The sequence below is a fragment of the Allomuricauda sp. CP2A genome, from assembly GCF_001683915.1.
Lineage (GTDB): Bacteria > Bacteroidota > Bacteroidia > Flavobacteriales > Flavobacteriaceae > Flagellimonas.
Genome location: NZ_LXTT01000075.1, coordinates 1 through 57,671, shown reverse-complemented (window position 1 = coordinate 57,671; position 57,671 = coordinate 1). Strand labels below are relative to the sequence as shown.

Annotated in this window: 55 protein-coding genes (1 of these 55 running past the window's edge); 24 read left to right on the top strand and 31 right to left on the bottom strand. The window is 43.9% G+C overall.

What is annotated here, in order from left to right; all coding sequences use genetic code 11:
* On the top strand, window positions 1-180 hold the 3' end of the coding sequence (locus tag A7D14_RS09215; protein ID WP_067033127.1) for a D-alanine--D-alanine ligase. The gene continues 864 nt to the left of window position 1, outside the view; only the last 180 of its 1,044 coding nucleotides appear in the window; the start codon falls outside the window, past its left edge; it ends in the stop codon at window positions 178-180.
* A gap of 105 nt (window positions 181-285) precedes the next feature.
* Here A7D14_RS09215 and A7D14_RS09210 read toward each other — a convergent pair whose 3' ends face one another.
* From A7D14_RS09210 to A7D14_RS09195, 4 genes are all read right to left on the bottom strand, one after another.
* A complete protein-coding gene (locus A7D14_RS09210) occupies window positions 286-1,035 on the bottom strand; it encodes a hypothetical protein (RefSeq protein ID WP_067033124.1) in 750 nt (249 codons plus the stop codon).
* 44 nt (window positions 1,036-1,079) lie between these two features.
* Window positions 1,080-2,066: a YpdA family putative bacillithiol disulfide reductase gene (locus A7D14_RS09205; RefSeq protein ID WP_067033120.1), complete on the bottom strand. Its 987-nt coding sequence runs from the start codon at window positions 2,064-2,066 to the stop codon at window positions 1,080-1,082.
* Window positions 2,066-2,725, bottom strand: coding sequence for a ribulose-phosphate 3-epimerase (gene rpe, locus A7D14_RS09200; RefSeq protein WP_067033118.1), 660 nt, complete (start codon window positions 2,723-2,725; stop codon window positions 2,066-2,068). The genes A7D14_RS09205 and rpe overlap by 1 nt, the downstream gene beginning before the upstream one ends.
* A 62-nt stretch (window positions 2,726-2,787) precedes the next feature.
* Window positions 2,788-4,062, bottom strand: coding sequence for a serine hydrolase domain-containing protein (locus A7D14_RS09195; protein WP_067033116.1), 1,275 nt, complete (start codon window positions 4,060-4,062; stop codon window positions 2,788-2,790).
* A gap of 217 nt (window positions 4,063-4,279) precedes the next feature.
* Between A7D14_RS09195 and A7D14_RS09190 the strand changes: the two genes are divergently transcribed.
* From A7D14_RS09190 to A7D14_RS09175, 4 genes are read left to right on the top strand one after another with little or no spacing between them, the layout of a single operon-like run.
* Entirely contained in the window at window positions 4,280-6,001 is a 1,722-nt protein-coding gene (locus A7D14_RS09190) for an IlvD/Edd family dehydratase (protein ID WP_067033113.1), read from the top strand.
* A gap of 27 nt (window positions 6,002-6,028) precedes the next feature.
* Window positions 6,029-7,360: a GntP family permease gene (locus A7D14_RS09185; RefSeq protein ID WP_067033109.1), complete on the top strand. Its 1,332-nt coding sequence runs from the start codon at window positions 6,029-6,031 to the stop codon at window positions 7,358-7,360.
* 4 nt (window positions 7,361-7,364) lie between these two features.
* Entirely contained in the window at window positions 7,365-8,198 is an 834-nt protein-coding gene (locus A7D14_RS09180; RefSeq protein WP_067033106.1) for a fumarylacetoacetate hydrolase family protein, read from the top strand.
* 14 nt (window positions 8,199-8,212) lie between these two features.
* On the top strand, window positions 8,213-9,787 hold the full coding sequence (locus A7D14_RS09175) for an aldehyde dehydrogenase (NADP(+)) (RefSeq protein WP_067033103.1): 1,575 nt from the start codon (window positions 8,213-8,215) through the stop codon (window positions 9,785-9,787).
* Window positions 9,788-9,966: 179 nt separating this feature from the next.
* Here the strand turns inward: A7D14_RS09175 and A7D14_RS09170 are convergent, their stop codons facing one another.
* The 6 genes from A7D14_RS09170 to A7D14_RS09145 form a co-directional block, all read right to left on the bottom strand.
* On the bottom strand, window positions 9,967-10,830 hold the full coding sequence (locus tag A7D14_RS09170) for an RNA polymerase sigma factor RpoD/SigA (RefSeq protein WP_036382919.1): 864 nt from the start codon (window positions 10,828-10,830) through the stop codon (window positions 9,967-9,969).
* A 163-nt stretch (window positions 10,831-10,993) separates the two neighbouring features.
* Window positions 10,994-13,231: a polyribonucleotide nucleotidyltransferase gene (locus A7D14_RS09165; protein WP_067033101.1), complete on the bottom strand. Its 2,238-nt coding sequence runs from the start codon at window positions 13,229-13,231 to the stop codon at window positions 10,994-10,996.
* A gap of 217 nt (window positions 13,232-13,448) precedes the next feature.
* Entirely contained in the window at window positions 13,449-13,718 is a 270-nt protein-coding gene (rpsO, locus tag A7D14_RS09160; protein ID WP_067033099.1) for a 30S ribosomal protein S15, read from the bottom strand.
* 256 nt (window positions 13,719-13,974) lie between these two features.
* Window positions 13,975-14,835, bottom strand: coding sequence for an acetyl-CoA carboxylase, carboxyltransferase subunit beta (gene accD / locus A7D14_RS09155; protein WP_067033097.1), 861 nt, complete (start codon window positions 14,833-14,835; stop codon window positions 13,975-13,977).
* A 27-nt stretch (window positions 14,836-14,862) separates the two neighbouring features.
* Window positions 14,863-15,930 carry a class II fructose-bisphosphate aldolase gene (gene fbaA / locus A7D14_RS09150; protein ID WP_067033095.1) on the bottom strand — a complete coding sequence of 356 codons (1,068 nt, stop codon included), beginning with the start codon at window positions 15,928-15,930 and terminating at the stop codon, window positions 14,863-14,865.
* 55 nt (window positions 15,931-15,985) lie between these two features.
* The gene (locus A7D14_RS09145) at window positions 15,986-18,574 is read right to left on the bottom strand and encodes a BamA/TamA family outer membrane protein (RefSeq protein WP_067033092.1); all 2,589 of its coding nucleotides are present in this window, start codon (window positions 18,572-18,574) and stop codon (window positions 15,986-15,988) included.
* A 24-nt stretch (window positions 18,575-18,598) separates the two neighbouring features.
* Between A7D14_RS09145 and A7D14_RS09140 the strand changes: the two genes are divergently transcribed.
* Window positions 18,599-19,318, top strand: coding sequence for a TrmH family RNA methyltransferase (locus A7D14_RS09140; protein WP_067033090.1), 720 nt, complete (start codon window positions 18,599-18,601; stop codon window positions 19,316-19,318).
* Here A7D14_RS09140 and A7D14_RS09135 read toward each other — a convergent pair whose 3' ends face one another.
* Entirely contained in the window at window positions 19,319-20,017 is a 699-nt protein-coding gene (locus A7D14_RS09135; protein ID WP_067033154.1) for a porin family protein, read from the bottom strand. It lies immediately after the preceding gene.
* Between the two features lie 4 nt (window positions 20,018-20,021).
* Entirely contained in the window at window positions 20,022-20,750 is a 729-nt protein-coding gene (gene ubiE, locus A7D14_RS09130; RefSeq protein WP_067033087.1) for a bifunctional demethylmenaquinone methyltransferase/2-methoxy-6-polyprenyl-1,4-benzoquinol methylase UbiE, read from the bottom strand.
* A 195-nt stretch (window positions 20,751-20,945) separates the two neighbouring features.
* Here ubiE and trkA point away from each other — a divergent pair, with 195 nt between their 5' ends.
* Window positions 20,946-22,295 carry a Trk system potassium transporter TrkA gene (gene trkA / locus A7D14_RS09125; protein WP_067033085.1) on the top strand — a complete coding sequence of 450 codons (1,350 nt, stop codon included), beginning with the start codon at window positions 20,946-20,948 and terminating at the stop codon, window positions 22,293-22,295.
* Complete coding sequence (locus A7D14_RS09120; protein ID WP_067033082.1) at window positions 22,295-23,785, top strand: TrkH family potassium uptake protein; 1,491 nt, start codon at window positions 22,295-22,297, stop codon at window positions 23,783-23,785. Before trkA ends, A7D14_RS09120 begins: the two co-directional genes overlap by 1 nt.
* A 144-nt stretch (window positions 23,786-23,929) precedes the next feature.
* Here A7D14_RS09120 and A7D14_RS09115 read toward each other — a convergent pair whose 3' ends face one another.
* Together A7D14_RS09115 and A7D14_RS09110 are read right to left on the bottom strand one after the other, a co-directional pair.
* Window positions 23,930-25,117, bottom strand: coding sequence for a pyridoxal phosphate-dependent aminotransferase (locus A7D14_RS09115; protein ID WP_067033079.1), 1,188 nt, complete (start codon window positions 25,115-25,117; stop codon window positions 23,930-23,932).
* Window positions 25,118-25,133: 16 nt separating this feature from the next.
* On the bottom strand, window positions 25,134-26,234 hold the full coding sequence (locus A7D14_RS09110) for a fatty acid desaturase family protein (RefSeq protein WP_067033075.1): 1,101 nt from the start codon (window positions 26,232-26,234) through the stop codon (window positions 25,134-25,136).
* Between the two features lie 117 nt (window positions 26,235-26,351).
* Here A7D14_RS09110 and rsmG point away from each other — a divergent pair, with 117 nt between their 5' ends.
* Window positions 26,352-26,987 (top strand): 16S rRNA (guanine(527)-N(7))-methyltransferase RsmG, encoded by a 636-nt coding sequence (gene rsmG / locus A7D14_RS09105; RefSeq protein WP_067033152.1) that lies wholly within the window; start codon window positions 26,352-26,354, stop codon window positions 26,985-26,987.
* Between the two features lie 296 nt (window positions 26,988-27,283).
* On the opposite strand, the gene A7D14_RS09100 is transcribed toward rsmG, so the two are convergent.
* The 5 genes from A7D14_RS09100 to A7D14_RS09080 all read right to left on the bottom strand — a co-directional run bounded on the left by A7D14_RS09100 (window position 27,284) and on the right by A7D14_RS09080 (window position 32,699).
* Window positions 27,284-28,048: a creatininase family protein gene (locus A7D14_RS09100; protein ID WP_067033072.1), complete on the bottom strand. Its 765-nt coding sequence runs from the start codon at window positions 28,046-28,048 to the stop codon at window positions 27,284-27,286.
* Between the two features lie 87 nt (window positions 28,049-28,135).
* Window positions 28,136-29,764: an L-glutamate gamma-semialdehyde dehydrogenase gene (gene pruA, locus A7D14_RS09095; RefSeq protein ID WP_067033064.1), complete on the bottom strand. Its 1,629-nt coding sequence runs from the start codon at window positions 29,762-29,764 to the stop codon at window positions 28,136-28,138.
* A gap of 75 nt (window positions 29,765-29,839) precedes the next feature.
* Window positions 29,840-30,226, bottom strand: coding sequence for a Co2+/Mg2+ efflux protein ApaG (gene apaG / locus A7D14_RS09090; RefSeq protein ID WP_067033061.1), 387 nt, complete (start codon window positions 30,224-30,226; stop codon window positions 29,840-29,842).
* Between the two features lie 3 nt (window positions 30,227-30,229).
* On the bottom strand, window positions 30,230-31,426 hold the full coding sequence (locus tag A7D14_RS09085) for a DUF3667 domain-containing protein (protein ID WP_067033058.1): 1,197 nt from the start codon (window positions 31,424-31,426) through the stop codon (window positions 30,230-30,232).
* 28 nt (window positions 31,427-31,454) lie between these two features.
* Window positions 31,455-32,699 (bottom strand): type IX secretion system plug protein domain-containing protein, encoded by a 1,245-nt coding sequence (locus A7D14_RS09080; protein WP_067033055.1) that lies wholly within the window; start codon window positions 32,697-32,699, stop codon window positions 31,455-31,457.
* 152 nt (window positions 32,700-32,851) lie between these two features.
* On the opposite strand from A7D14_RS09080, the gene A7D14_RS09075 reads away from it, so the two are divergent.
* The 8 genes from A7D14_RS09075 to A7D14_RS09040 all read left to right on the top strand — a co-directional run bounded on the left by A7D14_RS09075 (window position 32,852) and on the right by A7D14_RS09040 (window position 40,435).
* Complete coding sequence (locus tag A7D14_RS09075) at window positions 32,852-34,204, top strand: Na(+)-translocating NADH-quinone reductase subunit A (protein ID WP_067033148.1); 1,353 nt, start codon at window positions 32,852-32,854, stop codon at window positions 34,202-34,204.
* 1 nt (window position 34,205) lies between these two features.
* A complete protein-coding gene (locus A7D14_RS09070) occupies window positions 34,206-35,471 on the top strand; it encodes an NADH:ubiquinone reductase (Na(+)-transporting) subunit B (RefSeq protein ID WP_067033053.1) in 1,266 nt (421 codons plus the stop codon).
* Window positions 35,472-35,473: 2 nt separating this feature from the next.
* The gene (locus A7D14_RS09065; protein ID WP_067033049.1) at window positions 35,474-36,223 is read left to right on the top strand and encodes a Na(+)-translocating NADH-quinone reductase subunit C; all 750 of its coding nucleotides are present in this window, start codon (window positions 35,474-35,476) and stop codon (window positions 36,221-36,223) included.
* A 1-nt stretch (window position 36,224) separates the two neighbouring features.
* Window positions 36,225-36,872: an NADH:ubiquinone reductase (Na(+)-transporting) subunit D gene (locus A7D14_RS09060; protein WP_067033047.1), complete on the top strand. Its 648-nt coding sequence runs from the start codon at window positions 36,225-36,227 to the stop codon at window positions 36,870-36,872.
* Between the two features lie 11 nt (window positions 36,873-36,883).
* Window positions 36,884-37,627: an NADH:ubiquinone reductase (Na(+)-transporting) subunit E gene (gene nqrE, locus A7D14_RS09055; protein WP_067033045.1), complete on the top strand. Its 744-nt coding sequence runs from the start codon at window positions 36,884-36,886 to the stop codon at window positions 37,625-37,627.
* A 2-nt stretch (window positions 37,628-37,629) separates the two neighbouring features.
* Complete coding sequence (gene nqrF, locus A7D14_RS09050; RefSeq protein WP_067033043.1) at window positions 37,630-38,940, top strand: NADH:ubiquinone reductase (Na(+)-transporting) subunit F; 1,311 nt, start codon at window positions 37,630-37,632, stop codon at window positions 38,938-38,940.
* 130 nt (window positions 38,941-39,070) lie between these two features.
* Complete coding sequence (locus A7D14_RS09045; protein ID WP_067033036.1) at window positions 39,071-39,430, top strand: Na(+)-translocating NADH-quinone reductase subunit F; 360 nt, start codon at window positions 39,071-39,073, stop codon at window positions 39,428-39,430.
* Window positions 39,431-40,435: an FAD:protein FMN transferase gene (locus A7D14_RS09040; RefSeq protein ID WP_067033030.1), complete on the top strand. Its 1,005-nt coding sequence runs from the start codon at window positions 39,431-39,433 to the stop codon at window positions 40,433-40,435.
* A gap of 158 nt (window positions 40,436-40,593) precedes the next feature.
* On the opposite strand, the gene A7D14_RS09035 is transcribed toward A7D14_RS09040, so the two are convergent.
* From A7D14_RS09035 to gpmI, 4 genes are all read right to left on the bottom strand, one after another.
* Entirely contained in the window at window positions 40,594-41,358 is a 765-nt protein-coding gene (locus A7D14_RS09035) for a class I SAM-dependent methyltransferase (RefSeq protein ID WP_067033026.1), read from the bottom strand.
* Between the two features lie 26 nt (window positions 41,359-41,384).
* Window positions 41,385-41,486 (bottom strand): GxxExxY protein, encoded by a 102-nt coding sequence (locus A7D14_RS19650; RefSeq protein WP_083158044.1) that lies wholly within the window; start codon window positions 41,484-41,486, stop codon window positions 41,385-41,387.
* 190 nt (window positions 41,487-41,676) lie between these two features.
* Window positions 41,677-42,495: a type I methionyl aminopeptidase gene (gene map / locus A7D14_RS09030; protein ID WP_067033022.1), complete on the bottom strand. Its 819-nt coding sequence runs from the start codon at window positions 42,493-42,495 to the stop codon at window positions 41,677-41,679.
* A gap of 45 nt (window positions 42,496-42,540) precedes the next feature.
* Complete coding sequence (gpmI, locus tag A7D14_RS09025) at window positions 42,541-44,058, bottom strand: 2,3-bisphosphoglycerate-independent phosphoglycerate mutase (RefSeq protein WP_067033020.1); 1,518 nt, start codon at window positions 44,056-44,058, stop codon at window positions 42,541-42,543.
* Window positions 44,059-44,266: 208 nt separating this feature from the next.
* Between gpmI and A7D14_RS09020 the strand changes: the two genes are divergently transcribed.
* Window positions 44,267-44,653 (top strand): ankyrin repeat domain-containing protein, encoded by a 387-nt coding sequence (locus A7D14_RS09020; RefSeq protein ID WP_067033018.1) that lies wholly within the window; start codon window positions 44,267-44,269, stop codon window positions 44,651-44,653.
* A 96-nt stretch (window positions 44,654-44,749) separates the two neighbouring features.
* Here A7D14_RS09020 and A7D14_RS20035 read toward each other — a convergent pair whose 3' ends face one another.
* From A7D14_RS20035 to A7D14_RS09000, 5 genes are all read right to left on the bottom strand, one after another.
* On the bottom strand, window positions 44,750-44,917 hold the full coding sequence (locus tag A7D14_RS20035; protein ID WP_176712395.1) for a DUF6747 family protein: 168 nt from the start codon (window positions 44,915-44,917) through the stop codon (window positions 44,750-44,752).
* Between the two features lie 117 nt (window positions 44,918-45,034).
* Complete coding sequence (locus tag A7D14_RS09015; protein ID WP_067033016.1) at window positions 45,035-45,799, bottom strand: M48 family metalloprotease; 765 nt, start codon at window positions 45,797-45,799, stop codon at window positions 45,035-45,037.
* 41 nt (window positions 45,800-45,840) lie between these two features.
* Window positions 45,841-46,575: a M15 family metallopeptidase gene (locus A7D14_RS09010; RefSeq protein WP_067033014.1), complete on the bottom strand. Its 735-nt coding sequence runs from the start codon at window positions 46,573-46,575 to the stop codon at window positions 45,841-45,843.
* A 78-nt stretch (window positions 46,576-46,653) separates the two neighbouring features.
* Entirely contained in the window at window positions 46,654-47,814 is a 1,161-nt protein-coding gene (locus A7D14_RS09005) for a gliding motility-associated C-terminal domain-containing protein (protein WP_067033012.1), read from the bottom strand.
* Between the two features lie 3 nt (window positions 47,815-47,817).
* Window positions 47,818-50,178 (bottom strand): hypothetical protein, encoded by a 2,361-nt coding sequence (locus A7D14_RS09000; protein ID WP_141673329.1) that lies wholly within the window; start codon window positions 50,176-50,178, stop codon window positions 47,818-47,820.
* Between the two features lie 213 nt (window positions 50,179-50,391).
* Between A7D14_RS09000 and A7D14_RS08995 the strand changes: the two genes are divergently transcribed.
* The 6 genes from A7D14_RS08995 to A7D14_RS08965 all read left to right on the top strand — a co-directional run bounded on the left by A7D14_RS08995 (window position 50,392) and on the right by A7D14_RS08965 (window position 56,174).
* The gene (locus A7D14_RS08995; RefSeq protein ID WP_067033007.1) at window positions 50,392-51,132 is read left to right on the top strand and encodes a carboxypeptidase-like regulatory domain-containing protein; all 741 of its coding nucleotides are present in this window, start codon (window positions 50,392-50,394) and stop codon (window positions 51,130-51,132) included.
* Complete coding sequence (locus tag A7D14_RS08990) at window positions 51,129-51,938, top strand: carboxypeptidase-like regulatory domain-containing protein (protein ID WP_067033004.1); 810 nt, start codon at window positions 51,129-51,131, stop codon at window positions 51,936-51,938. The genes A7D14_RS08995 and A7D14_RS08990 overlap by 4 nt, the downstream gene beginning before the upstream one ends.
* 330 nt (window positions 51,939-52,268) lie before the next feature.
* Window positions 52,269-52,859, top strand: a complete 591-nt coding sequence (locus A7D14_RS08980; protein ID WP_313790838.1) for a DUF6702 family protein — start codon at window positions 52,269-52,271, stop codon at window positions 52,857-52,859.
* 61 nt (window positions 52,860-52,920) lie between these two features.
* A complete protein-coding gene (locus A7D14_RS08975; RefSeq protein WP_067032999.1) occupies window positions 52,921-55,236 on the top strand; it encodes a M1 family metallopeptidase in 2,316 nt (771 codons plus the stop codon).
* 83 nt (window positions 55,237-55,319) lie between these two features.
* Entirely contained in the window at window positions 55,320-55,598 is a 279-nt protein-coding gene (locus A7D14_RS08970) for a twin-arginine translocase TatA/TatE family subunit (RefSeq protein WP_067032997.1), read from the top strand.
* A gap of 3 nt (window positions 55,599-55,601) precedes the next feature.
* Window positions 55,602-56,174, top strand: a complete 573-nt coding sequence (locus A7D14_RS08965) for a phosphatase PAP2 family protein (RefSeq protein WP_067032994.1) — start codon at window positions 55,602-55,604, stop codon at window positions 56,172-56,174.
* Here A7D14_RS08965 and A7D14_RS08960 read toward each other — a convergent pair.
* From A7D14_RS08960 to A7D14_RS08950, 3 genes are read right to left on the bottom strand one after another with little or no spacing between them, the layout of a single operon-like run.
* Window positions 56,140-56,781: an O-methyltransferase gene (locus A7D14_RS08960; protein ID WP_067032992.1), complete on the bottom strand. Its 642-nt coding sequence runs from the start codon at window positions 56,779-56,781 to the stop codon at window positions 56,140-56,142. The two genes, A7D14_RS08965 and A7D14_RS08960, sit on opposite strands and share 35 nt — an antisense overlap.
* A 14-nt stretch (window positions 56,782-56,795) precedes the next feature.
* Window positions 56,796-57,098, bottom strand: a complete 303-nt coding sequence (locus A7D14_RS08955) for a type II toxin-antitoxin system RelE/ParE family toxin (RefSeq protein WP_067032990.1) — start codon at window positions 57,096-57,098, stop codon at window positions 56,796-56,798.
* Window positions 57,085-57,336 (bottom strand): type II toxin-antitoxin system ParD family antitoxin, encoded by a 252-nt coding sequence (locus A7D14_RS08950; protein ID WP_067032988.1) that lies wholly within the window; start codon window positions 57,334-57,336, stop codon window positions 57,085-57,087. The genes A7D14_RS08955 and A7D14_RS08950 overlap by 14 nt, the downstream gene beginning before the upstream one ends.
* Window positions 57,337-57,671: the final 335 nt, after the last annotated feature.

The window sequence follows — 57,671 nt, the reverse complement described above, 5'->3', positions numbered from 1 at the left end:
ATCTACGACCCCAAACATTCCCTCTTTTTTGCATGGCGTGAAATCACCAAACATTGGGGCTTTATGAATGAAGTGAGTATCCTCAACCACAAAAAAGGGCACTCCTATTTGAGTTTTAGGGGAGGTAGGGCCATGCTTCGGGAACATCATGCCTTGGAAGCCCAGATTCGGATGGTCTGATGGGTCATTTTTGTCATTTCAACAGACGAAGGAATGAGCCACGAGAAATCTGAAAGAGGGGATTCCTACACATGCTTCGTTACGAATGGGATGGCTTAAAAAAAATTATTTTTTATAGGCCCCCAACGCCTCCCTAAAAAACTGCAACCCTATTTCTTCGGTGATTTTGGAAACAGGCAAAACCGCCCCCTTAAAGCCGTTGTTGTGCCATTTCCCATGGGACAGAGGCTCAAAAGCCCAAGTGCGTAAGCTGGTATTGCCGCGGTAACCGCTAATGTAAAAGTAAAAATCGTCTACCATACCATCTGGAATGGCCAACCCCAAACCTACGGATTTTCCAGAACCATCGTGCAGATGGGCAAAGGCTCCCGTGTCAAAATGGTGGGGCCACACCCGTATGTCAGACTTCAAATTTTCGGCTGCCAAAAAAGTGGTCAATACGTTTTGGGCCAAAGTGCGAATGCGAATCAGCTCCTGTGCTTCATTTTTGCTGACCAATTCAAAGGTATCTTCTTTGGCCATCTTGTAGGGGAGTCCATAATGAAGGTTGTATTTGTAGGGCCTTGTAAAATGGGAGGATTTGGCCATTGTTTTCAGCCATTGCACAATTTCATCGTGGGTTTTTCCCTTTAGGGAAAGGAATTGGGGCGTGGTGGTTTTCCATTCCAAGGCAAAGGTGTCATAGTTTAGTCCCAATTGCGTTCCCGAATCATCCAAAGGCAAGGTCAAGAGACTTTTTTCTGCAATGGAAAACCCCAAATTGGTATGGCTGTCATCTTCCAAATGATCCAGAAAACTTTTTCCGGCCATGGCCAAATATTGAGATGCTAAATGGAATTGTTGAATCATTTTCATGGTGACCGTTGTGTGTCCCCTGAAAATACGAAATTTAAGTGGTTTTAGGAATCCTTCCCCACCAATTGCATCTTCTGTTTTATGGTTTTGATAATGATGGGCGCATGGATTCGGGAATTTTCAATAAACCATTTATGGGTTTCCATCCCGCCACAGATCACACCAGCCAAGAAAAGCCCCGGAATGTTGGTTTCCATGGTCTCTGGGTTGTAGGAGGGCAGTCGTTTTTCATCCTCCGAAAGTTGAATGCCGAGTTTTTCCAGAAATTCAAAATTGGGCATATACCCCGTTAGCGCAAGTACAAAATCATTGGCAAGGGTCACTTCACCTTCTGGGGTGTCCACAACAATTTCATGTGGCTTGATTTCTTTTAAAGTGGAATTGTAATAGGCCTTGATGCTGCCTTCCTCAATTCGGTTGATGATATCGGGACGTACCCAATATTTGACCCGTTGGCCCACTTCGGGACCGCGGATGATCAGCGTGACCTCCGCACCTTTCCGCCAGCACTCCAAGGCGGCATCAATGGCAGAATTGCTGGCACCGACCACGGCCAATTTTTGACTGGCATAAAAATGGGGGTCTTTATAGTAGTGCGAAACCTTGGGCAAATCCTCTCCGGGCACATTGATTTTGTTGGGCAGATCGTAAAATCCAGTGGCCACAATCACATTTTTGGCTTGGTATTGGTCTTTGTCCGTTTCCACGGTAAAGGATTCGGCTTCTTTTTCTACATCCAATACCTTTTCAAAAAGGTGAATGTTCAAATCGTTGGAAGTTACTATTCGGCGATAATACTCCAAAGCCTCATTGCGTTTGGGTTTGGCCTCCTTACTGATAAAGGGAATGTCGTCAATCTCCAGCTTTTCCGAGGAGGAGAAAAACTGCATGTTAATGGGGTAGTTGAACAAGGAATTTACAATGGGCCCTTTTTCGATGATTACATAGGATACCCCTTGTTTTTTTGCCTCTAGTCCACAAGCAATGCCAATAGGCCCCCCTCCAATGATGACAACGTCAAATTCTTGCATTACGCAATCTCTTCTTTTAAATCTTTAATGGTTTGGGTTGGATTCCCACTTGAAAAAACAAAATTGCCCGCTACCAAAACATCCACACCCGCATCCACCAACTTTTTGGCATTGGTCGCATTTACCCCACCATCAATTTCAATCAGGGCATTAGATTTTTTTTGCTCAATGAGGTTTTTCAGGTCTTTCACCTTTTTGTAAGTGTTCTCAATGAAGGATTGCCCTCCAAAACCGGGATTTACGCTCATCAAATTCACAATATCAACATCTTGGATAATATCTTCCAAGAGGTCAATAGAGGTATGCGGATTCATTGCCACCCCAGCTTTCATGCCTTCGGCCTTTATGGCCTGAAGCGTCCTGTGCAAATGGGGACAGGCTTCATAATGCACTGTTAAGTTATTCACCCCAAGATCTGCAAATGTTTTAATGTACCGATCGGGATCAACGATCATGAGGTGCATGTCCAAGGTTTTTTTGGCATGCTTGGCAATGGCCTTCACCACGGGCATTCCGAAGGAAATATTGGGTACAAAGACCCCATCCATGATGTCCAAGTGAAACCAATCGGCTTCACTTTGGTTCACCATTTCAATATCGCGCTGTAAATTGGCAAAGTCCGATGCCAGTAGGGAAGGTGCAATTATCTTTTTGCTCATGTAAGAATCAACTAATTCACCACAAAGGTAGTGAAATGTTGCGCTATACCCTACGGTTAGGCCTATTCAGCTATGCTTTCTTCCAGAGTGACGGCCCCGTAAACGGCATCCCTGAATCTTTTGTGCAAGGTGCCATCATGTGGGAACACCTGAACAAAGAAAACAGCCGTAAGCTCGTTGACTGGATCTACCCAAAATAAGGTAGTGGCGGCTCCATCCCAAAAGAATTCGCCCACAACGCCATTGTTTTCCTCCACGGAGGCTGGTGGGCGCAACCTCACGGCAAAGTCAATGCCAAAGCCTACCTGACCTTTGTTGGGCAACCATGAACGCTCTTCAATGCTTTCATCCAAATGATTGGTGGCCATGAGTTTAACGGTACTTGAATCGAGGACCTGAACGCCTTCCAGGGTACCTTTGTTGATCAACATTTGAGCAAAGCGCATGTAATCGTCCAAAGAGGATGTAAGCCCCCAACCGCCAGCAGTCAATGGCCATTTTTTGTAGTTGTAGGCATGGGCTTCCTCATTGGGCAATTGAATCAAGGAGTCGCCCTCATGCCTATATGCTGATGACATTCTACCTCGGTCCGATTCAGGAACAACATATCGTGTATCGTTCATTTTTAAAGGGCCCAAGACATGTTCTTGTACATATTCGGCATAGGGCTGACCTGAAAGAAGTTCTACCAAATAAGCCTGCACATCCACAGAAATACCATATTCCCAGTGCTCCCCTGGTTGATATCCTAAAGGAACACTACTCAATTTTTTGGCCATTTCAGCGAGGGTGTTCTCGCGGTTCAAAGCGTCTGCTTCTGCGATGGCTTCACCCAACCCGGGAAGATCCCTTTGGCCCGAAAAACCGGCGGTATGCCGGGTAATATCGCGAATGGTAATGGGACGTTTGGCAGGTTCCAAGATCATTTCACCAGCAATGGAATCGTAGCCAGCGTAGACCTGCATGTTGGCAAATTCAGGGGCATATTTTTCCAAGGGATCATCCAACTGGAACTTGCCTTCTTCGTACAGGGTCATCAAGGCCGTGCCGGTAATGGGCTTGGTCATGGAATAGATCTGCACCAAGGTGTTGCGCTCCATGGGCTTTTTGTTCTTCAAGTCGGCGTAACCGAACGCATTGTAGTAGACCTCTTCACCTTTTTCAAAGATCAAGGCTGAGGCTCCGGCCACATCGCCCAAGTCCACAAAACTTTGCAATGTGGAGTCAATTCGTGTTTTTACGGTTTCATCAACCAGGTACTGAACTTCTGGTTCTTGCTTTTTGCAGGAGGATAAGACCAAGAAGGATAGTACAAATAAGTATGCAATCCGTTTCATTAGATTTGATGATTAATTTTTATAAAATTTCAATAAAGAGCGAGAAGGTAGTCAAATAATCAACAACAATTAAATGTAAGGGGTTTAAAGCTAAATAAATAGAATATTTTCAACACTTTTATTACGATAATAACAATATGAAACAGTTTTGTTTTGGTATCATCTCAGCTATTTTTATCTCAATCGATTGAGTATATTTAACTAATCTATTCAATTTATGAAGAAACAAAAGGACGATTTACGTAGTAAAGAGTGGTTTGGAAGCAATGACAAGATGGGTTTTGTGCACCGTTCTTGGCTACGGAATCAAGGCTATCCCGATGACATGTTCAGGGGAAAGCCAGTGATTGGAATTTGCAATACGTGGTCCGAGTTGACCCCTTGCAACGGGCATTTAAGGGAGTTCGCGGAAATTGTAAAAAAGGGGGTTTTGGAAGCTGGGGGATTTCCTTTGGAGTTCCCTGTGATGTCGCTCGGAGAGACCATTATGCGACCAACTACCATGCTCTTCAGGAACTTGGCCAGTATGGATGTCGAGGAATCCATCAGGGCCAACCCTTTGGATGGTATTGTATTGTTGACAGGTTGCGATAAAACCACACCATCCACCATTATGGGCGCCTGCAGTGTGGATCTTCCCACGATCGTGGTGCCCGGAGGACCCATGTTAAACGGAAAATTTAGGGGCGGAGAAATAGGTTCCGGGTCGTTCAATTGGATGATCAAGGAAAAACAGAAAAAGGACAAGTTCACCGATGAGGATTTTCTGGAGGCCGAAATATGTGCCGCACGTAGTGCAGGACACTGCAATACCATGGGTACGGCCTCAACCATGGCCACTATGGCCGAAGCCTTGGGACTGACCTTGCCGGGGGCATCGGCAATTCCTGCGGTTGATGCACGCAAAAAAGTAATGGCCCAACTTTCAGGCAGGCGGATTGTGGAGATGGTGAATGAAGATTTGAAAATGTCCAAAATATTGACCCGCGAAGCTTTTGAAAATGCCATTGTGGTCAACGCAGCCGTAGGTGGTTCCACCAACCTTATCATCCATTTGATAGCCATTGCCGGTAGAATGGGGGTTCCCTTAAAATTGGAGGATTTTGACGATTTGGGAAGCAAAATCCCTTTGTTGGTGAACCTAATGCCCTCTGGAAAACATTTAATGGAGGATTATTTTTATGCAGGCGGACTTTCCGTGGTCTTGAAAGAATTAAAATCCAAACTCCATAAAACAGTAACTGCAAATGGCAAATCCCATCATGAAAACTGTGAAAAGGCGATTTGCTATAATGAAGAAGTGATTTCCAAACTGGAGACCCCCTTCCAAGAAGAAGCGGGTATAGCCGTCCTAAAGGGCAATTTGTGTGAGAATGGCGCGGTTATAAAACCTTCAGCGGCCACTCCTGAACTGATGAAACATCGGGGAAAGGCCGTGGTCTTTACCAGTATGGACGATTACCATGCGCGGGTGGATGACCCTGATTTGGACATCGATGCAGACAGTGTGATAGTGCTTCAAAATGTAGGGCCCAAAGGTTATCCCGGTATGCCAGAGGTTGGTAATGTGGACCTCCCTGAAAAATTGATTATGCAGGGCGTAAAGGATATGGTCCGTATTTCGGATGGTAGAATGAGCGGTACAGCTTATGGAACGGTTGTTTTGCATGTATCACCAGAGTCGGCCATAGGAGGTAACCTTGCTTTGGTCAGAAATGGGGACTTTATAGAGCTCGATGTTGAGAATAGACGCCTTCACCTTGACGTTTCCCCGGAGGAACTGGAAAAAAGAAGGGCAGCATGGTCGCCACCAGCACCCCATACAGATCGGGGCTATGTGAAAATCTACCTCAACCATGTGGAACAAGCGGAAAAAGGGGCTGACCTCGATATTTTGGTAGGAGGATCGGGCAGTGAAGTAAAAGGGGACCTCCATTGATAACCACCAAAATATAACCATCCATCTATGTTAGTAGTTTATTTATTATTGAGTATTGCCTTTATAATTTTAATGGTCAATTACTTGCGACTCCATCCTTTTTTGGCCCTTTTTATGGTGGCCGTTTTTTTTGGTTTTGCTGCAGGTATGGACTATGCGCTCATTCTGGATACCATCAATGAAGGTTTTGGAGGTACCTTGGGCAAGATAGGATTGGTCATCATATTTGGGGTGATCATTGGTGCCTTTTTGGAGAATACGGGGGGAGCCTATGCCTTGGCGGAAGCGGTCATAAAGATTGTGGGAAAAAAGCGGGTTTCCACAGCAATGGGAATCTTGGGGTATTTTGTATCCATTCCCGTATATGCGGACAGTGGGTTTATCCTGCTTTCCCCATTGAACAAAAGTTTGTCCAAAAAGGCTGGTATCAGTTTGGCGGGTTCTGCGGTTGCCTTGGCCTTGGGGTTGACGGTAACGCATAATTTGGTTCCACCAACACCCGGCCCCATAGCGGCGGCAGGTATTTTAAATGCCGATTTGGGCTTGGTTTTGGCCTTGGCCATTCCAATTAGTATATTGGCCTTGGTCATGGGCTTGGTTTTTGCCACCAAGTTTGCGGCCAGAACCTATATTGAGCCCAATCCTGATATTTCACAGGAAAGCATCGATCTTAAAATGAAGACAGCCCCGTCTGCTTTTAAGGCTTCGCTGCCCATTGTGGTGCCCATTATCTTGATAATGATCAATTCAAGAATGAAAGCCATTGATGCTCAGGACATTGCTGGTTGGCAATCCTTTCTTCAATTTTTGGGAGAACCGGTAATTGCCCTGGTCATAGGCATGTTTTTGGCTTTTTCACTACCCAAAAAGCTAAAAAAAGAATTAATATCTACAGAGGGGTGGGTTGGCAAGGCCCTAAAAGAATCGGCCAATATTTTATTGATAACCGGAGCTGGGGGTGTTTTTGGAAAAATGCTCCAAAATTCAGGCATAGCAAATGTTATGGGAGACGCTTTGAGTGATTTGAATCTTAGCTTTTTTCTGCCTTTTTTAATAGCTTCGGCCATAAAACTGGCCCAAGGCTCATCAACGGTGGCACTGATTACAACAGCCTCCATTATGCTGCCCATGATGCCCAGTTTGGGTATGGAAAGTGAAATGGACAAAGCTTTGTTGGTCGTCTCCATTGGTGCTGGTTCCATGGTGGTATCCCATGCCAATGACAGTTTTTTCTGGGTGATGACCCAAATGAGCGGAATGAATGTTGGTCAAGGGTACAAGTTTCATAGCTTAGGTACCTTGGTCATTGGAGTGACCTCAATAATCGCAGTATTAATCATAAGTTTATTTGTAAATTAAGGACATGAAAGTTTATCGAACATCAAAAGGGATTGTGCTTCATTCAGAAGGAAAATACTTCTTAAGTGACACAAATTGGGATGAATTCATCAATGATGATTCCCTTTTTCAGAAGTGCAAATCCATAGTTAGTCAAAATCAACCCATTGAAAATGGTCCGGAACTGATTTCCGATCACTTGTTGAAACCTATCGAAAATCAGGAGATTTGGGCCACAGGCGTTACCTATTACAACAGTAAAATGGGGCGCCAGGAAGAGGCCAAGGAAGCTGGTGGAGGCGATTTTTATGAACGCGTCTACAATGCAGAGCGACCAGAACTGTTTTTCAAGTCAACAGCGGCCAGGGCCGTTGGGCATTTGGACAAAGTAGCCATCCGGACGGATTCCACTTGGGACGTGCCAGAGCCTGAACTTACGCTTTGCATCACCTCGTCAGGAAAGATTGTGGGATACACCATAGGCAACGACATGAGCAGTAGAAGTATTGAAGGTGAAAATCCCTTATATCTTCCACAGGCAAAAAATTATGACAGGAGTGCCGCTATTGGCCCCTGTATTTTGGTCACCGATGGCCCTTTTCCGCTAGATTCCAAGATTTATTTGGATATCGTGAGAAATGGAAGCAAGGTTTTTTCCGGTGAAATCGGAGTAGATCAAATTGTACGGAAGTTTGAGGATATTGTTCAGTATCTTTACAAACATACCACCTATCCTCACGGAAGTTTTTTAATGACAGGAACTGGTATTGTGCCTGGAACAGATTTTACATTGGCACAGAATGATGAAATCAATATCACTATTGATAATATAGGAACATTAACAAACACAATCGGATAAAATAATCCCAAAACATGCAATTACAAGGCAAGAATTACCTAGGAAACGAGAAATCGGCTTTAGGAGCCAACATTTTTTATGGAATTGATCCCAGCACAGGAGAAAATCTGGAAACAGCCTTTACAGAGGCCATTGAAGGAGAAATAAATATTGCTGTGGAAAAGGCTGAAAAAGCCTTCAAGGTCTATAAAAATAAATCTGGAGCGGAAAAAGCTGCCTTTTTGGATGCCATTGCTGATGAAATATTGGCACTTGGCGATTCATTGGTAGAGCGTGCCTGTGCAGAAACCGGCCTTCCGGAAGGTAGAATCACAGGTGAAAGAGGCAGGACCATGGGACAAATGAAGTTGTTCGCTACCGTTTTGCGTGAAGGTTCTTGGGTTGATGCAAGAATTGATGAGGCCATCCCGGACAGAGAACCCCTTCCAAGGATTGATATCAGGAGTATGCTTCGTCCATTGGGCCCTGTGGCAGTATTTGGAGCCAGTAACTTTCCATTGGCATTTTCTGTGGCAGGTGGTGATACGGCCAGTGCTTTGGCGGCGGGTTGCCCCGTTGTGGTCAAGGCGCACCCAGCACACCCCGGTACCTGTGAATTGGTGGCCGAAGCCATTATAAATGCAGCCAAAAAAACTGGAATGCCCGATGGTGTATTTTCCATGGTGCACGGTATCTCCCACGAAGTGGGAATGGGCTTGGTAGGACATAGCGGTATCCATGCGGTAGGATTTACAGGTTCACTGCGAGGCGGTAGGGCATTGTTCGATGCTGCTTCAAAACGCGCAAACCCCATACCCGTATATGCCGAAATGGGCAGTACCAACCCTGTGTTCATTTTGCCCGGAGCCATGGCAGAAAAGGGCGAGGAGCTTAGTAAGCAACTTCACGGTTCCTTTACGTTGGGTGTTGGTCAGTTTTGTACCAATCCTGGGGTGGTCATTGCCCAAGAATCTGAAAAAACCAAGGCTTTTAAGCAATCACTGACCAGTTTGGTGGCGGAATCCGGTTCTGCACCCATGCTTACGGAAGGCATTCACAATGCTTTTGATGGTGGGGTTAAGGAGTTGTCTTCCCAACAAGGTGTGGAATATTTGGCCAAAGGCACTGATGCCGGAGGAAATCAAGGCAATGCCAATTTGTTTGCCACGGAGGGAAAAAACTTTTTATCCAACACTTTATTGGAAGAGGAGGTTTTTGGTCCATCTACCTTATTGGTGAATACTTCGGATAATAGTGAAATGCTTGAAATAGCCCGAAACCTTCATGGTCATTTAACGGCGACTATTCATGGTACGGAAGAAGATTTATTGAACAACAAGGAGCTCATCGACATTTTGGAAGAAAAAGTAGGCCGTTTGTTGATCAATGGATTTCCAACTGGAGTTGAGGTATGCCATGCCATGGTGCACGGTGGGCCATATCCTGCAACAACGGATTCACGATCTACTTCTGTGGGAACAAAGGCCATTGACCGCTTTGTACGACAAGTATGCTACCAAAACTTCCCGGATGCCTTATTGCCCGCTGAATTAAAACAGGACAATCCATTGAAAATAATGCGATTGGTAAATGGGGAGAAAAAGAGATAGATTCCTCAATATTTGATTGTATAAAATGAAAAAACTCCGGTAATCAGCCGGAGTTTATTCATCAATCAAAAAACGAACAGTCATGATAAACTGTTGTAGGTATCCAAATTACAACTTTCCTGCCAAAAAAACAATTTAAGACTAGTTTAACTGTAATTTGTGGGTGTAAATTTTACAATTTATCCCAAATATGTCTTTAAAATCTTACTTCTGGACGTATGTTTTAAACGTCTGATGGCCTTTTCCTTGATTTGACGAACGCGTTCCCTGGTCAAGTCAAAAGTCTCACCGATTTCCTCCAAGGTCATGGAATGCTGTCCGGCCAAACCGAAGTAAAGCCTGATAACATCAGCTTCCCGAGGGGTCAAGGTCTCCAAGGCACGTTCAATTTCAGTGCGCAAGGATTCGTGCAACAACTCTTTATCTGGATTAGGGGATTCCCCACTTCGCAATACATCATACAAGTTGGAATCCTCACCATCAATCAAAGGAGCATCCATGGATACATGACGACCTGAGTTTTTCAAGGATTGCTTGACATCTTCCACCGTCATGTCCAATTCTTTGGCAATTTCCTCTGCGGAAGGCACACGTTCATGGGCTTGCTCCAAGAAAGCAAACGTCTTGTTGATTTTGTTAATGGAACCGATTTTGTTCAACGGCAAACGCACAATACGGGACTGTTCGGCCAATGCCTGCAGAATGGATTGACGAATCCACCAAACGGCATAGGAAATGAACTTAAATCCACGGGTCTCATCAAAACGCTGTGCGGCCTTGATCAATCCCAAGTTCCCCTCATTGATCAAATCGGGGAGGGTCAATCCTTGGTTTTGGTACTGTTTTGCAACAGAAACCACGAATCTGAGGTTGGCTTTGGTTAATTTTTCCAAGGCTACCTGGTCTCCCGCTTTAATACGCTGGGCCAATTCAACTTCCTCATCGGCAGTGATCAAATCCACCTTACCGATTTCCTGCAAGTATTTGTCCAACGATGCGGTTTCCCTGTTGGTAACCTGTTTTGTAATTTTTAACTGTCTCATCTAAATTTTCCCTTCAAATTAAGTTTTGAACCGAAGCTCATTAGGTTATACGTAGAAAAAACCAAAATGTTACAATTTGGTAAAATTTATTTGAAAATAATTCCCCAAAATCAGAAAACCCCAGGATTTCCTAGGGTTTTCAGTATATAAACTTAAAAGGCTTTTAATCCCTTCTCGGCTTTCTATCTCTATCTCTATCTCTATTTCCGCCTCTGCGATCACCGCTACCTCTGCGGTCACCACCTCGGTCATTGCTGCGAGATCTTTCTTGATACCCTTCTGGTTTTGGCAACAAGGCCTTTCTTGAAACCTTTTCCTTTCGGGTCTTGGGATCGATACCGAAGTATTTTACATCAAGAACATCCCCCAAATTGACCACATCGGTCACATTGTCCGTGCGTTCCCAAGCCAGTTCAGAAACGTGCAACAATACTTCGTTCCCCGGAGCATCCACGTATTCCACTACAGCACCAAAATCCAATACTTTGATGACCTTTACTTCGTAAACACTACCTACTTCCGGCTTGAACATCAAGGCATCAATTTTGGCCAATACGGCATCAATACCATCTTGATCGGTACCCAAGATTTCCACAATACCTTCTTCGGTATCGGGATCCTCGTTGATGACAATAGTGGTTTTTGTTGTTTTTTGAAGTTCTTGGATGACTTCTCCGCCTTTTCCAATAAGTGCTCCAATATATTCTCCAGGAATGATTTTGGTAACAATTTTTGGTGCATAGGATTTCACCTCAGGTCTTGGTTCGGCAATGGTGTCGGTCAATTCTTTTAGGATGTGCATCCTACCGTCTTTGGCCTGCATCAGGGCTTTTACCAAAATTTCATAGGAAAGTCCCTTTACTTTAATGTCCATTTGGCAGGCCGTGATACCGTCTGCCGTACCCGTTACCTTAAAGTCCATATCGCCCAAGTGGTCCTCATCACCCAAAATATCCGAAAGCACGGCATATTTGCCAGTTTCGGTATTGGTGATCAATCCCATGGCAATACCAGAGACTGGTTTTTTCAATTGAACCCCGGCATCCATCAAGGCCATGGTACCGGAACAAACGGTGGCCATGGAAGAGGAACCGTTGGATTCCAATACTTCAGAGACCACACGAACGGTATACGGACAATCTTCTGGAATCATCTTTTTCAAGGCACGCTGTGCCAAGTTTCCGTGACCCACTTCCCTACGGGAAGTACCACGGATGGGTCTTGCTTCACCAGTTGAAAAAGGAGGGAAGTTATAATGCAAATAGAAAGTTTCCTCACCTTCAAAAGAGGGCATGTCTATTTGATTGGCTTCTCTTGAGGTGCCTAAAGTCACCGTTGCCAATGCTTGGGTTTCACCTCTTGTAAAGATGGCAGAACCATGCACAGAGGGCAAATAATCCACTTCGCACCAAATAGGGCGAATGTCGGTGGTTTTACGACCATCCAAACGCAAACCTTCTTCCAAAGTAAGGTTTCGGACAGCCTCTTTTTCGGCTTTGTGGTAGTATTTGGAAACCATTTCACCAATTTCCTCCAATTCTTCTTCGGAGAAAGTGGCCTTGATTTCTTCTTTGATTTCTTCAAAAGCCGCACTGCGCTCATGTTTTGCAGAACCAGCCTTGGCCACGGCATATACTTTATCGTATGCCATGTCATAGATCTTTTTCTCAAGTGCTTCGTCCTCTTTCTCAGACTCGTATTCGCGAACCTCTTTTCGTCCGAAAGCCTCGGCCAATTTTAGTTGGGCGGCCACCTGAACTTTAATGGCCTCGTGTGCGAACTTGATGGCCTCTACCATTTCCTCTTCGGAAATCTCGGACATCTCACCCTCAACCATCATTACGGAATCAGCAGATGCGCCAATCACCATATCAATGTCGGATTCTAGCAGTTGCGCTCTTGTAGGGTTGATGATGAACTTGCCATCCACTCGGCCTACACGAACTTCCGAAATTGCACATTCAAATGGAAAATCTGAAAGTTGAATGGCGGCAGAAGCGGCCAATCCAGCCATTGCATCGGGCATGACCTCTTCGTCGTGGGACATCAATTGGATCATTACCTGTGTTTCGGCATGATAGTCTTTTGGGAACAATGGGCGCAATACCCTGTCCACCAAACGCATGGTAAGCACTTCGCCATCGCTGGGTCTGGCTTCACGCTTAAAGAATCCGCCAGGATAACGCCCTGCTGCGGCAAATTTTTCGCGATAATCCACCGTAAGCGGGAGAAAATCAACATCGCTTTGTTTGTAATTGGAGACAACGGTACATAATAGCATGCACTTGCCCGATTGGACAACCACAGAACCATGGGCCTGTTTTGCCAATTTACCGGTTTCGATAGAGATTTCCCTACCGTCACCAAGGTCAATGACCTCTTTAAAAGTTTTTGGAATCATAAAAATTGTCTTACCCGCTAATAAGATACGGGTTGTTAAACATTTGGTCTACCGCCATCCGGACGGTCGGGTTGTGTTGTTGTGTTTGCCTTTCGGCACTGACCAATGAAAAACTATATGAAGCTTTTTGTGTTCGCCCAATTTGCAGCTTGGGACTTTTGGTTGTTGGAAAACGTCCAACTAAAACAAAGGGGAAGCCAAAGCCTCCCCTTTATTTTTATTTTCTAATATTCAATTCCTTAATTAGGGAACGATATTTTTCAATGTCTTTTTTCTTTAGGTAATCCAAAAGACTACGTCTTTTACCTACCAATGCCACCAAAGAACGCTCGGTGTTGTAATCCTTATGGTTCTTTTTTAGGTGATCCGTCAAGTGGTTGATACGGTGGGTGAACAATGCAATTTGCCCTTCCGTAGAACCGGTGTTGCTCTCAGAGCCGCCGTGCTTCTTGAAAATCTCGGCTTTTACTTCTTTGGTTAAATACATTCCAATATTTATTTAAATGATTTTTATGTATTGATTGAGAGTTCCTTAGACTTTCCAAGGACAAGCAATCAGCGTGCAAAGATAATTCTTTTTTTGGATCTATAAATTTTTTGGGCCAAATTAAACCTTTTGGTTACCCTACCGTCAAAGTACCAAAGTCAAGGAAAAGGTTGGCTAAAAAGCCATGAAAAGCGTCATTTTGAATTCCTATATGGGAACCTGAAACGAGTTCAGGTTGACAAGAGACACAATTTTTTTATGCCCTTATAGGCTGATTGCTGATCAAATCGATGTAGAGATTGACTTTCTTTTTCAAATCTCTTCGATGGACGATAAAATCCAGAAACCCGTGCTCTTTCAAAAATTCCGAGGTCTGAAAACCTTCGGGAAGATCCTTTCCAACGGTGTCCTTTACAATCCGTGGACCCGCAAAACCAATCAAGGCTCCGGGTTCTCCAATATTGATGTCCCCCAACATGGCGTAGGAGGCCGTTGTTCCCCCGGTGGTGGGATCGGTACACAATGAAATGTACGGGATTTTGGCCTCTGCCAATTGGGCCAGTTTAGCGGATGTTTTTGCCAATTGCATCAGGGAAAGCGCAGCTTCCATCATTCGGGCCCCTCCTGATTTTGAGATCATCAAAAATGGAACCTTTTTCTTTTTGGCCATATCAATGGCGCGGGAGATCTTTTCACCGACCACACTTCCCATGGAGCCGCCAATAAAATTAAAGTCCATACAAGCAATGACGATTTCCTTTCCCATGGATTTTCCCACGGCGGTACGGACAGCATCCTTCAATCCAGTTTTTTGCTGTACGGTCTTTAGGCGATCTGAATATTTTTTGGTGTCCACAAATTTCAAGGGGTCCTTGGAGGTCATGTTTTCATCCAGTTCCTTGAACTTGTTGTCATCAAAAAGGATTTCAAAGTATTCCTTACTGCCAATTCTAACGTGGTAATCATCTTCTGGGCTTACGTAGTAATTTTTGGCAAGATCCTCAGATTCAACAATTTTTCCGGTGGGGGATTTGTACCATAACCCCTTGGGGGTGTCTTTTTTCTCCTCCGTGGCGGTCTGTATTCCTTTTTCCTTTCTTTTAAACCAAGACGACATACAATCAAAATTTAATTAAATGAAGGTTTATAAGGTGTTGACGTTATTTAGATCTTCAAAGGCCTTTTTTAAACGGGCCACAAAAGTTTTTTCACCTTCTCTGAGCCAAACTCTTGGGTCGTAGAATTTTTTGTTGGGTTTGTCATCCCCATCAGGGTTTCCTATTTGGGCTTGAAGATAATCCGCTTTTCCTTGGATGTAATCACGAACACCTTCCAAGAATGCGTATTGCAAATCGGTATCGATGTTCATTTTAATGACACCATAGCCAATGGCTTCCCTGATTTCTTCCAAAGTGGAACCTGAACCTCCGTGGAACACAAAATCGATATGGTTGTAACCCACGCCGTATTTCTCTGAGATGAATTCTTGGGAATTTTTCAGGATTTTTGGGGTTAATTTTACGTTTCCAGGTTTGTAAACCCCGTGAACGTTTCCAAAAGCGGCGGCCACGGTGAACCTATGGCTAATTTTTGAAAGTTCCTCATAGGCATAGGCGACTTCTTCGGGCTGGGTGTACAGTTTGGAATCGTCAATATCGGTATTGTCCACACCGTCTTCTTCACCTCCGGTGACCCCCAATTCAATTTCCAAGGTCATGCCCATTTTGCTCATGCGCTCCAAATAGGTCTTGCAAATCTCAATGTTCTCCTCAATGGGTTCTTCGGATAAATCGATCATATGGGAACTGAACAACGGTTTTCCAGCGGCCTTAAAATGTGCTTCGCTGGCATCCAAAAGTCCATCGATCCAAGGCAATAATTTTTTGGCACAGTGGTCTGTATGCAAAATTACGGTAGCTCCATAGGCCTCTGCCAATTGGTGTACGTGCTTGGCTCCTGCCACTGCTCCCAAGATGGCGGCATTTTGGTTTTCGTTGGAGAGTCCCTTTCCTGCATTGAACTGCGCTCCTCCGTTTGAAAATTGAATGATAACGGGAGAATTTAATGAGGCAGCGGTCTCCAGTACGCCATTTATGGTATTGGATCCTACCACGTTTACGGCTGGAAGGGCATATCCATTTTCCTTTGCATGTTTAAAGATAGCTTGAACTTCATCGCCCGTGGCAACGCCTGGCTTAATATTGTGGGACATAGTTTAAGATGGTTTTTGAGTTAAAGTAGGCCACAAAAGTAATAAAATAATTCCTCTAGAAAGGATAATTGATTCCGATATTAAAGACGGCATCCCTAAAGTTGTAACCACTGAACCAACGATCAGAACCTTCCTTTGCAGGATTGTGGGTCTTAAACCCTACATCCACCCTAAAGACAAAATAGGTGAAATCGTAACGTAGTCCCAAGCCTGTGCCCAAGGCTAAATCGGCCAAGGAGGAAAAGTCGGTAAAAATGGCATCGGGATTGTTTTCGTTGTCAAACACGTTCCAAATGTTACCTGCATCGGCAAAAAGTGCCCCTTTTACGTCTCCGGCTATGGGGAAACGATACTCTACGTTAAAGGCGAGCTTGAGGTTGGCCTCGTTGAAATCATTGATGTTATTGGTTTTTCCGGGGCCCAATTCGTAGGCGTTCCAGGCCCGGTTATCGTTGGATCCCCCAGCAAAGTAACTCCGTACAAAGGGAATGTTATTGGAGTTCCCGTAGGGAACGGCCATACCCATGAAGCTCCTAAAGGCGATTACTTGGGAATCTCCCACCTGCCAATGCCTTATATAGTCAAATTCGGTTTTGATGTATTGAGAAAAAGGTACGCCAAAGACCAAGAGTTGTCCATTATCATTCTCGTTATAGGGAACTACATTGGCCATTAGGGAAAGAAGGTTCCCGGCACCTTCCAATTTTATTCGGTACTGATAAAAATCAAGGTCATTAATGTCGGACTTACTGTTTTTAGTGTGGGTAAAGTTTGTGGCAAAGATGAGGTTGTTTTCAGTAAGTCGCTGCCTTCTTTCTTCAATACTGTTGACCTCATCATATTGATCATCCGTAACCGGGATTTCGTTGTTTAAAATGGCTTGGGAAAAACCATTGGCACCTTCTGGAATAATAAGGCGTAGAGAATCTATGGGATTGTCAATTTTCTCATAAAAGGAAGCATATTGGGGGTCATCCTGAAAACCATCTGCTACGTCATCCAAATTGGCAAAGGTATTACGGTAGACATTATAGAAGTTATCTGGGTTTACATTCCGCACAAATTCCACATTTAACAGCTCAATGTTGTTTTTATGTCGTGTTGTGGGAGACCAGTTATAGGAGAGGATGGAGTTCAATGATTGTTTGTCCAAACCAATGTTCCGTTGAAAGTTGGTACCCACTAACAGCCTACTTTGGGGCAACATATAATAGGGAATGATTTTTTCCGTATTGAAGGGAAACCAGATTCTGGGAAAGGTAATGTTGACATCCCCCCCAAGTTCTGAAGTAAAGGTTTCGTTGGACAAGGAAGCATCACTCAATAGGCCAATGGATCCCCTGGCAGAAATGTTCAAGGTTTCAGCGCCGCCAAAGACATTTCGGGTAATTACGGATGTGCTAAAAGCCGTTCCCACTTGCTGAATATTGGAGTGGGTCACATCAAAATTCATGTTCAACGAAAACTTTGGTCTTGGCACCAAATAAATATTGGATATCAGTTGCGCCTGGGTTGTATCTGGAATAAACTCAATATTCGGATATTTAAAGGTGTTCAGGTTAGTGATCTGGCGGTAGGTTCGGATTCTATCCAAATCCCTGTAAACACTGTCTTTTTCAAAGAAAATAGCATCTGTAAGTGCCTTGGGCTTGTATTTTAATTTGTCTTTGTAGTAAATGGTGTAGTTCTCGTGCTCAATAGAATTTAAGGTATCCACTTGATCACCGAACATATAATCGGTGTAGATATTTATTTTTTTATGGCGATAGATTCGGTATGGGTCTGCAGTATCTGTGGTATCCGCGGAACTCCTAAACTTTCTTATGTTCAGTTGCACATCCATCAACTGGTCATCCGCTGCCAAGGTGGTATCCCGTAAAATATTATAGTTAATGGAACTTTCCTGAAAATTGTACACTCCTGAATTTCGGAATAATGTGGTCAGCCGTTCCCGCTCCAGTGTAAAGTTGTCCAAATCAAACTGCTCTCCCTGTTTCACAAAGGAACTTCTGGATGAAATAGTGTAAATGGAATCCAACTCTGGGGAGGTTATATTTTTTTGTATCGTGTCTATGATAAAGGGTTTTCCCAGTGTCACCTCATAGTCCACTTCGGCTCTTTTCCTTCTTTTTCCGTCAACAATGGTGTACGAAGCTGAGTTATTGAAATAACCCTTGCTGTTGTAATAGGCTTCCAATCTACTCGCCGATTTATTGGTAAGGGCGGTGTCAATGATCACGGGAGGTTCGCCAATTCGTTTCAAAAATTCACTGTATCCCTTCACCATGAAGGACTCTTGTAATCTGTTGACCTGTTTTTTGGAAAGTAAGTTGTTGAGTCTCTTTTTGCGCTTTTCCCTTCGATGTAACCAATTCTGAAAAGAAGAATCTGGATCTTCCTTGGCCAGATTGTACAAATTGAGTCGCAGGGGATATCCCAGAACGCTACTATTGGGTTTTTGTGAAATAAGGCCTTTGATTTCACTGTTGGTGACCTTCTCATCATCCACATGGATGCTGTTTTTTGTAAGCAATAATTCCTCCTCACCAACCTTTTTCAGGGTGTTGCAACCAGCAATGACCAATATAAGCAACAATAATCCTATTTTTGCCCAGTTGCACAATAGACGTAAAGAACCCTTCATAGACGCCAAAAATACACGATTTAGATGGTTACGAAAAACCAAATTAAACTAGTTGTAAGCCTAAAGCAAAAAAAGTACCGATCTCAACATGGGCTGTTTGTGGTGGAGGGTGAAAAGACGGTCAATGAGTTGTTACAATGGGGGATGAAACCTTATAAATTATTTGTTGATAATTCCCAAAGAACACAAGGTTTTGAAGAGGCTGAACTTGTTCCCAAGGCTGCCTTGAAACAAATGAGCAGTTTAACCAACCCCAGTGGGGTATTGGGGGTGTTTTATATACCCGAGGCAAAAAAAATGGACGATTCCGATTGGGTAGTGGCCTTGGATGCGGTTCGAGATCCCGGAAACTTGGGCACTATAATCCGGCTTTGCGATTGGTTTGGAATAAAACATTTGATATGTTCAGAGGATACGGTGGACTGCTACAATCCCAAAGTGCTCCAAGCCACCATGGGATCCATTGCCCGGGTAAACATGGTTTATATGGATCTTGAGGATTTTTTAAAAAATACAGCATTGCCTGTTTATGGTGCTTTTATGGATGGAGAGGCTGTGTATGGAAAAGAACTTCCGCCCAATGGTATTTTGGTGATGGGCAATGAGGCCAATGGCATATCAACAGCGGTTGCTGAACAGGTCGCTGAACGGGTTTCAATTCCGCAATTTGGAGAAAATACAACGGAGAGTCTTAATGTGGCCACCGCCACCGCCATTCTTCTGAATGAAATCAGAAGAAAATGATTACTCAAAAGTAAAGTTGATAAAAATGCCCCGGGTACGCATGGCATTGATGTTTCCGGTCCAAGGACTGTTGGGGTTCTCATCAGGAACCAACTCATCCGAAAGGGCAAAAACCCCCCTTATGGAAGGCGTAAACTTAAAGTATTCCGTATAAAAGTCGATGCCAAAACCCAATTCATAACCGTACACGTTCTTTTTCATCCTGAATTCGCCGCTACTGTTGTCATCCAAACTGTCTTCCTTACTTCCCAAATTCAATGAAGTGTACACGCCGCCCGTGATAAATGGTCTCCAGTTTCCAAACCGTTTGGCACTGACCTTTAGGAGCAAAGGAAATCGAATGTAGGTGGAGCGCACTTCCCTAAGGGCATCTACTTGGTCGGTGAAGCCTGGAAAACCCAAAGTTCTGGCAGTATAGAGCAGTCCAGGTTCAAAACGGGCATCCAAAAATTCATTGATGCGCATTTCTCCGATCAATCCCACATTGAACCCAAAACTTTTATCGACCAAAATGTCCCTGCCAATATCGTTCTTGTATTCAAATTGAAAATCGTATTGGTTAAAACCGAGATAATATCCCCAATTCAAGAACTTCTTGTCCTCGTTCTGAAGATTAAGGATACGGTCATCGGATAACTGTGCCAAGGAAGTTGAGCATGCCAATATAAGCAGGCCGAACAGAAGAAAGACGTTTTTCATTAAACTATTTTGTCGCAACATATATGGAGGCAACTCCAAATGTCTGGGGTTTGTTCTCTATTCCTATAAACCCAATTTTGGCCAAAATATTGTTGAAGGCCTCTCCATGGGGGAAAACTGATGCAGATTCACTCAAATACGTGTAGGCCGAACGGTCTTTGGAGAAAATTTTCCCAATAGTGGGAAGAATGTAGTTGCAATACAAACGGTAGCCTTGTTTAAAAGGGAACTTTGTGGGCACCGAAGTCTCCAAAACCATGAAAGTGCCATTTGGTTTTAACACCCTATGGATTTCTGCGAGCCCTTTTTCTAGGTTTTCAAAGTTACGAACCCCAAAGCCCACGGTAATGGCATCAAAGGTGTTGTCCTCAAAAGGAAGATCTTCACTGTCCCCAACCATCATTTCTATGGTCTCTTGCAGGTTTTTTTCCGAAATTTTTTCTTTTCCCACTTCCAGCATGCCGGGTGAGATGTCCAGCCCAATGATTTTTTCAGCGCCGGTCTGGGTCATGGCAATGGCCAAATCACCTGTTCCGGTAGCAATGTCCAAGATGGTTTTGGGCGCTTTTGCCTTGAGTAGTTTCACCATCCGCTTACGCCATTTAAGGTCTATTCCAAAGGAAATGACCCTATTGAGCCCATCATAATTTTTGGAAATGGTATCGAACATCTGGCGAACCTGTTCCTTTTTCCCAAGTTGGGATTCCTTGTAGGGCGTAACTTTTTTTGACATCTATTCAATTTGGTGGCAAATATACAATTTAGCAATATGGCAGGTGGACAAAAATATTTGTGTAATTTTGCCCAGCGACGGGGGAATCTTTCCGTATGTTGTTAAAAATATGTCATTTAGACCACGGTCACTATTCTTTTTATCAATTGTAGCGTACATATTGAATCTATTCAAGAACACATCTTATTTTAATCGATGAAGATTATAATTGCAGGAGCTGGTGAGGTAGGCTTTCATTTGGCAAAACTTTTGTCTTATGAAGCACAGGATATTACATTGATCGATACGGATAAAGAAAGCCTTTCCTATGCGGACACGCATTTGGACATTAGGGTGCTGCGGGGCGATGCCACTTCCATACAAGTGCTTAGGGATGCCCAAGTGGAATCCTCGGAGCTGGTTATTGGGGTAACCGCCTCAGAAACCACCAATCTTACCCTTTGCTTTTTGGCCAAGCAGTTGGGATGCAAACAAACCATCGCCAGAATTTCCAACACCGAGTTCATGGACAATCGGGAATCCATACGGTTTCAAGATTTGGGCGTGGATGAACTGATTTCCCCAGAACGATTGGCCGCTATGGAAATCCAATTGATGCTCAACCAATCCGCATTTAATGACACCTATGAATTTGAAGGGGGACTGTTGACCATGTTCGGGGTCATCCTGCCCAGAACCGCCCCGTTTGTGGGCAAGATGGTAAAGGAGGCTGCACAGATTTTCCCAGAATTGCACTTTATGCCCATAGCCCTACAGCGAATGGGAACACAATACACTTTAATACCAAGGGGGGATACTGTTTTTAAGGAAGGCGATCAGGTGTATTTCATTACTTCGGATAAAGGAGTGGAAGAATTGTACAAGCTCACGGGCATGCAGAAGCAGGACATTAAAAATGTGATGATCCTTGGTGGGAGCAAGGTCGGTTTCAAGACCGCGCGGGACCTGTGCAGCAAAAAATTCAATGTAAAACTAATAGAAATAAACAAGGAAAAGGCCTTTGATATTGCCGACGAACTTCCCCACGCCCTGGTCATCAATGGAGATGGACGGAATGTGGAACTGCTTGAGGAAGAAAACCTGGAGTCCATGGATGCCTTCATTGCCGTTACCGGAAATTCAGAGACCAATATCATGTCCTGTTTGGTGGCAAAGTCCAAAAAGATAAAAAAGACCATAGCCTTGGTGGAGAACATGGACTATTTTCAGTTATCGCATTCCATTGGGGTGGATACGCTCATCAATAAAAAACTACTTGCCGCAAACAGTATCTTCCGATACATCCGAAAAGGAGAGGTGTTGGCCTTGACCCGATTGAACAACCTCAATGCCGAGATTTTGGAGTTTGAGGTGAAGGCCTCCTCCCTGGTCAATGGGGAGCTCATCAAAGAATTGAATTTTCCAAGGGAAGCAAGTATTGGAGGGGTCATCCGAAATGGAAAAGGAATCATTGCCCTGGGGAATTTTAGAATCGCCGAGGGAGATAAAGTGGTGGTCTGCTGTTTGCCCAAGGCCATCCCAAGGATCGAAAAGTTGTTCCTGTAATGAGACTCAACACACGAATCATCATCCATATTATGGGACTGTTGCTGTTGTGCAATGGTTCTTTTATGCTTTTGGCCGCATTTGCCAGTGGCATGTATAAGGATGGTGCTACCTTGGATATTGCTCTTGCGGCCATAGTGACCATGCTTTTTGGGATAATGGCCATGTTCTACACACGGGGCCATAAAAAGGAAGTAAAACGCAGGGAAGGCTATATTGTGGTGACCTTTGGGTGGATTGTGATGTCCATCTCCGGGATGTTGCCCTACCTGTTTTCTGGAACCATTCCCTCCATTACCGATGCCTTTTTTGAGACTATTTCCGGATATACCACCACCGGAGCCTCCATTTTAAACGATATAGAATCCCTTCCTGAAGGTATATTGCTCTGGCGAAGCCTTACCCATTGGATCGGGGGAATGGGAATTATTGTGCTGGCCATTGCCATACTGCCATTATTGGGTATTGGGGGGATGCAGTTGTTTGCCGCCGAAGCACCCGGGCCTGGAGGGGATAAATTGCACCCCAGGATTACGGACACAGCAAAACGGTTGTGGTTGATTTACTTTGGATACACTGTGGCGGAGACTATTTTGCTGAAAGTGGCCGGTATGACATTTTTTGATGCCATCAACCATTCGCTGGCTACCATGTCAACCGGAGGTTTTTCCACCAAGAATGCCAGTTTGGCCCATTGGAACAACCAACCCATTATTCAATACATCACCATTCTTTTTATGTTCTTGGCAGGGAGCAATTTTGTTCTTAGCTATTTTGCTTTCACAAAAAGGGTGCAACGAATACTGAAAGATGAAGAATTCAAGTATTATTTTGGGTTTATAGTCATTTTTTCTGCACTTGCCGCCTTGGGTATCTATTTTAGGGCTGATGTGGCCGTATCCGAATTTCATCCCATGGTCTGGGGAAAAGCGGAAAGTGCTTTTAGACATGCCCTTTTTCAAGTGGTGGCAGTAATCACCACAACGGGTTTTGTAACAGCGGATTTTACCTCGTGGACACCTTTTTTGACCGTATTTTTCTTTGGGCTGATGTTTTTGGGAGGCTCGGCGGGGTCAACTGCGGGTGGAATAAAGGTGATGCGGCACTTGATCATTATCAAAAATGGTATTTTGGAATTTAAACGAACCTTGCACCCGAACGCTGTTATTCCTGTTCGATACAATCAAAAGACCGTTACCGAACATATCGTGTACAACGTAATCGCTTTTTTTGTGCTCTACATGCTCTTGTTCATTATTGGTTCCTTGGTATTGGGTTTCTTGGGACTGGATTTTATTTCAGCGGTGGGAGGAGCCGCCTCGTCTTTGGGCAATGTTGGTCCGGCCTTTGGCAGTTTAAACCCGGTGAGCAATTATGACAGTCTTCCTGATGCTGGAAAGTGGTGGTGCGGATTCCTTATGTTGTTGGGACGTTTGGAACTGTTTACCGTGCTGATTCTCCTCTCCCCATATTTTTGGAGAAAGAGATAAAAAAACCTCCCGAAGTTGGACTTCAAGAGGGTTTTTCCATTTGCTTTATTGCTTTTGAACCGTCACCCTGAACTTGTTTCAGGGTCACATCTAATCTTTCTCTTAAAGAAGAAGTGCTGAACTTGTTTCAGCATGGCATCATTCTTAAACCACTGCCTTAATTTGTGCAATGGCGTCTCTCAACTCTTTCTCCGATGCAGCATACGAAATTCGGATGCAATTGGGATTTCCAAATGCTTCTCCGGTAACCGTGGCCACATTGGCGTGCTCCAAAAGGTAGAGTGCAAAATCCGATGCATTATTGATGGTGGTTCCCTTCAAGGTCTTTCCAAAGAAAGCTGAAATATCAGGGAAGACATAGAACGCTCCTTCAGGAACGTTGAGGTTAAACCCTTCGATCTCTCCCAAAAGTTGCAGTACCAAGTCCCTTCTTTCGTGGAACTTATCGATCATGTATTGAATTTTGCTCACGGGTGCCTCCAAAGCGGTAATGACAGCACGTTGCGCAATGGCGTTGGCACCGCTGGTCACCTGTCCCTGTAGTTTGGTACATCCCTTTGCAATCCATTCGGGAGCACCGATATACCCAATACGCCAACCGGTCATGGCAAAAGCTTTGGATACACCATTTACGGTAATGGTCCTATCGTACATGCCATCAATTCCGGCAATGCTGGTGTGTCCACTTTTTGTAAAATTGATATGCTCGTAGATTTCATCGGAAACCACAAAAATATCTGGGTGTTTTTTCAAGACCTCGGCCAAACCTTCCAACTCAGCTTTGCTGTACACCGAACCACTGGGGTTGCAGGGTGAACTGAACCAAATCATACGGGTCTTGGGGGTAATGGCTGCCTCCAATTGTTCCGGGGTCATCTTAAAATCGGTATCAATACTGGTCTTGACTTCAACTGGAACACCTTCGGCCAATTTCACAATATCGCTATAGCTCACCCAATACGGTGCGGGCAGAATAACCTCATCACCCGGGTTCAATACCACCATGGCCACATTAAAAAGGGATTGTTTGGCCCCAGTGGACACCACAATTTGATTGGGACCATAGTCCAGATTATTGTCTCTTTTGAACTTAAGGGAGATGGCCTTCTTCAACTCGGCATAACCATCAACAGGGGTGTAGCTGCTATAATTTTCATCAATGGCCTGCTTGGCGGCCTCTTTGATGAAATCTGGAATATTGAAGTCGGGCTCGCCCAAACTCAATCCAATAATATCCTTTCCTTCATTCCGTAACTCCCTGGCCTTTGCAGCCATAGCCAGTGTGGCTGACGTGGACATGTTCTGAATCCTGTCAGATAAATGGTTGCTCATCGATTTTGCTATTTTACTAGTACTGAAGTGTGGGGTTTTTCCCCAATTCCTTCAAATGTTTGAAGTGCGAAATTATAGCTTTTCTGGTAGTTTTATACTCGTTGTAGGGTAAATTAAATTCCTTGGCCGTCTGTTTCACAATTTTTGAAATTTTTGTGTAGTGGATGTGGCTGATGTTCGGGAAAATATGATGTTCCACCTGATGGTTCAAACCACCGGTAAACCAGTTTACAATCTTGTTTCTTGTGCCAAAGTTCACTGTGGTGAAAAGTTGGTGGATGGCCCAAGTGTTTTTCATGTTGCCACTCTCGTCGGGCAGCGGAGTTTCTGCTTCATCTACAATATGCGCCAATTGGAACACCACGCTAAGGATTACTCCGGCAACATAATGCATAATAAAGAAGCCAAGAAGTACCTGCCACCATGCAACGCCTCCAAAAATCATGGGAAGGGCAATCCAAATGGTCAAGTAAATAACCTTGGTAATGACCAAAGTACTCCAGTTGATTACTGGGTTGGGCAGCTTTCCATAGCTCAATTTACGCTTCATATAGCGGTACATTTGCTGGAAATCTGTGGTAATGGCCCAATTGAATGTGAGCAATCCATAGAGAAAAATGGAGTAATAGTGTTGAAATCTATGATGTTTTTTCCATTCCGCATGTTTTGAGAAACGCAGGATCCTTCCAGCCTCCATATCCTCATCATGTTCGTGGATGTTGGTATAGGTATGGTGCAGGACATTGTGCTGTACCTGCCAGTTATACACATTGCCAGCCAAGATATAGATACTGCTTCCCATAAGCTTGTTCACCCATTTTTTGTTGGAATAGGCTCCGTGGTTTCCATCGTGCATCACGTTCATGCCCACACCAGCCATACCTACACCCATAACAATGGATAATAGCAGATATGCCCAAAAGGGAAGGTTAAGGGTTAAAATTAAAAAATAGGGGGTCAAAAAAACGGCGAACATCACTATGGTTTTCAAGTGAAGTTTCCAGTTCCCGGTTTTCTTTATCTCATTTTCGTTGAAGTATTCATTTACTCTTTTGTTCAGTGTCCTAAAAAACTGTGCAGAATCCTTTCTTGAAAACCGGATGGTACTTTTATCCATATATAAAAAAATTTTTACAAAGGTAGCCAAATTGCACCTTTTATGGTTACACCTTCATGTTAGAACGGTGTTAACATGTTCAAAAGTATTAATTTTGCTAAAATTAACAGCCCGCAGATGAATGCCGATTTGATTTTCAATTATTTTACAACGCTCACCGAGGTGCAAAAACAGCATTTTCGGGATTTGGAGGCCTTTTACCAGGATTGGAACAAGAAAATAAATGTGGTTTCCAGAAAGGATATTGACGAGCTTTATTTAAGGCATGTGCTTCATTCTTTGGGTATTGCAAAAATACAGTCGTTCAACGAAGGTGCGGAAATCCTTGATGTGGGCACAGGAGGCGGTTTTCCGGGAATTCCGTTGGCCATACTATTTCCAGAGGTGCAATTTACCCTTGTGGATGCCATCGGAAAAAAAATAAAAGTGGTACAAGAAGTTGTGGACGGACTGCAACTGGAAAATGTGACGGCCATCCATTCCCGGGTCGAGGACATTGATGGGCAGTTTGATTTTATCGTGAGCCGAGCCGTTGCTGCCATGCCCACTTTTGTGCATTGGACCAGGGGAAAAATAAAAAAGGACCCCGCCCATGAACGTAAAAATGGTATTTTTTACCTAAAAGGCGGCGACCTTACCGAAGAATTGAAAGATTATAAAACCGTTCAGATCTTCGATTTAAAAGACTATTTTCAGGAGGATTTCTTCAAGACCAAAAAGGTGGTCTATCTGCCCCAGAAATTTCGGGGTTGATCTAGATCTAGGTGTTCAACATCCTATAGTAGACCCCTCTGCACTTTCTGGAATAGGTTTTGGCATATTGCCATTTATCGTTCAACCACTTGGTCAATTTCCCCCAAACATTTACTCGCTCTTTCATCTTAATTGGGTTTTAATGTGTAAAAATAAGCAGATTACGTTCAGTTTACAATTAATTAACGTTAAATTTACATTGAAAGTATGTTAATTTCATCTTTCTAGCCCTGATTTAAATAAAAAATAGTGTAATTAACTGAAAATAAAACGGTTAAGATTGTGTAGTAGAATGACTATTTGTAAAGATCATCAGTATCTGCTTGGGCAATATCAATGAACAATTGCCCCATTTTCTCACAAACTGCCTTAAAGAATTGCTTTCCCTTTTCTTTGTTGGCATTGTGGGGATTTCCAACTCCTGTGTCTTCACTTATTTTTGACCACGGCCGTTCGGTCCAGGCCCAACCTTCCCTAAATGCCCTGATTTTGTTCTTCTTTTCTGCCCCATCACCCCAATCTTTTTTGGGGAGGACCAGTTCAGGGGCCAGATGCATGATGAGACTGGTTTCCATTTCATCGGCATGGTCTCCTGGAATGTCAAAAAATTGCTTCCGATCTAATGTAGCAGGCCATAACGTGGAGCAAATGAACATTTTTGGAAAAAGCAGGCCCAATTCCCTTATAATCGACTTCCAATTATTGCCGCCATGACTGTTTAAAATCATGAATTTGTGGATGCCCTGTCTATCCAATACGGTAATAAGATCCTTTAGAATGGCAAATTGCGTACTGGGATTCAGGTTCATGTCCAGATAAATATCGGGCTGACCTGTATTTACTCCAAACGGGATAGTGGGCAAGACCACTACTTTGGCACCTTGCTCCCAAGCAATTCTGGCTGATTCTTCCGCTATCGCTGTCCCCTCAATAGTATCAGTGGCATATGGAAGATGGTAGTTGTGCGCTTCTGTGGCAGCCCAAGGTAGCACAGCTAGATCAAAGGATTCGTCTTTTAGGTGCTTCCAGTTGGTTTCGGCCAATACGTAGGGTCTAGGCATGCGGAATAGATATTTGTGATACCATAAAAATAGCCGTTATCTCCCCAATTTTGGAAATAACGGCTATCAATTTAGGTTTATATGGGACTATCCCATGAAAGGATATCGGTAATCCTCTGGGGTTACAAAGGTCTCCTTGATCAATCGTGGGGAAACCCATCGCAATAGGTTCTGGGCAGAACCTGCTTTATCGTTGGTACCCGAAGCTCTTGCGCCACCAAAAGGTTGTTGGCCCACAACGGCCCCAGTGGGCTTGTCATTGATATAGAAATTACCCGCACAGTTTTGCAACGCTTTGGTAGCTTCATCAATGGCATAGCGGTCAGCCGATAGAACAGCGCCCGTTAAGGCATATTCCGAAGTACCATCCACTAATTTTAAGGTATCGGCCCAATCCTTGTCCTCATAAATATAAATGGTGACCACGGGACCGAAAAGCTCGGTGCACATGGTGGTGTATTTTGGGTCTGTCGTCAAAATCACGGTAGGTTCAACAAAATACCCTACTGATTTATCATAATTACCACCTGCAATGATTTCCGCATTGTCATCCGCTTTGGCTTGATCAATGTATTTGGCCAATTTGTCAAAAGAACCTTCATGGATCACTGCGGTGATAAAATTGCTCATATCAGCAGGTGAACCGGGTTTGTTGAAGGATGCCAAGTCGGCCTTTACCAAATCCAAAATTTCATTGGCGGTGGATTTTGGCAGATAAACTCGGGATGCGGCACTACATTTTTGTCCTTGAAGTTCAAAAGCACCTCGAACAATGGCCGTGGCCACTTGTTTTGGTTTTGCCGTGGGATGCGCAATGATAAAATCCTTACCTCCGGTTTCCCCAACAATTCTTGGATAGGTTTTATAGTTATGTATGTTATTTCCGATTTGTTTCCAAAGTTCCTTAAACACAAAAGTGGAACCTGTAAAATGCAATCCAGCAAAGTCTGGGCTGGAAAGCAAGGTGTTTGAAATCATAACGGGATCTCCGGTCACCATATTGATGACACCATCAGGCAGACCAGCTTCCTTAAAGACATCCATGATTACTTTGGCAGAGTACACCTGACTGTCACTGGGTTTCCAAACCACAACATTGCCCATTAGGGCCATACACGATGGCAAATTTCCGGCAATGGCCGTAAAGTTGAACGGGGTAATGGCATAGGTGAAACCTTCCAATGGCCTATATTCCACGCGGTTCCAGATGCCTTCGGAGGATTCTGGCTGTTCTGCGTAGATCTGGGCCATGTATTCCACATTGAACCGCAAAAAATCGATAAGCTCACAGGCAGAGTCTATTTCAGCTTGATGGATGGTCTTGGACTGCGCCATCATGGTAGCTGCGTTTATTTTTGCTCTATAAGGGCCTGCAATTAGATCAGCAGCCTTCAAAAAAACGGCGGCACGTTGCTCCCAGGTTAAATTGGCCCATGCCTCCCTGGCATCAAGACAAGTGGAAATGGCTTCTTCAACATGTTGTTTTTCGGCCAATTGGTAATGCCCTACCACATGTTGGTGTTCGTGCGGTGGAGACATCGGCTTGGTTTTGTTTGTTGTGATTTCCTTGGAACCGATATAAAGCGGAACCTCAACGTTTCCATTGTAATAGGTGTTGTACTGTTCCAGTACTTCTTCACGTTCTGGAGTGCCGGGGGCATAACTTTTTACGGGTTCGTTATATGCAGTCGGAACTTGAAAAAAACCTTTTCCCATATAGATGCGCTATTTTGATGTTAGAAATTCCATCAAAGGTAAGGAAACAAAGGCCGAATAGAAAATGATATGGATTTAGTTTATGGCAAATGGGGCGGCAAATTTGAAGGCTGGAATCTCCACTTCAAATTCTTGGGAGGTGGCCAAGTTTACCATATTGTAATAGCCGTGCATGGCCCCAATGGGGGAAGCCAGCAAACAACCGGAACTGTAGGTGTGTGATTTTCCAGGCTTGATGACTGGTTTTCTGCCAATTACACCTTCGCCGTCAATCGTCTCAATGTCCTTGAGGGCATCAAAAACATCCCAATGCCTTGCTGTAAGCTGAACAACGTCCTTACTTAAGTTTTCAATGGTAATGGTATATCCAAAGGCATAGTGCATTTTGTAATTTTTAAAAAATGTGCCTTCAAAAGTGGTTTGCACCGAAACTTTGATCCCTTTTGTAACCTGAGTGAACATAGACTAATAAGTAAAAACGCTTCCTGTTAACAACATGATTACCGTAAATACTGCCAAAAAGGTAAATATAGTGTTCAGAAAGAGATATTTGACAATGGTTTTAAATGTTCCTTGCCCGTAAAACTTCTTCATGGCCAAAAACAGATACACACTAAAAATAGTAATGAATATAACTGCACTTGTGACATCAAAAATCGAATCTATTATCAAGCTAAGGATGAGCAAGATAAATAATAACGATTGGTTGTGAAAGCTAAAAATAAGATGATCGGTGTAGGTGTATTTTTTTCTGATGTACACCAACCAAATGAATACAGTGAACACCGGCAAAAAGAAAAAGATGACAAATGGCAGCTTGGAAATAGTTGAATTTATGAAATCACTAGGGTGGTCAACTATCCGTAAAAAGCTATTGGAGACTTGAAAGGCCATTTTGTTTGAAAATGAGCTTTTGATGTTGTATTTGTCCTGCGCCTGTTGAAAACTGTAGAGGGTATCCGATTGGATCATGCGGCCAAAGAATTCCATTTTGGATGAAAACGTATTGGAACCGGACCTGTCTTCTTCCAGACTTTTAAAATAGCCTGTAGGGTCTGCAGCCATTAGAGAGTCCCGATTGATTTTTTTAAGGTTTACCGCCACCATTAGGGAATCCAAAATGTCAGCGCCTTCCTTTATTTCCTTTGTTCCGGGATCTGTTGGGTCCAATTCTGCCAGAACTTTGGCGGTTTCTTCCTTGACCAGAGCATTGTCGGTTTTAAAAGTACCTGAATCAACATCATAGGCTAGGGGTGTCCCCGCAGAAATGTTGCCATCAAACTTAGAGGCGACCTGATCCAAACTGGCAAAACGGTTATTGAAGGTGACCATTAAAAAATATAGAAAGGCCAAACTCAACAAAAAACGAAATGGATTGGTATACGTTATCCGTTTACCGTTGATGTAATCCTTGGTAATGCTTCCCGGTCTTACCAATAAACCAGATAGCGTTTTCAGGAGTTTTGAATCGTAATTGATCAGGCCGGAGAAAAATTCATCCAAAAAGTCCTTCAAAGTCAACTTTTTGGTGCTGTTGGCCTGTGAACAATTTGGGCAATATTTGTCGCTGGCATCCAACGGATGTCCACAATTCAAACATTCGGTGCCCCTATACCTAAGCTCATAGCGGCCCTTACTGACCAAGCTGTCTTTTTTGCCCATGCCCCTTTAGGATTTGGAGCTAAGATAATTAATTGCTGATAGTTCTGGAGTTCACTGAACCTATACCTATTATACTATCATACAGTTCTCCAAAATTTCTGTAATATACTAAAATGAGATAGTTGTTTTCGGTAAAATGAAAATTACCGCTCACATAATTTGGCTCCAAGGTGCCATCAGCCCGTTCCACAACATATTTATAGTTGTAGAAGCCTTGTTTCATCATCAGGGTGAGTTCAAACTTTCCCGTATCTTGATTAAAAGTCATTTTATTTTCATCAGAAAGAGCATAATTGTTGAACTTTCCCACCACAAATACATTGTCCAACCCTATTTCATTGGTGTAGGGGAGGCTAAAATGCACTTTGGTGTATTCGGCTTCGCGGGAAACATCCTCGCCCTGCAACGTTCTCACCACAAAATCCCCATTGATATCCGGGAAATAGGTGTACTGCCTATCATACCGAAACTCATTGGTGAACAGGTAATGGTTGTAAACCTCGCCAAATTCCACCCGTGATATGGCAAATGAAGGAGATCGCAAATCTTTGGTGTCGAAATTCAGAAATTCATTGCCTCCAAAAAAACTGGTCTCCTGATCGTATTTGTAGACCAGTTCGGATCCAATGGTGTACTGTGGTTTGATGTTGTACAAGGCCGTAGGCCAAAAATGGTTCTGCAAAATGGCGACCTTCACTTCATTTTTGGGGTTCACCACGGGAAATCCTGCCGTGTTGATGTTGAACTGCACCACCTGTTTTTCATTGAGAAAATTGAAATCACGGGAGCGTTTTACCGTGCCGCCCACGGCAACAGCATCCCGATATACCACAAACCTTCGTGAAAATTGAAGCTCCCCATAGCTGTTGTAAATTTCCAGCACGTAGTTCCCGCTGACCTTCAAGCGGACATTTTCATTGGGGATGGTCAACCTGTAGTTGGAATAGGGCTGTAGGGTGGTATAGCTGTTCTCGTAGTCTATGATCCGTTGGTTGTCATTCCCTACCAAATATTGGGATTTTAGAAGTTGGGATGGGGTCCAGTCATAATCGCAATGAATAATTTTATAGTAGTAATCCTGCTCCCTGGCCGTTAGGTCATCAAACTCAAGAGTCGTGGATTCACCCAATTGGATCACGGGAAATTGGTCTTCCGTTGGGCCCCTAAATATGATGGTCTTTATGTTTTCCGGGGGATTTACCTCTTCCTGTACCTGGGCAAAAATGCCGGAAACAAAGAAGCAAAGAAATAATTGTTTGATCAAAAAGCGCATTTAGGGCTTATTTTTTGGGTAAAGGTAAACAAAAAGTGTGCCTTGGGAATTTAGCTCGATGTAATCCCATTTTTATGGTTAATTATTATGAAAACATCCCTTTTAGTGCTAAATTTGCCACCGATTTTGATAACAATAAGGTCTACAACAATATGTCTAAAGACATCCGGATTAGAAAGGGGTTGGATATCAACCTCATCGGGGCAGCAGAACAGACTACTTCCAAAGCCGTTTTAAGTAACGTGTATGCCCTAAACCTAAATGATTTTCACGGAATCACCCCCAAAATGTTGATAAAGCAAGGGGAAGAGGTAAAAGCGGGAGAACCCCTTTTTTATAACAAGAACAAGGAGGAAATGCACTTTGTCTCTCCAGTAAGTGGAGAGTTGGTGGAGATTGTTCGTGGGGCTAGAAGAAAAATCTTGACGCTCAAGATTCTTGCCGACAAAACCCAAAAGTATACCCAGAGTAAGGTCCCTGACCTTGATACGGCAGATGCGGCGACCATCAAAACCTTCTTGTTGCAAAATGGAGGTTGGCCCTTTATCAAGCAGCGCCCCTACGACATTATTGCTAATCCAGATGTGACCCCCAAGGCCATATTTGTGTCAGCCTATACCACTGCGCCTTTGGCGGCCAATGCGGACTATGTGTTAAGGGATAAGGAACAGGAGTTGCAAGCTGCCGTGATGGCATTGCGCAAAATGACGCCCGGAAAGATCCATGTAACGGTTGGAAAGTCCGGAAGGTCCCCTTTTGTACATGTGGAAGGAATTGAGCTCCATAAAATATCGGGGCCACACCCAGCAGGATTGGTGGGAACCCAGATCAATAAAATTGATCCCATCAATAAAGGGGAGACGGTTTGGACCATTTCGCCCCAAGATATGGTGTTGATAGGTGAGTTGCTGTTGACCGGAAAGTTCAATGCGGAACGTATTGTTGCGTTGGCGGGCTCCATCATAAAAGCACCTCAATATTACACCACCAAGATAGGAGCGGAAATTTCCACTTTTCTCTATGCCAGTGGTGTAAATAAGGATAGGTTCAGGCTGATCAACGGTGATGTGCTTACCGGTAGCAAGACCAATACCGAAGGTCATTTGGGGTACTACAACAATACCGTTACGGCAATCCCCGAAGGGGATGATTATGATTTCTTCGGATGGAACAGACCTATTTTCAATAAGGTTTCAACCACCAGGGCACTTACCTTTTCTTGGCTACAGCCCAAGAAAAAATACAATTTGGATACCAATACCAATGGTGAACACCGGGCTTTTGTGGTCACAGGTCAATATGAGCAGGTATTCCCCATGGACATCTACCCGCTTCAATTGTTGAAGGCCTGTATGGTAGGGGATTTGGATGACATGGAGCAATTGGGACTCTACGAAGTGGCTCCGGAGGACTTTTCACTCACAGAATTCATATGCATATCAAAACAACCGCACCAGCAGATAATCAGGGAAGGATTGGATTTGTTGCAAAAAGAACTAGGATAATATGGGAATGAAAGAAAAATTACATCAGCTGAAGTTAAAGTATCAGGGCAAAAAAATGGCTCCGGCCTTCAATGCACTGCACACTTTTCTATATACACCCAACGAAACAACGCATTCCGGTGGGCACATTCGTGGAGCGGATGACCTAAAGCGCACCATGAACACGGTGATCATGGCCTTGGTGCCCTGTTTGCTGTTCGGAATGTTCAATGCAGGATATCAGCATTACTCCGCCATCAACGGTTTTCCAGAGAATTTTGATTTGTTCCAACACTTTTTGACATGGGATAACTTTTTGGTGGGAATCACCACTGTTTTGCCTTTGGTGATCGTTTCCTACGGAGTAGGTCTTGCCATCGAATTTTTGTTTGCCGTGATCAAGGGCCACGAAGTGGAAGAGGGCTATTTGGTAACCGGAATGCTGGTTCCTTTGATTGTCCCTGTGGACACACCCCTTTGGATGTTGGCCGTAGCCGTTGTTTTTGGTGTGGTCATCGGAAAAGAAGTTTTTGGGGGAACCGGAATGAACATATTGAACCCGGCCCTTACCATTCGTGCCTTCCTGTTCTTTGCCTATCCCACTTGGATGAGCGGGGATAAGGTATGGGTGCACGGTGCAAAGGATGGGTTGACCCAGGCAGGTTCCACCGATGCCATTTCCGGGGAAACCGTTTTGGGATATTTGGCGCAGGGAAATACAGACACGGGTTACTCCCTAGCTGATATGTTCTATGGATTTATCCCGGGCTCTGTGGGGGAAACATCCACCTTATTGATTGTTTTGGGTGGTCTTTTCTTGATTTTCTCCAAAATAGCCTCATGGCGCATCATGTTGAGTGCCGTGTTGGGCTCCTTGGCCATGGGATTGATTTTTAATGGTATTGTGGATGCAGGTTGGTTGCCTGAGTACAGTAAATTCTACACCTTGATGAGCTTCCCGTATTGGCAGCATTTGTTGGTGGGCGGTCTCATCTTTGGTATTGTGTTCATGGCCACGGATCCCGTGACCGGTTCGCAGACCAACAAGGGAAAATGGATTTACGGATTCCTGATCGGATTCATGTCCGTCATGATTCGTGTGTTCAATCCGGGATATCCGGAAGGGGTGTTCTTGGCCATACTGTTGATGAACGTATTTGCCCCAACCATTGATCACTACGTGATAAAGGGCAACATCAAAAAGAGAATGAAACGATTGAAGACAGCAACCATTTATCCCAAAACATCGGATGAAGAAGTTGATACATTAAAAACGGAAACAGCTTAATTATGGCAATCAATACAGAAAAAAATAGCTACACTGTGGTTTTCGCGGTTGTGATGGTAATCGTTGTAGGTTCCGTTCTTGCCTTCTTGGCATCGGCACTAAAGCCAAAGGTCGATGAGAACCAGCGATTTGAAAAGCAGCAGAACATCCTCTATGCCATGGGGGTCAATGACAATGAAGGAGAAGGAAGCGTAAGTTTTATTCCTACTTCTGAAGTGGAAAGTGAGTTTTCCAAATACATCAAAAAACAATTGGTCATAGAAGGCACTGAAGTGAAAGAAAAGCAAGATGCCTATCTGATTGACATGAAAAAACAGCTCAGCACCATTAAAAGCGGTGGTAGTGCAGAATTACCTTTGCTGATTGGTGAGAAAGATGGGAAGGAGTATTACATCATCCCACTTTACGGAAAAGGATTGTGGGATGCCATTTGGGGCTTTATGTCCGTAGATGCCAATATGGTGGTGCAAGGTGTTTTCTTTGATCACAAGGGAGAGACACCCGGACTTGGAGCAAACATTAACCAGCGTTTCTTTATGGATGATTTTGAGGGAGAATCCATTTTGGATGGCAACAGCTATGCTGGGATTGCCGTGGCCAAAGGCAATGGCGACCCATTGAACGAGAACAAGGACGATAATGAAGTGGATGCATTGGCAGGGGCTACCATCACGGGAAATGGAATTTCTGCAATGATCAAAGATGCCCTAAAGCTCTACAAACCTTATTTAGAAACCATTAGAAAAAAATAATATGGCGCTACTATCAAAAAAAGATTCAAATCTGATATTAGATCCTTTGGCGGACAACAACCCCATAACCATACAGGTATTGGGAATTTGCTCGGCCCTGGCAATTACTGCAGAACTAAAAGCTTCAGTGGTAATGGCAATTTCGGTGCTGTTTGTACTTGGAGTGGGCAACGTGGTCATTTCGCTATTGCGTAACGTTATACCGGCAAAGATCAGGATTATTGTGCAGTTGGTCGTTGTGGCCGCTTTGGTGATTATTGTGGATCAGGTATTGAAGGCCTTTGCGTATGAATTGAGCAAAACACTGTCGGTATTTGTGGGATTGATCATTACCAACTGTATCATCATGGGTAGATTTGAGGCCTTTGCCCTGGGCAACGGACCTTGGAAATCCTTTTTGGACGGTATTGGAAATGCCTTGGGATATGGAGTTATTTTGATCATTGTTGGATTTTTCAGGGAACTTTTGGGTTCGGGAACCTTATTTGGGATCAAGGTCTTGGGAGACCCTGTGGCCAAAACCGGATTGTATGCCTTGGGGTATGAGAACAATGGATTTATGATCATACCTCCAGCAGCATTGATCGTAGTGGGAATCATTATCTGGGTACAACGTTCCAGAAATAGAGCATTGATAGAAGAAGCATAAACTGGGAAGATATGGAGCATTTAGAACTGTTTTTTAAGTCAATTTTTATAGATAATATGGTGTTTTCGGTCTTTTTGGGAATGTGTTCCTATTTGGCCGTATCCAAGAAAGTATCTACAGCCGTTGGTCTGGGAGCTGCTGTAATCTTCGTTTTGGGGGTTACGGTTCCGCTGAACTGGTTGTTGGATCAATATTTATTGAAAGATGGGGCTTTGGCCTGGTTGGGACCAGAGTACGCCGAATATGATTTGGGATTCCTTTCCTTCATCCTGTTTATCGCAACCATTGCCACCATGGTACAATTGGTAGAGATCGTGGTCGAGAAATTCTCTCCAGCACTGTATAATTCCTTGGGTATCTTTTTGCCGCTGATTGCCGTAAACTGTGCCATCTTGGGTGGATCTTTGTTTATGCAGACCCGTGAGATTCCAAATATTGGACTCGCATTCAATTATGGGATAAGCTCAGGTATCGGTTGGTTCTTGGCCATTTTGGCGATTGCGGCCATCCGTGAGAAGATTCGCTATTCCAACGTTCCGGCCCCATTGCGCGGGTTGGGCATTACCTTCATCATCACTGGATTGATGGGAATAGGGTTCCAGAGTTTTGGTGGAATGCTGACCGGCGACAATGAACCGCCAGAAGGGACAGAAACTACCACGGTAAAAGCAGAGAACAAAGAGGAAAAAGAAATTAAAAAGGAGATTGAGGACAAAGAAAAAGCAGTTTCCTATAACGAAGTTATAAACAAATAAAGATGATATTAGCCGCAAGTACTGGAGGTACTATTTTAATTACCGTAGTAGCTTTTCTTATTTTGTTGTTATTGTTGGTGGCCTTGTTGCTGTTCACCAAGGAAAAATTGACCCCTTCCGGTCCGGTGACCATTACCATTAACGGTGAAAAGGAGTTGGAAGTAGGGTCAGGAGGATCATTGCTGTCCACCTTGGGGAACCAAAAAATATTCTTGCCTTCCGCTTGTGGTGGTGGTGGAACCTGTATCCAGTGCGAATGTCATGTGCTTTCTGGTGGAGGTGAGGCCTTGCCCACGGAAACCCCGCATTTCTCAAAAAAGGAATTGCGTGAAGGGGCCCGTTTGGCCTGTCAGGTGAAGGTGAAACAAGACATGGAAATCACCATTCCAGAAGAGGTCTTTGGCATCAAAAAATGGGATGCCAAGGTGGTGCGTAACTACAACGTGGCCTCTTTTATCAAGGAATTTGTGGTTGAGATTCCTGAGGATATGAACTATAAAGCCGGGGGGTATATCCAAATCGAAATTCCACCTTGCGAAATAAAGTATTCAGATATTGACATTACTGCACACCCAGAGGAACATGAAACTCCGGATAAATTCCAGGCGGAGTGGGACAAGTTCAATCTGTGGCCCTTGGTGATGAAGAATCCTGAGACCGTGGAGCGTGCTTATTCCATGGCCTCTTACCCAGCTGAAGGACGGGAAATCATGTTGAACGTACGTATTGCAACCCCACCATGGGATCGTTCCAAAAACGGTTGGATGGATGTAAATCCCGGGATTGCTTCGTCTTACATCTTTAGCTTGAAAAAGGGTGATCCAGTGACCATTTCAGGTCCATTTGGTGAATTTTTCATCAACGAATCCGAAGCTGAAATGCTCTATGTTGGTGGTGGAGCCGGAATGGCGCCCATGCGTTCACACTTATACCACTTGTTCAGGACCTTAAAGACCAATAGAAAGGTGACCTATTGGTATGGAGGACGTTCCAAAAGAGAGTTGTTCTACATTGACCATTTCAAGCAATTGGAAAAAGAATTCCCCAACTTTAAGTTCTACATGGCTCTTTCAGAACCCTTGGAAGAAGACAATTGGAAGGTCAAAAAAGATATTAATGATGAAGAAGGAGATGGCTTTGTTGGATTTATCCATAACTGTGTGATTGATAATTACTTGAATCACCACGAAACTCCGGAAGATATTGAACTGTATTTCTGTGGTCCACCATTGATGAACAAGGCCGTTCAGAAAATGGGAGAGGACTTCGGTATTCCAGATGAGAATATCAGGTTCGATGACTTTGGAGGATAGAAAATGCGTATAATGTTGCCTCAAATTGTCATCCTGAGCGCCCGCCTGCCGATCGGGTAGGCAGTCGAAGGAGACATTGAGGTGTAAATAAAAAACCAACCGATGCCAACGCATCGGTTTTTTTATCCATATGGGAAGAGAATTAACGGAACAGGAACTTCATAATTTGGCCATGAACATTGTGGGCCACGAACTGGAAGCCGATGGTTTTGAGTTTATGGCCATCAATAGTAAGCTCAAGAAAAACCCTCAGTATGTTTGTCTCAAAGAAAAAGTGTTGCATTTCATTGTGGTTCGGAATGTGGAGTTTCCATTGGACCCAAGGGAGTATGACAAAGAATTGATGCAAACGGTGAAGGACCACGCGGAAAAGTTTGAGGCCAAGACCTATTTTGCCGGGGTTGGACTTTCCAACGCCGCCGACCAGGAACTTCCATTGTGTTTGGATGAAGAGTATATTGTGGACTATCAAGGACTGATTGAGATCTAAATGTTGAAAAGCGCACTTCTTTTAGCGGTTACCGTATTGTTTTTGGGATGTAACTCCCCAAAATGGATTAAAAATCAGAATAGTGGTGGTGCATTGGGCACTTCCTATTCCATTATTTACATTTCCAAAGAACCATTGGACTACCAAAAAGAGATTGACTCCGTTTTTCAGGTCATGAACCAATCCATGTCCACCTATATTCCCACTTCCGATATTTCAAAGATCAATGAAGGGGATTCCACAGTGGTGGTGGATGATATGTTCAAGGAAGTTTTTGATATTTCCACCGAAGTACACCGAGCCTCAAACGGCTATTTTGATCCCACAATTGGTGTTTTGGCCAATGCATGGGGGTTTGGACCGGGTGAACAGATGCAGCTCGACAGCCTTAAAGTGGACAGTCTATTGCGCTATGTTGGATGGGACAAGGTACAGTTGAACAGCGATAATACCATTACCAAGACAAATCCGGCCATCCGTTTTGACTTTAATGCCGTGGCCAAAGGATACGCCATAGACCGTTTGGGAGCCCTGCTCGATGCCAAAGGCATTGAAAATTATTTGGTGGAAGTAGGGGGAGAGGTGTTGGCCAAGGGCACAAATCTTGTTTCCGGAAAGCAATGGACCGTAGGTATTGACGATCCCCAAGTGGAAACTGGTCGTCAGCTAAAATTGATTGTGAGTTTGGAAGATAAGGCGATGGCTTCATCCGGAAACTACCGCAAATTCAGGATTGATCCTGAAACTGGTGAAAAATATGTCCATACCATTGATCCTAAGACCGGATATACAAAAAATGCCTATGTTTTGGCCACCAGTGTGGTGGCAAACACCTGTGCCGTGGCTGATGCTTTTGCCACAACGTTTATGGCGATGGATTTGGCTGAATCCAAAAAGGTATTGGAAAACCATGGGGAATTGGAGGCCTACATCATCTACTTGGATGAAAATGGGGAGACTCAAGAGTTTTTTACTTCTGGTTTTGAAGCTTTAATTAAAAATTGATTTTTTTTGAATATCTGCTAAGAGTAATAATGTTGCCAACGTCACCCTGAACTTGTTTCAGGGTCACATAAAGGTGTTCATGTTCAGTAGGATGAGATGCTGAAACAAGTTCAGCATGACACCAAAAGCACCGTTATGACAATAAACGGGCAATCAGTTTATTTTTTGACCAGTGGAATAATCTCCCCCTTGGCCAATCGATATCTCTCAACTTCTTCCTTTGGAAGTGTGTTGGTGTAATCCACTTCTTTAACGGTAAATCCAACGCTTCGGAGTTTATCAAAATAATCCCTTCCGTAGATGCGCACATGATCGTACTGGCCAAAGATGCGGGCACGCTCCTTTTTGTCGGTAATGGAATCGTCTTCAAAGGTCTTTTCCCGCCTCAAATCCTGCGGAATCTGAAAAATGCCCCATCCCCCCGGTTTCATAACCCGATGGAGTTCTTGCATGGCTTTGGTGTCATTGGGGATATGCTCCAAGACATGGTTGCAGAGAATCACATCAAAACTGTTATCTGCAAAGGGAAGATTACAGATATCGGCTTTCACTTCTGCCAACGGAGAATTCAAATCGGTTGTAGTGTACTGGATGTTGCTTAATTTTTTGAATCGTTTATGAAAAGCCTGTTCCGGAGCAAAGTGGAGCACCTTGTGGGTTTTGCTGAAGAAATCCGTTTCATTTTTTAGATAGAGCCACAACAGCCGGTGCCGTTCCAAGGAAAGGGTGGAGGGGGAGAGCACATTTTCCCTTGGATTTTCATAACCGTAAGGCAAAAACGTTCTAAAACTTTTACCATCAATGGGGTCTGTGAAGGTGTTTCCCTTAAGGGAAAAGGCAATCAGCGGACGTACCCAATAGCTTAGTCTAATGAGCAATGGCCTTGGGATTAAATTGAGGAAAAACTTAAATATGTTCGACACGAATTACACTAATTTTCACTAATGACTTAAAGTAATACTCTCTTGTAAGTAAGTTGATCCTCGCCAAAATTTACAATTATTCCCAGCTTTAATTTTGATGCAGCCAAATAGTTCAATGTTTGTTTTATGTGACTGCTGGACTGCTGCCAATCTTTTCTACGGCTTTGGAGACAAAATTATTTTATTGTTGTCAGGTCGAGCCTGCCTTTGTCGGCAGACAGGCGCAGTCGAGACCTCAGTCGTTGGATTTAATTACCTCTCGACTGCCTGCCCGTCCCTGCCTAGCTGACAGGCAGGCGGGAGTGTCAAATTTTTGCACTAAAGTACCAATTTCTTGCTTCTGAACTCATCCTCTTCATCACTGGTGATGCCCAATGCATCATAAATATATTGATAGGTTGAGAGCAGCTCCGGTTTTCCATCCACCAAGGCAACATCATGCTCAAAATGGGCACTGGGTTTGCCATCTGCGGTTAAAATGGTCCAACCATCCTTCAATTGCTTGATTCGTTTGGTTCCCATATTGATCATGGGCTCGATGGCAACGACCATACCGTTGACAAATTTTTTCCCTCGACCGCGTTTTCCATAATTTGGCATTTGGGGGTCTTCATGCAATTCTTTTCCCAAACCATGGCCCACCAATTCACGAACCACACCATACCCATGGTCCTCACAATACTTTTGGATGGCATAACCAACATCTCCAACACGGTTTCCTTCCTTAAACTGCCTGATTCCAATATAAAGGGATTCTTTGGTGACCTTGAGCAGTTTTTTGGTCTCTTCGGCAACTTCGCCCACTTCAAACGTATAGGCATGATCTCCGTAGAACCCATTTTTTAAGGCACCGCAATCCACAGAAACAATATCGCCTTCCTTTAATGGTTCATTATTGGGAATGCCATGGACCACTTGTGCGTTGGGACTCCAGTTAAGGGTGTTGGGAAAATCGTACATACCCAAAAAACCGGGTTCTGCACCTTGTTCCCGAATAAATTCCTCGGCCATTTTATCCAATTTCAAGGGAATGGCCCCTGGTTTGATTTCCTTGGCCAATAGGCCCAAAGTTTTGGAAACGACCAAAGCGCTTTCGCGCATCAATTCAATCTCCTCTGCTGTCTTTACGTGAATCATAGCCGCAAAGATAAATTGAATCTATGGATTTTGGCGAATTTTGCCCTAAACCAATGGTTTTTGGGTCATAAGTTCGGGTTGGGGAATGCCCATCAATTTAAGAATGGTCGGGGCAATATCCCCCAGAACACCACCTTTTATCTCTTTGATATCGTTATCCACAAGAATCAGTGGAACCGGATTGGTGGTATGTGCCGTATTGGGACTTCCGTCCGGGTTGACCATGGTGTCGCAATTTCCGTGGTCTGCAATAACGATGGTGGAATACCCGTTTTCCAATCCTGCGGTAATAACATCCTTGGCGCATTCATCAACCGTTTCGCAGGCTTTGATGGCAGCTTCCATAACCCCGGTATGGCCTACCATGTCTGGATTGGCAAAGTTGAGACAGACAAAATCGGCCTCCCCTTTTTTAAGCTCGGGGATTATGGCATCCCGAATATCATAAGCACTCATTTCGGGTTGCAGGTCGTAGGTGGCCACTTTTGGTGATGGGCAGAGTATACGCTGCTCGCCCTGAAAAGGTTCTTCACGCCCTCCGTTAAAGAAAAAAGTGACGTGGGGGTATTTTTCAGTTTCCGCAATACGAATCTGCTTTTTACCATTTTTGGCCAGCACTTCGCCCAAGGTGTCCTTGATGTTCTCTTTGTCATAGACCACTTTTATGCCCTTAAAGGAGTCGTCATAATTGGTCATGGTAACATAGTACAGGTCCATCTTGTGCATGTTTTGCTCGTGAAAATCCTGCTGATTCAGGGCCAAGGTCAATTCACGGCCGCGGTCTGTCCTAAAATTGAAGAAGATGATCACATCTCCCTCTGTTATTTTTGTAAGCGGTTGGTTATCGGAATCGGTCAGAACCAAAGGTTTTATAAATTCATCGGTAACACCGTCATTATAACTTTTTTGCATGGCATTGCCAATGTCCTGCACTTTTTCCCCTTCGGCATTCACCATAACATCATACGCCAATTTTACGCGCTCCCATCGTTTATCCCGATCCATGGCATAATATCTTCCTACCACGGTGGCCAGTTTGGTGTTCTTATCTGAACAGAAATGGGTAAGATCAATGAGAAAACCTTTTCCGCTTTTGGGATCCACGTCACGTCCATCGGTAAAGGCATGGATAAAGGATTTTTCCACGCCACTGTCATTTGCGGCCTTGATCAGGGCCTTTAAATGATCTATATGGCTGTGCACTCCACCATCACTCACCAAACCCAAAAAGTGTACGGCTTTGTTGTTGGTCTTTGCATATTCAAAGGCATCCTTTAACACTTTTTCTTGTTTTAGGGTGTCTTCTTTGACCGCTTTGTTGATTTTGGCCAAATCTTGATATACAATCCTACCGGCACCCAAATTCATGTGGCCTACCTCGCTGTTTCCCATTTGCCCTTCAGGAAGGCCAACGTTCATTCCATCGGTAAGAAGATTGGCATTTGGGTATTGGGTATAGAGGGAGTCAACAAAGGGGGTATTGGCCTGTGCTATGGCGGAAACTTTTGGATCTGGAGATTTTCCCCAGCCATCCAAAATCATTAGGATTGTCTTTTTGTTCATGGCGTAAAATTGTACTTCAAAAATAAAATGATCTGGTTGGATGCCCTAGCTTTTCACGAGTTTTTATAGTTGCAGAATTGATAATTTTCAGGCGGTTAAATTGAAGCGTTGTTAAAATTTAGTTATTTAACTGTTAATGCTGTAACATTCGCCCTGGAAGGCAGTCTATTTTTGTAACAGTTTAATCTATAAACAAAAACAATTCATCATGAAAAAAACAATCCTAACAGTAGCTGCATTTTGCATGCTAGTAGCAACTGGCGTATCGGCCAATGAACCTTCATCAGACATCGCTCGGAGTGTGTCGTCACTACCTGTGGAGCCCAGTACTTTTTGTAAAGCCATTATACAGGGAGATGTGGATACTGTTAAAAAACTCATCGATTTGGGTGAGGACGTCAATGAAAAATCCCTTGGAATGGCCCCTGTGCATTTTGCAGCACGGTACAACCAAGCAGAAATCTTGAAACTGCTCATTGAAAACGGAGCGAATTTTAAAAGACGTTCCGATCAGGGCTATACCGCAAAGAAATATGCCGAAATGTCCAATGCTGCTGAGGCACTGGCTGTTTTGGAAGATGCTATGAAAAAATAAAAGGAGTTTATTCATTCAAAGCAAAAAAGCCCATCCTTTGGATGGGCTTTTTTTTCTCATTTACTTCTAGTGTCCTGTAAAAGAGTATATGTTGGCTTAGAATTCAAAGCCTGTAAAAGCTCTATAAAAAAACGCATACAACGCCATCATCAACATGATGCCACAAAATACGGAATACCCTTTTAAAAAAAGTACAATAAAGCTCGGTTTACAATCGTCAAATGCCTCTACGTAGAGGTTTTTAAAGTGTACTAGTGTTCCCATGTGTTCTCATTTTTGGATAGCACAAATGGGATAAGGAAACAATTGTAGGATTTGGGGTTACTTCAAAGATAAGCAAATCTTGTCAAAGCTCTTTTTTTATCGATAAACGTGCCGAATCTATCGACCTGAATATTTTTTGATGGCCTCCTTTATTTTTTCAATCCGATTTTCTGGATCTGGGTGGGTGCTTTGAAATTCCGGTACCCGGTTTGGACCAGCGACCGCTTTTAATATTTCCATGACCGTGATCATCTCATAGGGATCATACCCGGATTGAATCATGAACTGGACGCCGAGTTCATCACTTTCCAGTTCATCATCCCTGCCGTTGGTCAATAAGGTGTTCTGACCAATACTAGCCACCACACTTCCCATATCGCCACCTACGGAGGCTCCCGTGGCCAGCGTCTGCCAAAAATTACTTTCCGCGATGCGTTCGGCGGAGTGCCTGCCGATCACATGGCCTATTTCATGCCCCAACACCCCGGCCAGTTGGGCCTCAGTGAGTTGGGAGAACAGGGCATAGGTGATAAAACACTGCCCACCGGGCAAGGCAAAGGCATTTATGGTTTGGTCATCGGCCAACAAATGAAAATCATATTCATACGGTGTCTCACCGGCAATACTGCTATTGACCAGTTTTTTGCCCACGGCATCCACCAAGGCCTGCATGCGTTCATCAGGATAAAGACCACCGTGCTGTTGTGCCACTTCCGGGGCACTTTGCAGCCCAATGGCAATCTCCTGTTCTGTGGTCATGTTGATGTTTTGGACCCTTCCGGTATAGGGATTTTCTTCTTGGTTGCTGCAGCGGCGGATAAAAGCGAAAGCCACAATGGCCAGTCCGATCAGGATGCGGATTCTCCAACTACCTCTTCTCATGGTGTTCGTGTTCTAGACAATTGAAGATACGAAAAAAAGCACTACAGCAAGGCCGGATTTATGTCCAGGATATTGTCTTGAATGTAGGTTCTCACAAAGCCTGTGGTGAAGTGTTCCGAACCATAAAATTCCTCTTTCTGGAGCAACCGTAGAACATTGATTCTCCGGTAGGCTGTTAACATGGGAATGGAGAGGGGGGCGTAGCTATAATGCCACGGTTCATATTTGAACCCCCTTCGTTTGGGCTCGTTGGTGTAGACGAGATGGTACCCAAATTTTTCCGAGTTTTCATCCAGCCAGAGCTTAAAATCTTCAAAGGGACCGCCTTTTTCAAATTTTTCAGTGAGCAGCACATCGCCTGAAACTTTCGGATACCCATCAATAATGTCGATATCGGTGCCCCAATGGTGCCTGCTGGTCCCGGGAATGGTGGAATATTCAATGATCTTGTCTATGGCCTGAAGGGGTTCCATGCCCTCATCTTCGGTATAGCTGATATATTTTCGCTCCCAAATGCTCGCTTGGTGATAAAAATCCCTGAAACTGGAGACCATTTTAATATCAAAACCATCGGCATAGGCGGCTTTTTTCATTTCCACAAAGGACTCATATGCCTCTTTTCTAAGGTTGATGCCCTCACCAAAAAGATCTATAACGGCCTTGCCCATCAATTCCTCCGTGGAATACTCAGTGGGAATAAAATGGGGAAAAACAGGAGGGATGGCACAGGCCAAACTGGAAACCGATGCTGTTTTCACAAAAGTCCTTCGTTTCATGGAATTGATTTTTGTGCCAAGTTAAGAAGTATTTTTTTGTCGAAGAAGCAGTAGTGTAGGCTCGTGATGGGTTGAAGTTTATCGGTCCAAAAACAAAAAACCGGTGTATTCCAGTCCTAGATCGTCCAAGCTCACCAGATAATAGTAGACGCCTTCGGGCAGACCAATTTCCCGGCTGGTGTAGAGACTTCCCGCATTGGCCATCCCATCAAATTCATTGACATAGTTGACTTTTTCATACACTTTTTGGCCATGTCGGTTATAGATGATCAAACTGTTGTTGGGGGATTCCTCCATACCATCGATCACCAAAAAATCGTTGGTTCCATCGCCATTGGGACTCAAAAAATAGTTGCCCAAGGTAGGGTTTTCCACGGCAAATGTATCTGTGGGCACGGGAATGGTCCCTAAAGTAATGGCAGCAAAATCATTGGGGACAAAGGTGATTGATGTTAAAAAACCTTCCGTAATATCACCGCTAATGGCTGCATTGCCAATAATCACCCATTGACTGGAAGTTCTGTCCCAACCAATTAATCTAACCGACTCAATGGTGGCGTTGGGGATAAGACCCAATCCGCTTCGGGCGTTCCAGCTTATGGTAACCTGAGCAGGCACCTCGCTTTGCACGATCCAGAATTCCGTATCGCTTACGGTACCGATGTCCCGTACCTTTTCATCGGTATCAAAGCTTTGGGTAATGGATATGGGTGAAGCGGGATTTTCAAAAAAATAAGCACAAACGGCCAAAGGGGTCGCTCCCTGCGAATCCAAGGTCAAGGACCGGAGCTGGGTTTCGTCCCCTACGGGGAATTGGAAAACATCCCGGTTGGTAATGGCAGCAAACCCGGTTATTTTTCTGGGATTGGCCTCTTCGGTATAAGTGCCTTGGTCCATAAAATTAAGATAGACCGATGGATCGTTGAGGGTGCTGAGGATGTTGCCCTCAATAAAATTGAGATTGTTCCGCACATTTACCGAATTCCGCAAAAATATATTGTTGGGCACCATTACCTCCATATCCCAAAGGGTAGGGGGAATATTGCCCGATACCTGAATAACGTTGCTCTCGTAAAAGCCTACCAGGCCTTGGGTCTGGTCAAAGGAAGAATCGTTGATAAAACTGGTATGAAAGCCCAAATTGCCATGCACCTGCATATTGCCCGCATGGTACAGGCCGGTTTGGGCGTGTAAAACACAGCCCAATAGCAAAATGGATATGTGGAGGAGGGGTTTCAAGGGTTAAAAGTCTGTTACGGTGAAATACCATTGAGCATCTGTTGGTGTTCCACCTATATCTGAAATTTGGACTGTGAAAGCAGTTGCTGTTGGGGTTCCTGATACTTCAATAGTAACATCAGGTCCAGCATTAAGCAATGTGAGTTGTACAATGTAATCTGCATCTGATGTTACACCAGCACCAAAAGTGACCGTATAATTTCCAGAGCCAGCACCATTTCTTATTACCGCTGCACCTGTTATATTGGCTGGAGAACCATCAAAGTTTACTTTCCCCATGGCGACAACGGCTGGAGCTTTCCAGACAACTGCTCCACCTACGGTGGTAAGAACATCACCATCTGTTAGAGAAGGCGAAGGTTCAATTTTCAATGGGGTAACATCACCATCGGCTATTTTATCAGTGGTCACGTTAGCATCCAATATTTTGTTCGTAGTGACTGCATCGTCAACAATTTCATTGGTGTCTATTGCATCATCCGTCATCATGGCATTGGTGATGGCATCATTTGCTATGGTGAGTTCCCCTAGGCTATTGATGGTCGCATCACCGCCCATGGTCACGCCAATGGCATTGTTGGTTGCGTCCCCGACAAAAATGTCTCCATTGCTCAGTGTTGATGAGGCAAAAATGTTTTTGTTCTCCCATTGCGGGTCACCTAATCCATCCGTTGTCAACACACTGTTTGCGTCAGCTGCTCCGGCAGTTCCTATCCTTGTTACATCCACGGCATCAATGGCTATGTCACTTGATTCTACAGCCCCAGCGGCTATTTTACCTGTTGTAATAGCATCATTTGCGATTTTGACCGTGGTGATGGCATCGTTTTCAATTGTGAGAAGCCCTGTGTTATTAATGGTGGCATCACCATTCATTGTTACCCCAACGGCACTATTAGCTGCATCCCCAACAAAAATGTCCCCATTGCTCAGTGTTGATGAGGCAAAAATGTTTTTGTCCTCCCATTGCGGGTCACCCAATCCATCCGTTGTCAACACACTGTTTGCGTCAGCTGCTCCCAATGTTCCTATTTTGTCGACGTCAACGGCATCGTCTGCAATCTTGGCGTTGGTTACGTTTGCGTCGAGAATCTTTACAGTGGTGATGGCGTCATTGGCAATTTTTGGAGTTGTCACTGCATTATCTATAATTTCTAATGTGTTGACTGAATTGTCGGCCATTTTAGTATTTGTGATGGCATTATCCGCAATTTTGGCATTGGTAACATTGGCATCAAGAATTTTTACAGTGGTTATTGAATTATTAACAATTTCAGCAGTATTGATTGCATTGTCAGCCATCTTTGCATTGGTGATGGCATTGTCTTCAATTGTTAAAGCACCTGCATTGTCAATGGTCGCATCACCGCTCATGTTCACACCAATGGCATTGTTTGTTGCATCCCCGACAAAAATCTGTCCATTGTTCAAGGTGGAGACCGTTCCAATGGCATTATCCACATAATTCATTGTAGCAGCATCTGTAGCTACTGTCGGTTCACCAACATTGGTCAATTTATTTAAACCAAGGTCAACATCTGCATTAGCGGCTCCAAATCCACTTAGCGGTATGTTGGTCTTATCCAACTTGTCATCGGTAATATTTCCATTTAGTATTTTATCTGTGGTAACCGCATTATCTGCCAATTCAGGAGTTCCAATCCCCATAGGTGAAACATCAAGGGTGTAAGGCTCTATCTCACTTCCGTTTCCATCCAAAATTAATGTGGTATCTGTTGGTCCCACAACCTCATTTCCTATTTCACCATCCCCTTCGGTGATGTTAAGGTCAGTGTCTGTAATTAGTTCCCAACTATTGCCGTCCCACTGTATCAGTTGACCCGCAATGGTGCCATCTTCCAATTTTTTCAATTCAACTGCACTATCTTGTATTTCTCTTGAACCGATAGCTCCACTTGCGAAGTCACTGCCAAACAAGGTGCCGTTGTATATATTGTCGCCCGTAATCTGGTTCACCTCAAAATTGTAGTTGATGCCATCCGGAGTTTCGGTTTGGGTCACAACAATGGTACTGTCCCTAGCATCAGGTAAGGTGTTAAAAACAGCTTCGCTGCTCACGGTAAACGAGTTGTCCAACGCCTCACAGATGTTGATCCATTCCACCCCATTGTAGTAGTGGATGCATTCTTCGTCCGTATTGTAGACCAAGGCACCCCGTAACGGGTTTATGGTGCTCATTTGGGCCGTGGTGACCCGTGTAATGACGAGCACACGATTGTTGCTTTCCAATTCCAGAACAGAGGCTGGGTCCAAGTTTTGCGGATTATCACCAATTTTTACCTGGGCTTTCAGGGAAGTGATCATCAGTAGGGCAACGATCAAAAAGACAATTTGCGTTTTCACAGTGTTTGTTATTTGAGGTTTCCAAACGGAATCCACAAAACTAATCTTATGATTTGATTATACTAATAAATCCCGTTCAAAAGGCGAAGTTCACGGGTGAACGGATGCCCTTTTTCAATAGCACGCCCCAGATAATTAACAAAAGTTTAGAACAGCATTTCTTTTTTATATGGGCTTCAAGAGTTTTCTTTAACTTGGGCTAAATGCTTTCTTATGAAAAATATAGTTTTGATTTTGTTTTCGTTGCTCATCACCAGTCTGTCCACGGCACAGGACGATCGACAATTATTGCGCGGAAAAGTGCTGTACCGAAGCACCAATGTGCCCAATGAGAACGTGATCAATTCTACTTCTGCAAATGCTACGATCACCAATGATGATGGGGAATTTGCCATAATGGTCAAGGCTGGCGACCAGTTGGTCTTTACGGCGGTGAACTACCAATTGGAGGTAGTTACCATTACCGAAGAAATTTTGCGCAACAACCGCTTGGTGGTGGAGGTGACCGAAAAGGTGCGGGAACTGGACGAGGTGGTGGTGACCCCGGAAAACCAAGAACGGTTTTTGGAGGTGAAGAATGAGGATTTTAAACAGTTTGACTACGAAATTGACAGAAGTACGGAGGTTGAAAATGTGGCCGAGTCCAGAACGGTGCGTGGCATGCGGGATGGTCTTAACTTTGTGAATATTTTCAAGGCGCTTTTTAAACCCAATGAAGCAGAGGGCGTGCAAAGGGCCCCGCTCAAGGTGAGTGAGGTGCTTCGGCATGTGTATGACGATGAGTTTTTTGTGGTGGACCTAAAACTGCCGCAGGACAAGATAGATGCTTTTTTATTGTATTGTGATGATAAAATTCCTTCCCAGACCTTGTTGCGCAAGGAAAACGAATTTCAGCTGATTGATTTCTTGGTGACCCAGAGCAAGGCCTTTTTGACCGAGTTGAATGAGGAATGAAGAAACTTTTTTCCCCATTACTATGTTTATGCGCCCTTTGGACCTCGGCCCAAGATGGTAACAGAAAAATATTGAGGGGAGCGGTTACCAGTGCCACTGAGGACGTTGTGGGGGTTGTGGTCCAGAACATTTCTTCGGATGAGGCCGTGATCACGGATATTGACGGGAATTTTACCATTAGGGTGCAGGTGAACGACACTTTGGTGTTTTCGGCAGTGCATTTTCAGCGAAAGTTGCTTCCCGTGACAGACGCGCTGTACAATTCCAATTTTGTGACCGTTCCCATGGAAGAATTTGTAAATCAGTTGCGGGAAGTGGTGGTCAGTCCGTACAACCTTTCGGGTATTTTGGACAAGGATCTGGAAAAACTTCCCGAGCAACGGGTAGTAGATGCCGAAGCGTTGGGGCTGCCCAATGCCAATGCCAAGGATTTTACCCAAAGTGAACGATTGCTGAAAGAGGCGTCTGGCATGAGCATTATGGGTGGCGGTGGACTTGGAGGTGCAGGAGGGGCCGTGTCCCTCAACCCAATCATCAATGCCATTACCGGTCGCACCAAAATGCTGAAAAATCGGCTAAAGGTGGACAACACCTACGCCCGTACCCAAAGGGTACAAGATTTTTATGTGGACTCCCTTTTTGTGACCACCTTGAAGATTCCCATGGAGAAAATAGAGGATTTCATGTACTTCTGTGAGGTGGATGAAACCTTTCAGGCCACGGTTGATTCGCAGGACAAGTTGAAAATATGGGATTTTATGGTGGAAAAAAGCCGGGTGTATCGGGAGAACAACAATTTGGATTGAAGTTTTTATGGAGTCGGAAGTCGGAAGTCGGAAGTCGGAAGTCCGAAGTTGGGAGTCGGGAGTGAGCAGTAGGCAGTCAAAAAAGTTCAAGGGTCAAGATCAATAACCCAGTAGGCAGTAGGCAGTGGGCAGGGGGCAAGTTTCAAGTATCAAATCCCAAATTCCAAGCACCAAATTCCAATAACCCAATAACCCAATAACCTAATAACTGAATAACAGAGTAACTGAATAACCCAGTAGGCAGTACCGCTATGGAATTTTTTTTTCTTTTTTCTAATGTCTAAAATCCAGTATTCCCATATCTCAAGTGTAGTGTCCAAAAAGTATATTTTGGCAAGTATTTTGCATAAAAATCCCATGAAATCCTGTAACATTGCCCCAGTATTGGAGTCTAACACCTATATGATGAAAATGAAAACAGCACGGAATCTGCTATTGCCATTTTTGGCAGTGCTTTTTTTGTCTTTCGCATCAGCCCATAAATTCTATGTAAGCGTCACCAATGTAGTTTATGCCGAGGAGGAGGATGCCTTTCAGATTACCAGCCGTGTTTTTATAGATGATCTGGATGACCTCTTGGAAGAACGTTATGGCATCAAAGCCAAACTGGCCACCCCAAATGAGGCGAAAGTGGCCGATGAATACATCGAAAAATATTTTAGGGCCAAATTTGCCGTGGAACTCAATGGCGAACCGGCCAAATACACCTTTTTGGGGAAACGCTATGACAATGATGTGGTTATCTGCTACCTTGAAATTCCCAAAGTTGGTTTCTCGGGATTAAAATCCATAGCCATCCAAAATGAGATTCTCACCGATTTATTTGAGGAACAACAAAACGTGGTCCACCTAAAATGGAAGGGCCACAAGAAGAGTTTTGTGCTCATCAAGGAAAATAATAAAGGAATGTTAAACTTGTAACGGATTGTTAACAATTGGTTAAAAAAAGCTATTTTTCACCGTTTTAAAATCAAATAGAAAAATGAACAGAGTCAAGTATTATTTTGCTTCCGTGCTGTTTCTTTTTGGTGCTGTGTTGATGGCACAGGAAGAAGGAGAAGCCAAACAGGAGCGGGAGCCAGGTCACTACAACCAAAGTAAGTTTAAACAGTTGTACGAAGAATTTTCCACCCCCAACACCTATCGTTCCGCATCTGGGGCGCCAGGGCCGGATTATTACCAACAACAGGCAGATTATGTGATCAACGTGCAGTTGGATGACAAAAATGCCAGGATCTATGGTGAGGAAACCATTACCTACCACAATAATTCTCCGGAAGATTTGGAGTTTCTTTGGGTACAGTTGGATCAAAATGTCCGTTCCAAGGATTCCAAATCCCCGCTTCGTGATGGGAATGGGGTAAACATCGCCTATACAGCGGGCAATTTTGCTGAAACGTATATGAGCGAACCCTTTGATGGTGGTTTTAATATAGAGTGGGTCAAGGATGCCAGTGGAAAACCATTGTCGCACACCATCAACCAGACCATGATGCGGGTGAACATCCCCGAACCCCTTAAAAGTGGGGAAAAAGTTTCCTTTTCCATTAAATGGTGGTACAATGTTCCAGATCATACTGTAAATAGGGCCCGTTCCGGATTTGAATATTTCCCTGAAGATGGCAACCGTGCCTACGTTATTGCCCAGTTCTTTCCAAGAATGGCAGTATACAGCGATGTGGAAGGATGGCAGAACCACCAGTTCTGGGGCAGTGGAGAGTTTGCGCTTCCCTTTGGGAACTATGATGTAAGCATTACCGTTCCCGCAGATCATATTTTGGATGCTACTGGGGAATTGCAGAACAGGGATGAGGTCTTCACCAAAGAAATGATGAAGCGGTATAAGGATGCCAAAAAATCCTATGACAAACCGGTGATCATTGTAACCCAAGAGGAAGCAGAAGCCGCCGAAAAAGGATTTTCTACAGATACCAAGACCTGGAAGTTCAAAGCGACCAATGTTAGGGACTACGCCTTTGCTTCATCCCGTAAGTTTATTTGGGACATGCAGGCCGTCAACATTGGCGGTAAGGACGTAATGGCTGTTTCCCTATATCCAAAAGAAGGAAATCCACTTTGGGAAGATATGTCCACTAAAGCTGTGGTTCAGACCCTAAAGACCTATTCCAAACATACATTTGATTATCCGTATCACAAGGCCATTTCCGTACATGCCAAGAACCAGGGGATGGAATATCCCATGATCTGCTGGAACTATGGTCGTCCCAACGAGGATGGTACCTATTCCGATAGGGTGAAATTCGGAATGATCAGTGTGATCATCCACGAAGTGGGCCATAACTTCTTCCCTATGATCGTAAACTCAGATGAGCGTCAATGGGGATGGATGGATGAAGGTCTGGATACCTTTATGCAGTATTTGGCAGAGCAGGAATTCGGGAAAAATAACCCTTCTGTGATCGCTCCCAATGAAAAATACCCGTCCCGTAGAGGGAATCCGGCTGATATTGTACCGTACATGGCCGGAGATCAAAGTTATATTTCACCCATTATGTCCAACCCGGAAAATGTGTACCAATTGGGGCCAAACGCCTATGGTAAACCAGCCACTGCGTTGAACATCCTAAGAGAGACCGTTATGGGTGAGGAATTGTTCGATCATGCTTTCAAAACCTATGCCCAACGTTGGATGTTCAAGCACCCAACCCCAGAAGATTTCTTCCGTACCATGGAAGATGCTTCCGCGGTGGATTTGGATTGGTTCTGGAGAAGCTGGTTCTACACTACCGATTATGTGGATATTGGCGTTAAAGGAGTGAAAAAATATTACGTCACCAGCAAGCCTACCAAAGAAATGGAAAAATATATGGCCGATAGAAATATCACCGAGGCCGATTTGCCACCTTTGGTGTATTTGGCAGAAGAGGACAGTGAGGATTACATGCCCGAGCTTAAAGGGAAATCCCCAACCGAAACGTCCCAAAACCTTAAGGAGTTTATGATGGACAACATGACCGAGGCCGAAAGGTCGCAGGTCAAGGAGCCCAAATTCTTCTATGAAGTCACTTTTGACAAGCCAGGGGGAATCCCCATGCCATTGATCGTGGAGTATACCTACGCCGATGGCACCACGGAGAACGTTACCTATCCACCGGAAATCTGGAGAAAGAACGATGCCGAGGTAAAAAGGGTGATTTCATCCCAAAAGGAATTGGTGGGTATTGTGGTAGATCCAAAGTTGGAAACCGCTGATATTGACACTACCAACAACGCTTGGCCCAAGAAAGAGGAGAAATCAGACTTTGATAAGTTCAAGGATGACATCAAAGGAAAATAAAAGTTACAAAATAGCTGTTAAAAGCCTCGTGATTTCACGGGGCTTTTTTTATTTTCCTACCAACTTCTGATTATATTTGTTGCATGTATTTTCTATTCATAAGTGGCGCAGAGATTTTTTTCATCCTATTTATAGTGGTGATGGTCTTTGGTGCCGATAAGATTCCTGGGATTGCCAAAGGACTTGGCAAGGGAATGCGCCAACTTCGGGACGCAACGGACGACATTAAGCGGGAAATCCAAAAAAGTGCCGACAAACAGGGCATTGATACCAATTTCACCAAAGATATCCGAAAGGAGATTGATGACGTCAAAAAAAATGTGGACGATGTTACAGGCTCCGTAAAAAGAAACCTCAAATAATCCATGTTGAAAAGATTGCTCGAATGGGATAGGGACACGTTTATCTATCTCAATAGTTTGGGCATTGAAGAATACGATGGGTTTTGGTCCGCCATTACCAATATTGCCACATGGATCCCTCTTTTTATCCTATTTCTCGTATTGCTGTTCCTTAAATTCCCAAAAAGGGAGGCTTGGTTTAAATTTTTGACTATTGTTGGATTGGTCATTTTTATCACGTCCATTACCCATTGGACCAAAATATCCGTGGCCCGTTTGCGTCCCAACAATGCCGAGGAAATCAATGCCCTGATCCGTGTTCTAAAAAGCCCCACCGATTACAGCTTTTTTTCCGGACATGCGTCAAGTTCCTTTTCCATAACCACCTTAGTGTTTCTTTTTTTTAAAAAGAAAATGAAATGGGCTGTACTGTTTTTCATCTGGCCAATTTTGTTTGCCATCAGTAGAATTTATGTGGGCGTACATTTTCCCATCGATATTTTGGTGGGAGCGGTGGTGGGAATACTCTCGGGCCTATTGTTTTATAAGCTCTACAACCGCTTTATTTTACCCTACTCAAGGTCAGTCCATCCCTGATCGGCAACAATACCGTTTCAACCCTAGGGTCATTTTGAAGCTTTTTATTGTATTCCTTCAAAGCTAGGGTGGCCTTGTCTGATTTTGGAACCGGTTCCACCACTTTCCCCGACCACAGCACATTGTCCGATAAAATGACACTGCCCGATTTGGTTTTTTGAATGGCGGCCTCAAAATAGGCATCGTAGTTCACCTTTTGCGCATCGATAAAGACCAAATCAAAACAAAGATGTAGTCTTGGGATGATGTCAAAGGCGTCCCCAGTATGTTGAACAATCTGTGCACCAAATCCACTTTTGTCGAAATACTTACGTTGAAAACTGTGCAGTTCCTCATTGATCTCAATGGTATGCAATTCCCCGGTTTTTTGGAGCCCTTCCGCCAAACAAATGGCCGAATAGCCAGTATACGTGCCAATTTCAAGAATATGCTGTGGAGCAATGATTTTGGACAGCAAACTCAACACCCGACCTTGATAATGTCCCGTGATCATGCGTGGCTGTACCACTTTTAGGTGGGTTTCGCGTGTCAGTTCGGTCAATAGTTCGGGTTCTGCCTGTGAATGATCGGCAATATAGTCTTCCAGGATGTTGGACAAAAAATGCATGGGTTATTTGAACTTTACTTAAGGTGTTGAGGAAAATCCATACGACCGCCCAAAACCCTTACAATGAATATTTTGCCATTTTCCACATAATAGAATATGACATGTGCTTTGTACCTGAAGCGTAGCAACATTTTGTCCTTTACTGCCACATATCTCCTTCCGAGTTCAGGGTTGTCTCCCAAATCTGCCAAAACAGTCTTGATACCTTGGGCATATTTTAACGGTTGCACCTCCCCGAACTTTTTTATTGTGTATTTGGCAATGGCCTTGAAATCTGCTCTAGCCTTTGCACTAATGACGTATTTATTTTCCGGCATTGTGCTCGTTTATTGCTTCTTCCCAAATACTATCTATAGTAGCATCGGATGGACCACTCTCAATTCCTTCAATTAGGGCTTCGTTCAAATCAACGATACGTTTTCTGCGCTCCTGATCTTTTCTGATTATATCCCTGATATATTCACTGTCGTTGGTATAAAAGCCCTGCTCGATCAAACTTTTGACAAAGGCATCTTGCTGTTCGGTAAATGTTATGGATTTCCTTATAACCCCCATGATGAACCAATAGTATTAATTATGGTTCAATTTAGCGATAAATCATGAACAAAGCAATCTTTTATTTGAACTTTAAGGTTCTAACTAAAAATTTCAATTAACGCATATATTCCTCATAGAATCATGATTACTGCATAAAAATAACCTCTCTTCGCATAACCAACCCCCTATTTTATCCTTTTTGCCAATGCTAAGTCTCTACCAGACCATATCATAAATGCAATCCTAATTAAACCAATCACAATAAGTGCTATCCCTTTCCACATCGATTATTTAAAATTTAGTTACTCGGATTGAGCTGTCTATTATCTTTCATAGCAATGACAGTGACCTTA

Coding starts and splice junctions, on each gene's coding strand:
- A7D14_RS09210 (WP_067033124.1), bottom strand. CDS start 1,035: ATGAAAATGATTCAACAATTCCATTTAGCATCTCAATATTTGGCCATG.
- A7D14_RS09205 (WP_067033120.1), bottom strand. CDS start 2,066: ATGCAAGAATTTGACGTTGTCATCATTGGAGGGGGGCCTATTGGCATT.
- rpe (WP_067033118.1), bottom strand. CDS start 2,725: ATGAGCAAAAAGATAATTGCACCTTCCCTACTGGCATCGGACTTTGCC.
- A7D14_RS09195 (WP_067033116.1), bottom strand. CDS start 4,062: ATGAAACGGATTGCATACTTATTTGTACTATCCTTCTTGGTCTTATCC.
- A7D14_RS09190 (WP_067033113.1), top strand. CDS start 4,280: ATGAAGAAACAAAAGGACGATTTACGTAGTAAAGAGTGGTTTGGAAGC.
- A7D14_RS09185 (WP_067033109.1), top strand. CDS start 6,029: ATGTTAGTAGTTTATTTATTATTGAGTATTGCCTTTATAATTTTAATG.
- A7D14_RS09180 (WP_067033106.1), top strand. CDS start 7,365: ATGAAAGTTTATCGAACATCAAAAGGGATTGTGCTTCATTCAGAAGGA.
- A7D14_RS09175 (WP_067033103.1), top strand. CDS start 8,213: ATGCAATTACAAGGCAAGAATTACCTAGGAAACGAGAAATCGGCTTTA.
- A7D14_RS09170 (WP_036382919.1), bottom strand. CDS start 10,830: ATGAGACAGTTAAAAATTACAAAACAGGTTACCAACAGGGAAACCGCA.
- A7D14_RS09165 (WP_067033101.1), bottom strand. CDS start 13,231: ATGATTCCAAAAACTTTTAAAGAGGTCATTGACCTTGGTGACGGTAGG.
- rpsO (WP_067033099.1), bottom strand. CDS start 13,718: ATGTATTTAACCAAAGAAGTAAAAGCCGAGATTTTCAAGAAGCACGGC.
- accD (WP_067033097.1), bottom strand. CDS start 14,835: ATGTCGTCTTGGTTTAAAAGAAAGGAAAAAGGAATACAGACCGCCACG.
- fbaA (WP_067033095.1), bottom strand. CDS start 15,930: ATGTCCCACAATATTAAGCCAGGCGTTGCCACGGGCGATGAAGTTCAA.
- A7D14_RS09145 (WP_067033092.1), bottom strand. CDS start 18,574: ATGAAGGGTTCTTTACGTCTATTGTGCAACTGGGCAAAAATAGGATTA.
- A7D14_RS09140 (WP_067033090.1), top strand. CDS start 18,599: ATGGTTACGAAAAACCAAATTAAACTAGTTGTAAGCCTAAAGCAAAAA.
- A7D14_RS09135 (WP_067033154.1), bottom strand. CDS start 20,017: ATGAAAAACGTCTTTCTTCTGTTCGGCCTGCTTATATTGGCATGCTCA.
- ubiE (WP_067033087.1), bottom strand. CDS start 20,750: ATGTCAAAAAAAGTTACGCCCTACAAGGAATCCCAACTTGGGAAAAAG.
- trkA (WP_067033085.1), top strand. CDS start 20,946: ATGAAGATTATAATTGCAGGAGCTGGTGAGGTAGGCTTTCATTTGGCA.
- A7D14_RS09120 (WP_067033082.1), top strand. CDS start 22,295: ATGAGACTCAACACACGAATCATCATCCATATTATGGGACTGTTGCTG.
- A7D14_RS09115 (WP_067033079.1), bottom strand. CDS start 25,117: ATGAGCAACCATTTATCTGACAGGATTCAGAACATGTCCACGTCAGCC.
- A7D14_RS09110 (WP_067033075.1), bottom strand. CDS start 26,234: ATGGATAAAAGTACCATCCGGTTTTCAAGAAAGGATTCTGCACAGTTT.
- rsmG (WP_067033152.1), top strand. CDS start 26,352: ATGAATGCCGATTTGATTTTCAATTATTTTACAACGCTCACCGAGGTG.
- A7D14_RS09100 (WP_067033072.1), bottom strand. CDS start 28,048: ATGCCTAGACCCTACGTATTGGCCGAAACCAACTGGAAGCACCTAAAA.
- pruA (WP_067033064.1), bottom strand. CDS start 29,764: ATGGGAAAAGGTTTTTTTCAAGTTCCGACTGCATATAACGAACCCGTA.
- apaG (WP_067033061.1), bottom strand. CDS start 30,226: ATGTTCACTCAGGTTACAAAAGGGATCAAAGTTTCGGTGCAAACCACT.
- A7D14_RS09085 (WP_067033058.1), bottom strand. CDS start 31,426: ATGGGCAAAAAAGACAGCTTGGTCAGTAAGGGCCGCTATGAGCTTAGG.
- A7D14_RS09080 (WP_067033055.1), bottom strand. CDS start 32,699: ATGCGCTTTTTGATCAAACAATTATTTCTTTGCTTCTTTGTTTCCGGC.
- A7D14_RS09075 (WP_067033148.1), top strand. CDS start 32,852: ATGTCTAAAGACATCCGGATTAGAAAGGGGTTGGATATCAACCTCATC.
- A7D14_RS09070 (WP_067033053.1), top strand. CDS start 34,206: ATGGGAATGAAAGAAAAATTACATCAGCTGAAGTTAAAGTATCAGGGC.
- A7D14_RS09065 (WP_067033049.1), top strand. CDS start 35,474: ATGGCAATCAATACAGAAAAAAATAGCTACACTGTGGTTTTCGCGGTT.
- A7D14_RS09060 (WP_067033047.1), top strand. CDS start 36,225: ATGGCGCTACTATCAAAAAAAGATTCAAATCTGATATTAGATCCTTTG.
- nqrE (WP_067033045.1), top strand. CDS start 36,884: ATGGAGCATTTAGAACTGTTTTTTAAGTCAATTTTTATAGATAATATG.
- nqrF (WP_067033043.1), top strand. CDS start 37,630: ATGATATTAGCCGCAAGTACTGGAGGTACTATTTTAATTACCGTAGTA.
- A7D14_RS09045 (WP_067033036.1), top strand. CDS start 39,071: ATGGGAAGAGAATTAACGGAACAGGAACTTCATAATTTGGCCATGAAC.
- A7D14_RS09040 (WP_067033030.1), top strand. CDS start 39,431: ATGTTGAAAAGCGCACTTCTTTTAGCGGTTACCGTATTGTTTTTGGGA.
- map (WP_067033022.1), bottom strand. CDS start 42,495: ATGATTCACGTAAAGACAGCAGAGGAGATTGAATTGATGCGCGAAAGC.
- gpmI (WP_067033020.1), bottom strand. CDS start 44,058: ATGAACAAAAAGACAATCCTAATGATTTTGGATGGCTGGGGAAAATCT.
- A7D14_RS09020 (WP_067033018.1), top strand. CDS start 44,267: ATGAAAAAAACAATCCTAACAGTAGCTGCATTTTGCATGCTAGTAGCA.
- A7D14_RS20035 (WP_176712395.1), bottom strand. CDS start 44,917: ATGGGAACACTAGTACACTTTAAAAACCTCTACGTAGAGGCATTTGAC.
- A7D14_RS09015 (WP_067033016.1), bottom strand. CDS start 45,799: ATGAGAAGAGGTAGTTGGAGAATCCGCATCCTGATCGGACTGGCCATT.
- A7D14_RS09010 (WP_067033014.1), bottom strand. CDS start 46,575: ATGAAACGAAGGACTTTTGTGAAAACAGCATCGGTTTCCAGTTTGGCC.
- A7D14_RS08995 (WP_067033007.1), top strand. CDS start 50,392: ATGAAAAATATAGTTTTGATTTTGTTTTCGTTGCTCATCACCAGTCTG.
- A7D14_RS08990 (WP_067033004.1), top strand. CDS start 51,129: ATGAAGAAACTTTTTTCCCCATTACTATGTTTATGCGCCCTTTGGACC.
- A7D14_RS08975 (WP_067032999.1), top strand. CDS start 52,921: ATGAACAGAGTCAAGTATTATTTTGCTTCCGTGCTGTTTCTTTTTGGT.
- A7D14_RS08970 (WP_067032997.1), top strand. CDS start 55,320: ATGTATTTTCTATTCATAAGTGGCGCAGAGATTTTTTTCATCCTATTT.
- A7D14_RS08965 (WP_067032994.1), top strand. CDS start 55,602: ATGTTGAAAAGATTGCTCGAATGGGATAGGGACACGTTTATCTATCTC.
- A7D14_RS08960 (WP_067032992.1), bottom strand. CDS start 56,781: ATGCATTTTTTGTCCAACATCCTGGAAGACTATATTGCCGATCATTCA.
- A7D14_RS08955 (WP_067032990.1), bottom strand. CDS start 57,098: ATGCCGGAAAATAAATACGTCATTAGTGCAAAGGCTAGAGCAGATTTC.
- A7D14_RS08950 (WP_067032988.1), bottom strand. CDS start 57,336: ATGGGGGTTATAAGGAAATCCATAACATTTACCGAACAGCAAGATGCC.